The following is a 57105-nucleotide window of genomic DNA, read 5'->3' on the forward strand; positions in this document are numbered from 1 at the left end:
TGGAGCCCGGTCGTGCGTTGTTCGCACCCGGCTCCGAGGCCGTGGTGGGACCCGGCCGTGTGAGGGGAGACGACCATTGAACGGGCAGCCGGTATCGGGGGCATCGGCGCGAGTCGGCCGTGGACGGGGCAGAGGGCTGACGGCGTTCGCGCTGGGGAGCCTGCTGCTGTTCGTGACGGCGTGCGGCGGGGGCGGCGACTCCGCCGCGGGCGGTGAGGGCAAGGGCGGCGAGAAGGGCGGCAAGGTCGAGAACGCCGCCTCGCAGGCCGTCGTGACGATCGCGCCCAAGGACGGTGCGAAGTCGGTCGCGACGAGCGGCGCGCTCAAGATAGGCGCGAGCAAGGGCAAGTTGACGACCGTCACCGTCGAGGACAGCAAGGGCAACGCGGTCGACGGCAAGATCGCCGCCGACGGCACGGCCTGGGAGCCGTCCCGGCACCTGGCCGGTGCCACCAAGTACACGGTCCACGCGATAGCCAAGGACTCCGAGGGCCGGGTGTCGGCGAAGGACACCACCTTCACCACCCTCGTACCGAAGAACACCTTCATCGGCCACTACACGCCCGAGGACGGCTCGACGGTCGGTGTCGGCATGCCGGTCTCGCTCAACTTCACCCGGGGGATCACCGATCCCGAGGCCGTGGAGAAGGCCATCAAGGTGACCGCCGAGCCGTCGGTCCCCGTCGAGCCCCACTGGTTCGGCAACGACCGGCTCGACTTCCGCCCCGAGAAGTACTGGGCCGCGGGCACGAAGGTGACCGTGGAGCTGAACCTCGACGGTGTCGAGGGACGGCCCGGGGTGTACGGCGAGCAGTCCAAGACCGTCAAGTTCACCATCGGCCGCTCCATGGTCTCCACGGTCGACGCCAAGGCCAAGACGATGAAGGTCGTCAAGGACGGCAGGGAGATCAAGAAGATCAACATCACGGCCGGCGCACCGTCGACCACGACGTACAACGGCCAGATGGTCATCAGCGAGAAGCACAAGGTGACGCGGATGAACGGCGCCACCGTGGGCTTCGGCGGTGAGTACGACATCAAGGACGTACCGCACGCGATGCGGCTGTCCACGTCGGGCACCTTCATCCACGGCAACTACTGGGCGTCCGCCGGGACGTTCGGCTCCGCCAACGTCAGCCACGGGTGCGTCGGACTGCGCGACGTCCGGGGCGGCTACGACAAGAACATGCCGTCCGCGTGGTTCTACGACCGGTCGATCATCGGCGACGTGGTGATCGTGAAGAACTCCAACGACAAGAACATCGCCCCGGACAACGGCCTCAACGGCTGGAACATGTCCTGGGCCGAGTGGACGAAGTAGCTCACCGGGAGACTTGAGGGCCCGGCGTACCCCGACCGACGGGGTACGCCGGGCCCTTCCGCGCGCCACGCCCTAATCTGCCTCCTATGTCATCTGCGAACGCGTCACCATCGTCATCCCCGTCATCGTCGTCGTCGTCCGGGGCGTCCTCGTCGTCCTCGTCGTCCGCGGCGTCCGTGCGTCTTGAGGTCGCCGACGGCGTCGGCACCATCCGGCTCGACCGTCCGCCCATGAACGCGCTGAACATCGCGATCCAGGACCGGCTGCGCGAACTCGCCGCCGAGGCCGGCCGCCGCGACGACGTCCGGGCCGTGATCCTCTACGGCGGCGAGAAGGTGTTCGCCGCCGGCGCGGACATCAAGGAGATGCGCGACATGGACCACGCGGCGATGGTCGTACGCTCCCGGGAACTCCAGGAGTCGTTCACCGCCGTGGCGCGCATCCCCAAGCCCGTCGTCGCCGCCGTCACCGGCTACGCGCTGGGCGGGGGCTGCGAGTTGGCGCTCTGCGCCGACTTCCGGATCGCCGCCGACGACGCGAAACTCGGCCAGCCCGAGATCCTGCTCGGGCTGATCCCGGGCGCGGGCGGCACCCAGCGGCTCGCCCGTCTGATCGGCCCCTCCAAGGCCAAGGACCTCATCTTCACCGGCCGTCAGGTGAAGGCGCCCGAGGCGCTCGCGCTGGGGCTCGTCGACCGTGTCGTACCGGCGGCCGAGGTCTACGAGCAGGCGCACGCCTGGGCCACGCGGCTCGCCCAGGGGCCCGCCCTCGCGCTGCGGGCGGCCAAGGAGACCGTGGACGCGGGGCTGGAGACGGATCTGGAGACGGGACTCGCGCTCGAACGCACCTGGTTCGCGGGCCTGTTCGCCACCGAGGACCGCGAGCGCGGCATGCGCAGCTTCGTGGAGGAGGGGCCGGGCAAGGCCAAGTTCCGCTGAACGCGCCCCGGTTGGACAGCGGACGCGCGTGCGTCAACCTCGTGCCCGGCTCAGCTCCGCCTTAAAGGAGCCTTAAGGCGGAGCTGTCGATCACGTCCGGTGATCACCCGTGCGTGACGTGTTATCGCAGATCAGAGTGGGTAAGGGAGGCGGCTCCCTGCCAGGGGCATATGCCGAACCCGCCTACCGGGGTGGACCGTTCGGGGGTGCGGATTCCCCCGGAACGCCCCCGAGAGCCCGCCTGGGCAGCCATGATGGACACATGGCGGGCCTTGAGGGTGTCGAACAACCGCGGCACGGCGGCGACGCGACCGTTACGCGACTGACTCCGGCCGTCGAGGACGAACAGGCGCGCGGAGTGCTCGAACTGTTCGGCAATCCGACGGAGGGGGAGGTCCGGCTGGCCTCCCGCCCCGAGTCCGCCCTCGCGGCGCGCAGACTCACCCACATCGTCGTACTGCGCCAGTGGGCACTGCCCCCGCAGATGGCCGAGCACGCGGTGCTGCTCGTCTCCGAACTCGTCGGCAACGCCGTACGGCACACCGGCGCGCGGGTCTTCGGACTGCGGATGCTGCGCCGCCGGGGCTGGATCCGCATCGAGGTCAGGGACCCCTCGCGCGGCCTGCCGTGTCTGCTGCCGGTGCGCGAGATGGACACCAGCGGGCGGGGGCTGTTCCTGGTGGACAAGCTCTCGGACCGGTGGGGCGTGGATCTGCTGCCGCGCGGCAAGACCACCTGGTTCGAGATGCGGGTCTCCGACCGCCATCCCTGATCCGGCCGCTGTCCCTGAGTCCGGCGCCGTACCCGATCCCACCGCGGCCCATGAACCGGCCCGGAGGCTCGGACCATCGGCGGGCTGCCGCCGAGACGGTTCAGGTGTGCCGATAATCTGACTCCTGTCAGTAGGGCACAAGAAGGGGTGGAAACAGTGGCGGACAACGAAGAGGCGCGCAAGGCGTTCGACCGTTTCGACGCGGACAGCGACGGGCTGATCACGGCGTCGGAGTACAAGAGCGCGATGGCGCAGCTCGGCGACTTCCATGTCACGGAGACCGTGGCCCAGGCCGTGATCAACGCCCACGACTCCAACAACGACGGCCTCCTCACCTTCGAGGAATTCCTGGCCTCCCGCGCCAAGGGCTAGGCCATAGTCAGATCGGAGCCGGGCGAGGCGGCGGCCCCGTCGCGCGCGGGCGCGCGCGAGGCGGGCGCCAGGGGCGTGGTCGTCGGCGTCGGTGGCGCGGTGCTGGCGCTGCTCGTCGTGCTGTACGGCGCGGGCCTCGCCTCGCGCGGCACCGGCGAGCTGCGCATCCCCGCCGCCGGCACCACCTCCCTGCTGCGCGCCGTGGTCTTCACCGCGCTCGCGCTGCACCTCGGTGAACTGGCCGGTGCCGCCCTCGCCCGCACCGGCCCGCTGCCCCGCTCCCTCGCGCTGCCCGCCGCGCTCGCCGGGGCCGCCGCGTCCGCCGGGCAGATCGTGGTCCTCGCGGTCGTCAGCGACCTCGACATCCCGGCGACGTACGGCACCCGCGAGGGCGGCCTGCTGCTCGTCATGGCCAACGGCTTCCTGCTCGCCGCCGGCTGCGCCGGTGCCGGCCGCCCGCGCTGGGCGCTCGTCCCGCTGGCCGGGGTGATCCTCGCGGAGGCGCTGCGCGCGCACCCGGAGCCGTACACACCGGAATGGGGCACCGCCCTCACGGTCGTCCATCTGACCGCCGCCTCGCTGTGGGCCGGCGGCCTCTGCCATGTCCTGCGCACCATGTGGCTGCGGCGCGGCGCCCCGGCGGACGCCCGTGCCGTACTGACCCGCTACGCGCGCGGCGCCGTCTGGCTGCTGGTCGTGCTCGCCGCCACCGGCACCCTGTCCACGCTGCGCCGGCTGCCCGCCGATGTCATCCTGACGTCGGCGTACGGCCGGGTGCTGATCGCCAAGCTGGTACTCGTCGCGGCGGCGACCGCACTCGCCCTGGCGGCGCGCCGCCGCCTTCTCCACAGCCGTGACGCGCGCCTGGCCGCCCGGGTCGAACTGGCCGTGCTGGCAGCCGTGGTGCTGATCTCCGCCGTGCTCACGGTGGTCCCCGACCCGCACTGGCTCAGCACCCGCTGACGAGCGGCGGAGACGGGGGCACGGGTTCCCAGCGGCTTTCGGGGTACACGGCTGGTCGGCTCCGATTCGCGCGCTTGTCCACAGGCGCGCGTTCGCACATCCTGCCGCACCGGACAAGGAGCGTGCCGACCGCCACCTCGGTGCGGCATTCTCTGTTGAAGGACAGACAGGCAGACAGACTTGTACGGCAAGCGGTAACGGCGAGGGATCCGGAACGTGACAGCGGACAACATGAACATGCTGGCCTTTGTTCGGGCACGCCTGGACGAGGAGGAGCAGGTCGCGCGGGCGGCCGGCGGCGAGCGCTGGCGGTGCCCGCCCGAGGCGCCCGGCGAGGTCCACGACCGCTCCGGCGGGATCTCGTTCAGCGTGCGGACGCAGGGCTACGACAGCCACATCGCCCTCCAGGACCCGGCCCGCACACTGCGCCGTATCGAGACGAGCAGAGTGCTCCTGGGCGAGTACGCGGAGGTCGCGCACCTGGACGTCGACCGGCCGCAGCACGACTTCCCCTCCGGCCGGGCCGTGGGGCTGGGCTTCGTCGTCCGGCAGATGGCGGCCGAGTACGCCGGGCACCCGGACTACCAGGCGAAGTGGCTGCCGCGCTTCTCGCAGTAGCCGGCGGGCCCCGGGCCGGCTGCCCGTTCGGGCTCCACGGGCGGCATCCACGGTGCGGAACGGGCAGGTCACTGCCCGTGTCCGAGAAGTGACCGCTCTATATGCCGATCGGATATACGATCACTCAACCATGTCTGGCACGGGGGTAATTGACGGGTCGTCATCCGCATGCCCACCCGTGAACCATCAGCCACGAACCACCGCGGAGACTCACCGCCGGACATCGACCTCAGCCAACTCGAAGGTTTCCCATGGTCCGATCCCCCACCGCCCCCGCAGTCCCGCCGCAGGCCCGCGGGGCGCGGCTCCTGTGGCCGGTCGCCCAACTGCTGGCCCTTCTCGCCTTCGCCGCGGGCGTGGTGCCTCTGGCCGATGTGCACATCGGAGTGGCGGCGGCGTACGGCGCGGTCGCGCTGCTGGTCCTCGCGGCCATGGAATCCCTGCGCAGAGCGCACCGTGACGCCGTGGCGGACGCGGCCGGGAGACGGGCCGAGACCGAGCGGGCACGGGCCGAGACCGAGCGGGTACGGGCGGAGTCGGGCAGCCGCGAGGCGCACTGGCACAGCTTCGTACGCGATCGCGACGAACTGGTGTGCTCGGAGATCGAGTTCATCGTCCAGAAGCGACTGCCCGCGGCGCTCTCCCGTACCGAGGTCCCGCAACCGCTGCAGAGCGCCGACGAGTTGGGCGCGGGCGTCGGCGAGTGGCTCGACCGGCTGCTGACCGCCGTCACCGAAGCCGCCGAGGACCGTGAGGAGTCGCAGCGGCTCTCGCTCGTCGAACTGGCCAGCCGCGTACAGACCTCCGCGCACCGGATCCAGGCGACCGTGACCGGTCTGGCCGACCGCTACCCGGGCGACCCGGATCTGCTGGAGAGCACCATGCTGGTGGACCACGCGGCCACCCAGCAGGCGCGGCACGCGCAGAGCCTCAAGGTGCTGTGCGGCGAGTGGCCCGGCCAGCAGTGGCAGCGACCGCTCGCGCTGGTGGACGTCGTGCGCGCCGCGTCGGGGCGCATCGTCGCCTTCAAGCGCGTCGAGGTCAGCGGCGACCCCGACGTGGGCGTCACCCCGTCCGTCGTGGAACCGCTGATCCATCTCATGGCCGAACTCCTCGCCAACGCGACGGAGTACTCGCCGCCGAAGACGGGCGTGCCCGTGACGGTGCGTACGGTGCAGCGCGGCGCGGTCATCGAGGTGGACGACGGCGGCCTCGGCCTGGACGAGTACCGGCTCACCGGGGCGCGCGAGATCGTCTCGGGCCGCAGGCTCCTCGGTGTCGGCGACGTGGGCGAGATTCCGCAGACCGGCCTCGCGGTCGTGGGCCGCTTCGCCGAACGGCACGGTTTCCAGGTCGACCTCGGGCCCTCGCCGTACGGCGGTGTCCGTGCCGTGGTCCTGGTGCCGGCCGACGTACTTCAGACACTGTCGCCCGCCGGTACGCCCGCGGGGCGGGTGCTGCCGGCGACGCAGCCGGTCCCGGAGGTCCCGGCGCCCGCGCCCGCGCCGTCGCGGGAGAAGACGCGCGAGACGACACCGGAAGCGGCGCGGGAGCCGGGCGGGGAGCCGGGCCAGGGGACGGCGCGGGGAACGGATCAGGGAACGGCTCAGGAGCCGGACCGCGGGACGCACCAGGACGCGGCGTCCGGCGAGGCGCAGACCGCCCCCGAGGCCGCCGTCGCGCCCTCCGTACCCGCCCCGGCCCCCACCGCCCCGCCGCGCACCGGCCGCCGGCTCCCGCAGCGCCGCTCGCGTCGCGGCGAGTACGAGCCGGGTGCCGAGGCGGTGGACCCGGCCCCCACCGCCGTCACCCCGCCCGGCTCACCGGAAGAGGCCGGCGACTGGATGGAGCAGTTCTTCGAGGGTGGCCGTACCCTGCCGCCCTTCGGCGACGGGGGCCCGCCCGGCCCGTCTTCCGCCGCCAACCCCCACCCCACAGAAGGACAGACCTGAGCATGAGTTATGTGGAGAACCCGGAGCAGCGCAGCTGGATGATCGCCGAGGTCGCCGTCGTCCCAGGTGTCGAACGGGTGATCGTCTTCAGTGCCGACGGACTTCTGCTGGCCAGTTCGGAAGGGATGGACCGGGACTCCGCCGAGCGCCTGTCGGCCAGTTGCTCGGGTCTTCAGTCCCTCGGCCGCAGTCTGGGGCGGGAGTTCGGCCAGGACGGCGGGGTCGTCCACCAGCAGATGGTGGAGTTCAACGGTGGTTTCCTCTTCATGCGCAGCGCCAACGGAGCCCATCTCGCCGTCGTGACGGGCCCCGTGGTCGACCCGAAGCTCGTCGCCCGGCAGATGCAGGCGCAGGTGATCAAGATCGGTGCGGGGAACCTCAGCAGTCCGCCGCGGCAGGACTCCGTATGACCGGTCCGGGAGAGGAGTACGACGAATTCGCCTACGCCGGCGCGCTCCGTCCGTACGTGATCACCAGAGGGCGCTCCCGGCCGTCCCGCAACACCATCAGCATCGAGACCCTCCTCGTGGTGAACAGCCCGCCACGCGCCCTGCCGGTCTCGGCGACCAGGGAAGAACGCGCCCTGGTGCGGATGTGCGAGCGGCTGCTGTCCGTCGTGGAGGCCGCCGCCCATCTCGAACTGCCGGTCAGCCTGGTGAAGGTGCTGGCGTCCGATCTCGTCGACAGCGGCCATCTCTCCGCCCGTTCGGGTGTCCCCAGGGCCGCCCTGCCCGACCCGCAACTCCTCCAGGAGGTACTGGATGGTCTCCGTCGGCTCCGCTGACCGCTACTTGCCCGACACGGTCCAGCAGGCCGTCAAGATTCTCGTCGTGGGCGCGTTCGGCGTCGGCAAGACCACGCTGGTCGGCTCGGTCAGCGAGATCGAACCGCTGCGCACCGAGGAGGTCATGACACAGGCGAGTGTCGGCGTGGACGTCCTGGCCGGGATGAGTACGAAGACCACGACCACCGTCGCCATGGACTTCGGCCGCATCACCCTCAACTCCCGCCTCGTGATGTACCTGTTCGGGACACCGGGACAGCGCCGCTTCTGGGATCTGTGGGAGGGACTGGCCGAGGGCGCGCTGGGCGTCCTCGTCATCGTGGACACCCGAAGACTGGAGGACAGCTTCGACGTCCTCGAACAACTGGAGCTGCGCGGGCTGCCGTTCGCGGTCGCCGTGAACCACTTCCCCGACAGCGAGCGGTACGGCGAGGACGAACTGCGCGGCGCGCTCGACCTGTTGCCCCAGACGCCGGTGATGATGTGCGACGCGCGCGACCATGCCTCGTCCGTCGACGCCCTGATCAGCCTCGTCGAGTACGTGTCGGCGAGCACGGCACGTACCCCGGAGACCACTTCATGAGTTCCGCCCCGCCGCCCCCCTCCGCCTCCGCGTCACCCGACGCGTCCGCGTTACCGTCCGACCCCGAGCCCGGCCCCGGCCCCGACCCCGCGCCCGCGTCCGCGCCCCCACCGGGGTGCCCGGCGCACCAGGCCCACGGCGGAGGCGGCACGGGGCTGCTCCCGCTGTCCGCCGCCGTCGGCGCGCCCGATCCCCGCGCCGTCTACCGCCGACTCCGCGCGGAGTGGGGCAACGTGGCCAAGGTCGAACTCGAACCGGGCGTCCCCGCCTGGCTCGTGATGGGCTACCGCGAGCTGCTGACCATCACCCGGCAGGAGCAGATCTACTCCCGCGACGGCCGCAAGTGGCGCCATATGTACGACGGCGTCGTCGCCCCCGACTCCGGTCTGCTGCCGATGATGGGCTGGCGCGCCAGTGTCATCGGCTCCGACGGCCCCGAGCACCGGCGGCTGCGCAAGCCGCTCGACGACGGCATCGCCAAGATCGACCAGCGCAAGGTGCGCCGCCATGTCGAGCAGATCTGCACCGACCTGATCGCGGAGTTCTCCGAGCGCGGCAGCGCGGACCTGGTGAACGAGTACGCCACCATCGTGCCGATGCTCTCCCTCGCCTCGCTCTTCGGTCTGGACGCCATCGAGGGGCGGGAGCTGCTGGACGCGCTCATCGCCCTGTTCGGCAGCGCCGACGACTCGCAGGCGGGCAACCGGCACTTCGAACAGATCCTGCTCGACACGGTGCGCGAGCGGCAGCGCAACCCGACCGACGACATGACGACGGTCTTCATCAACCACCCGAACCTCCTCAACGAGGCCGAGCGTCTTCAGTCGATCGTCGTGATGATCTCCGCCGGCAACGAGACCGTGACCGCGTGGATCGCGCACACGCTGCGACTGATGCTCACGGACCCCCGGTTCGCGGCCCGGCTGCACGGCGGCCGGCTCGGTGTCGACGACGCGCTCGACCAGGCGCTGTGGCGCGACCCGCCGATGAACAACATGCCGGCCCGGTACGCCCTGCACGACACCGAGTTGGGCGGCCGGTTCATCCAGCGCGGCGACTGCCTCATCCTCGGGCACGCCGCCGCCAACGACGACCCGGCGATCCGCGCGGACGAGGGCGACGAGGAACCGGGCAACCGCGCCCATCTCGCCTTCTCGGCCGGACCGCACGTCTGCCCGGCGCAGGTACCGGCGCGGCTCATCACCCGTACCGCCGTACACACCGCGCTGAACCTGCTGCCGGACATGAAGCTCGCCGTCCCCGCCGAGGAGGTGACCTGGCGCCCCTCACCCTGGACGCGGATCCCGGTCGCCCTCCCGGCGCAGTTCTCGGCGGCGCGGATCGTGGTCCGTACCGGCCGGGGAAGTTCCGCCCACACCAGCCCGAGTTCTGGAGACGCGACATGACCCTGCGAGCGGCAGCCTCCTTTGAGGCCGGGATACCGGTCGTCACCCTCGACCCGCACGGCAGCGACCATCACGGCGAAGCGGCCCGGCTGCGCGAGCTGGGTCCGGTGGTCCGTATCGAACTGCCCGGAGACGTCATGGCGTGGTCCGTGACCGACCACGCCCTGCTGGCCGACATGATCGCCGACCCGCGCTTCAGCAAGGACTGGCGCAACTGGAACGCCGTCAAACGCGGTGAGATATCCGACGGCTGGCCGCTCGTCGGCATGGTGAAGGTCACCAACATGGTGACGGCGGACGGCCAGGAACACCGCAGGCTGCGGAAGTTGGTCACCGAGACCTTCACACCCCGCCGGGTGCAGGAGCTGCGCCCCCGTATCGAACGGATCGTCACCGAGCTGCTTGACGCGCTGCCTTCGCACGCGGACGCGGACGGCAGCGTCGATCTCCGCCGCCACTTCGCCCACCCGGTGCCGATGCGGGTGATCTGCGAACTGTTCGGCGTCCCCGAGCACGAGCGGCCCCGGCTCAAGGAGTTGATGGACAACATCTTCCGCTCCGACCTGGGACCCGAGGAGGTGATGGCCAGTCAGATCGAGCAGTACCAGCTGCTCGCCCGGGTGGTCGACAACTGCCGTCAGCACCCCGGCGACGACCTGACGAGCGCGCTCGTCGCCGCCCGTGAGGCGGACCCCGACTCGCTGAGCGAGGAGGAGCTGGTCGGCACGCTCCTGCTGATGCTCGCCGCCGGGCAGGAGACCACGCTCGGCCTGATCACGAACGCCGTACGCGCTCTGCTCACCCACCCCGACCAGCGCGCCGTCGCCGAACAGGGCGACGAGACGGTCTGGGCGAACGTCGTCGAGGAGACGCTGCGCTGGGACGCGCCGATCGGCAACTTCCCCTTCCGGTATCCCCTGGAGGACGTCGAGATCGCGGGCGTACGCATCCCCAAGGGCGAGGCGATCATGGCCCCGTACAGCGCCGTCGGCCGCGACAAGGCCCAACACGGCGACGCGGCCGACGAGTTCGACATCACCAGGGAGCAGCGCAAGCACCTGGCCTTCAGCCACGGCCCGCACTTCTGCCTCGGCGCCCCGCTGGCCAGGCTGGAGGCGGCGCTGGCCATACCGGCGGTGTTCGCGAGGTATCCGGAGCTGACCCTGGCCGTCGATCCGGCCGAACTGATCCCGGTGCCCTCGCTGTTCTCCAACAGCTCCGCCACGCTTCCGGTCCGTCTCGAAGCCTGACGGTGCCATGCTCGTCGCATGACGTGGACAGAGTCCGGGCCGGGTCCGAAGCGGGCAACCGCCCCTGACGCGGAGCGACTTCGCGACGATCTCGATCGACTGGGCATCGCCGCGCCGGTACCGAGGCGGATACATGTCGCCCTACGCACCCGACAGCGGTACCGGCGCGCCGCCCGGCGGTGGCGGGCCGCGTTCGTCCTCACGGCCCTGCTGCTGGTCGGCCCGGTGCTGTCGGGCTGGGGCGACATCCTGACCGGCCTGGTCGGGGCCGAGAGGCCGGGCCCCGTCGTCGCCGCGATCGGCTCGTGGGCGGACGTCCTGCCGTACGGGCTGGCCACACCGATGGTGATCGTCCTCGCCGTCCTCGCGTCGGCCACCGTGATCGCCCTGCTGTTCGGCACCGTCGTCGCCTTCCCGCTGCTGGTCGTGCCGCTGCTCGGCCTGCCCTGGGCCGGCGGCGGCCCGGCGGTGGTCGTACGCCGATTCGCGCCCGTGTACGTGCTGGTGCGCGCCGTACGGGCGTGCGCCACCGCGTACGGGGCCGGCGGACAGCGGCATGTCACGGAGCGTGCGCGCGTCGGGGTCCACCTCCGCGAAGTGACGAAAGCCCTCCAGAACGCGCACGCGACACGCGGCACCATCCCGTGGCGCTCGCGCCGCCGCCGCGACCTGAAGCGCCACGCCGGCCAGGTCGTCGCCGTACTGCGGGAGGCCGAGGCACGCCTCGACAGCGAACCGCACGCGGCCCTGACCGATCTCGCGCAACTGCTGCTGAAGATCGCCGACCGGTACGCGGAAGGCCGCGTCGGCGCCCTCCTGGACCCGGACCGGCTCGACGGTGTGACGCCGGTGCGCGACCGGGAAGTGGTCCGGCTGATCACGGCGACGGTGCTGACGGCGCTCGGCGTCGTCGCCATCACCTTCCTCCAACTGCCGCCCATGGGGGAGCCGTTCGCGCTCGGCGCGGCGGGAATCGGTGTCCTGGCGCTGGTCTACGGCAGAGGCACCCGGCCCGCGCTCGACATCGCGGACGCGATCCGGCTCAAGGCGGCGAGGCCCCGGCCGGGCAGCCGCTGACGCCGGATTCAGCCCGGGGCGGAACGGGTAGGCCCGCCCCCGCCGCCGGGGCAGGAGTGGGAGCGAACGAGACGGACCCCACCCCCAGCCCGACGTGAAGAGGCGGCCCCATGGCGACGGCGGCGTACGACGAGATCGCGGACTGGTACGAGCACGAATTCCTCGGCGCGACCGACACCGGGCACGCGGACCCGCTCGGTCTCGGCGACCTGATCACCGAACTGCTCGGCGAGGGCACCGGCACCTGTCTGGAGATCGGCTGCGGCACCGGCGTCCACGCGACCCGCGTCCGGGCACTCGGCCGGACCCCCGTCGGCGTGGACCTCTCCGCCGGAATGCTGCGCCACGCGCGTGGCCGGCTGCCGGTGGCGCGGGCCGACGCCGAACGGCTGCCGTTCCGCGACGGATCGGTCCCCGCCGTCCTCACGGTGATGGCGCACACCGACATGCCCGGCTACCCGGCGGTGCTCCGCGAGGTGGCCCGGGTGCTGAGCCCCGGCGGGGTGTACGTACACATCGGCGTCCACCCCTGCTTCTGCGGAGGCTTCGCCGACCGCGGCGACCCGGACATGGTCGTTGTCCGGCCCGGCTATCTCGACGGTCACTGGACGACGGACTCCTGGACGGACCAGGGCCTGCGCGACAAGGTCGGCGCGACGCACCGGCCGCTGCCCGAACTGCTCAACGCGTTCCTGGACGCCGGCCTGACACCGGAACGCTTCGCCGAGTCCGGCTCGCCGACGCCGCTGGTGCTGGCGACGAGGGCCCGGGCCCGCCGTCCGGACCGGGCCGGCGAAAGGCAGTAATAAGGATCATCGTGCGTACGAGGTCGACCTGAGCGCCGGCGTGCCCCACGAACGTGTGAAACAGCCTCAGATGCCGCCCTCTGTGTCGGTCGGCGCAACCGGCATGGAATACATTGCGGGCGTAATCATCTTTGTTTGTCTGGGTTTGCCCTGCCGGCATATGCGAGTTCGCGTCGGTGGTCGGTGACTGAACTGGAGTTGGTGTGGCAGCACAGCCCGGATTTGAGGTCGACGCCCCCCACGAGAGTGACGACGACTCGTACCAGAACGAGCTGCCGGTACGGCGCAAGCAGCCCGGCAATGTCGTCATCAAGTGGCTGACCACCACCGACCACAAGACGATCGGCACGCTCTACCTCATCACGTCGTTCGCGTTCTTCGTGCTCGGCGGAGTGATGGCGCTGGTGATGCGCGCCGAGCTGGCCCGTCCCGGCACGCAGATCGTCTCGCACGAACAGTTCAATCAGGCGTTCACGATGCACGGCACGATCATGCTGCTGATGTTCGCGACGCCGCTGTTCGCCGGATTCACCAACTGGATCATGCCGCTCCAGATCGGCGCGCCCGATGTGGCGTTCCCGCGGCTGAACATGTTCGCGTACTGGCTCTATCTGTTCGGCTCGATCATCGCGGTGTCCAGCTTCATCACTCCGCAGGGTGCGGCGGACTTCGGCTGGACCGCCTATTCGCCGCTGACCGACCCGGTCCGTTCACCGGTCCTCGGCGCCGACCTGTGGATCATGGGCCTGGCGTTCTCCGGCTTCGGGACCATTTTGGGTTCGGTCAACTTCATCACCACCATCGTCTGTATGCGCGCGCCCGGCATGACGATGTTCCGGATGCCGATCTTCTGCTGGAACGTGCTGCTGACCGCTGTGCTGGTCCTGCTCGCCTTCCCCGTCCTGGCCGGTGCGTTGCTCGCGCTGGAGGCCGACCGGAAATTCGGCGCGCACATCTTCGACGCCGCCAACGGCGGGGCGTTGCTGTGGCAGCACCTGTTCTGGTTCTTCGGGCATCCGGAGGTGTACATCATCGCCCTGCCGTTCTTCGGCATCGTCACCGAGATCTTCCCGGTGTTCAGCCGTAAACCGGTCTTCGGCTATATCGGCCTGGTCGGCGCGACGATCGCCATCGCCGGTCTCTCGGTGACGGTGTGGGCGCATCACATGTTCGTCACCGGGGCCGTGCTGCTGCCGTTCTTCTCGTTCATGACGTTCCTGATCGCGGTGCCGACCGGAGTGAAGTTCTTCAACTGGATCGGCACGATGTGGAAAGGCTCGCTGTCCTTCGAGACACCGATGCTCTGGTCGATCGGCTTTCTCGTCACATTCCTTTTCGGTGGTCTGACGGGCGTCATTCTCGCGTCACCCCCGATGGACTTCCATGTCTCGGACTCGTACTTCGTCGTCGCGCACTTCCACTACGTCGTCTTCGGCACGGTGGTGTTCGCGATGTTCGCCGGCTTCCATTTCTGGTGGCCGAAGATGACGGGCAAGATGCTCGACGAACGGCTCGGGAAGATCACCTTCTGGACGCTGTTCATCGGTTTCCACGGCACGTTCCTGGTGCAGCACTGGCTGGGCGCGGAAGGAATGCCACGGCGGTACGCGGACTATCTCGCCGCCGACGGATTCACCACGCTGAACACCATCTCCACCATCAGCTCGTTCCTGCTCGGCATGTCGATGCTGCCGTTCTTCTACAACGTCTGGAAGACCGCCAAGTACGGCAAGCAGATCACGGAGGACGACCCGTGGGGCTACGGTCGCTCGCTCGAATGGGCGACCTCCTGCCCGCCGCCCCGGCACAACTTCCTCACGCTGCCCCGTATCCGCTCCGAGTCCCCCGCGTTCGACCTGCACCACCCGGAGGTCATGGCGCTCGACGACGCGCAGAACGAGGGCCGGCGGGACGTCGTGGAGCCCGGGAAGGGCGTCGCCGCTCCGCTGGGGGACGACGAGGGCCGGTCGTGATCCGCAAGCCCTCCCCGTCGTCGGGGGAGGCCTCGGCGGGCATCCAGCAGTTGGAGGGCTATCTGCTGGCCCAGAGCCGGGTGCGGGAAGCCCGTACGCACGCCGTGGTCTTCGCCGACCGCATGCCGTGGCTGACGACCGCTCAGCACGAGGAGGTCGTCAGCCTCTACACCCAGGACCACATCGCCATGTCCCGCCGCGCACTGGAAGCGGTGGTGGCGCGCGCCGCCGAACTGCGGGCGGAGTACACCGCGCGCTACGAGCTGCTGAGGCGGCGCCTGGTGTGCGCGAGCCTCACCGCGCTGGTCGTCGCCGGCGGTGTGGTCCTGTGGCACGTCCCCCGCTGACGGCGACGACGGGGGGCGTGCTCAGTGCAGGGAGTGGACGACGGCGTGGCCCTTGCCGCGGCCGATCATCCACTTGTTGACCGGGGTGGTGATCAGGAACGCGACGGCGAATCCGCCGAGGAGCGCGTACCAGAACAGCCCGTCCGACAGGTGAGCGTCCATCGCTCCCGGGGTGAGCGCGATGATGCCGTTGTCGACGATCTCCATGACGGCGATGGACACGGTGTCGGCGGCGAGCGCGATCTTGACGGCCGACTTCCAGTCGAGACCGGCCCTGCGGACCGCGAACAGCGTGAACGAGTAGCCGAAGACGAACGCCAGGGAGATCGCCAGGACCATGGTCGGCACGTTGCCCCACAGCAGGGCGGTGCCGATGACCATGCCGAGGATCTCGCCGATGGCACACCCGGTCAGGCAGTGCAGCGTCGCCTTGGCCGCCATGCCCCAGGACGCGCCGCCGGTACCGGTGCCGCCGGCGGTGTGTCCCGCGTGTCCCGCGTGGTCGGTGTGTTCGCTGTGATCCATGGGTCTCGCCCCTTTCCTCTTCGACAGAAGGAAGGGTATACCCCCTAGGGGTATATGGAAAGGGGGTGCCGCCCCGCTCCCGGTGCCGGGAACGCCGACATCATCCCGACCGCGCCGGCGGGGCCGGTTCGTCGGAGGCGTGGGCCGTCGTCCCCGCGCTCGCCCCGGGGCCGTACGACTCGTCGGGATGCCCGACCGTGTGCATGGCGAACACACCGAGCGCGAGCACGACGATCAGCAGGAGCCGCCCCACGGCGCCCCCAGCCGTCCGTACCCGCGCGCGTTCATCGCGCCGGGCGCCACGTCACAGTCGTACGCCCCACATGAACGGCATGCCGCTGCGGGCGATCGACTCGTAGCGCACACTGGCCCCCGGCTTGGGGGAGTGGAGTATCTGCCCGTTGCCGGCGTAGAAGCCGACATGGCTCAAGTCCGTGCGCATGATGATGAGATCGCCCGGCCGCAGGTCGCCGAGGGAGTTGATCCGCGTACCGACGTTGGCCTGCTGCTGCGACGTACGGGGTATCGAGACGCCCGCCTGCTGGAAGGCCCACGACGTGAGCCCGGAGCAGTCGAAGGAGTTGGGGCCGGACGCGCCCCAGACGTACGGCATGCCCACCCGGCTCTTGGCCGCGGCCATCGCGGCGGCGCCTCGTGACGAGGCGCTGGTCTCGTTCCCCAGGTCGGCCCGCTCGCTGTTGCGGTCCGCGCGCTCCTCCTCGGCGGCCATCTTCGCCCGCTCCTCGGCCGACAGCGTGTTGAGGAGCCGCTGGGCCTCGGCGAGTTTGCCCTGGATCAGCCGCTTCTTCGCGGCCAGTTCCTCGCGGACCTCCGCCAGGTCCGCGAGCTTGTCGGTGGCCTGGCGGCGCTGCTGGTCCAGGGCGCGCTGCTTGGTCCGCGCCTGCTGCAACAGGCTCACCTGACGGCTGCTCACCCGCTCCAGGTTCGACGCCTTGTCCAGATAGTCGTCCGGTTCGGCGGACAGGAGCAGTTGGAGGGAAGGATCCAGGCCGCCGCCCCGGTACTGCGCGCCGGCCACGGAACCCAGGCTGTTCCGGAGCGAGTTCAGCTCCTCCTGGCCGCGCGCGACAGCGTCCTGAAGATTGTCGGCCTGCTTCCGCAGCGTCTTCTGCTTCTCGTTCGCCCCGTTGTACGTCTCGGTCGCCTGCGTAGCTTGTTCATAGAGCCGGTCGACCTGCGCCCTGACGCCCTTCTTCGTGGGGTCGGGCAGCGGATCGGCCTGGGCCGACTGCGAGGAGATCGCCAGTGCTGCCGCCGTCGCGGCGAACACGGTTGGATACGCACGTTTCGGCTGCTGGGGACGACGGTGGGACGCCACGGGATGAACTCCTTCTGCTTCCTCCGCCCGCCGCCTGGGTTGGGCGGCCGACCGCCGCGAAGGACGAAGCAAGAGCGTAACTGCTAAGCAGATTAGCGACAACGTGGGAGGGTAGGGCGGCATAGGATGGGCCGTCACTGACGACGGAAGGAGCGGGGCGTGCGTCAGCTGGGTGAGCTGGAGGCGGAGATCATGAACCGCCTGTGGTCCTGGGGACGGCCCGCGACCGCGCGCGACGTGCTCACGGACATCAACACACGGCGGCCCGTCGCCTACAGCACCGTCAAGACCGTGGCCGACATCCTGTACCGCAAGGGCATGCTCCGACGTGAGAAGGAGGGGCGGGCCTGGCTGTACGAGCCCACCTGCACGCGGCAGCAGTACACCGCCGCCCTCATGCAGGAGGCCCTCGGCGGCAACCCCGATCCGGCGGGCGCCCTGCTCAGCTTCGTGGAGCGGATCTCACCGGGCGAGGCCGACGCGCTGCGCGAGGCCCTGCGGGTGGCGAAGCGCCGCAGAGGGGCCCCGTGACCAGGGCGGCCGTGCTCGCCGGCTACGCCCTGCTGATGGGCACGCTGGCCCCGTACCTCCTGGCGCGGGCGAGTTGGCTCCACCGCGCCCCGACGGCCGCGATCACCGCCTGGCTCGGGCTGGCCGCGACCTTCCTGGTCTCCGGCGCGCTCGCCGTCTCCCATCTGCTGCTGGCCGAGCCGCATGTGCACGACGGTCTTGTCGGACTGCTCACCGCGTGCGGCCTGATGACCGGCGGACCGGCGCGGGCCGCGGCACCGACGCCCGCCGACCTCGCGGCCGTCCTGCTCCCGGCGGCCCTCGTGCTGCTGCCGGCCCTGGTCCTCGTACGGATCTCGTGGCGCACGCACCGGGCCCGGCGCCGCCAGCGCGACATGCTCGCCCTGGTCGGCAGCCCCGCGCCCGAGTACGGCGCCACGGTCGTGGAGCACGAGGTGCCGGCCGTCTACTGTCTGCCGGGCCGGGCCCCGCGCGTCGTGGTCACCAGTGCCGCGCTGCGGGTCCTGACGGACGAGCAACTGCGCGCCGTACTGGCGCACGAGCGGGCCCATATCGCCGGGCGTCACCACCTCGTACGCGCCGCGGTGGAAGCTTTCGCGCGCGCCCTCCCCGGGCTGCCGCTCGCCCGGCTGGCCCGTGAACAGACCGCGCTGCTGCTGGAGATGGCGGCCGACGACCGGGCCCTGCGCGGCCATCCTCGGGAAGCGCTCGCCGCGGCGATGTACGAGGTCGCGGCCGGCCAGACGCCCCACGCCGCGATGGGGGCGGGCGGCTCCGGTTCCCTCGTCCGGATCCGCCGGGTCCTCGACCCGTACCCGAAGCCCGGCCGCGCGACGGGACTCGCCGTCGTCCTGACCTCGGCCGCCGCGCCCGTACTGCCGCTGCTGATCGCCTGCGGACCGGGCGTCTGAAGGGCCGGCGCCCGGTGGGCACGCGGCGTGGGGCGTCGGCGGACGGCCGCACCCACGGACCTAACACTCGATGATGTTCACCGCGAGCCCGCCCCGCGCCGTCTCCTTGTACTTGACCGACATGTCGGCGCCGGTCTCCTTCATCGTCTTGATGACCTTGTCCAGGGACACCTTGTGGCTGCCGTCGCCGCGCAGCGCCATCTTCGCCGCCGTCACCGCCTTGACCGCCGCCATGCCGTTGCGCTCGATGCACGGGATCTGTACGAGGCCGCCGACCGGGTCGCAGGTCAGGCCGAGGTTGTGCTCCATGCCGATCTCGGCGGCGTTCTCGACCTGTTCGGGGCTGCCGCCCAGGACCTCCGCGAGGGCGCCCGCCGCCATCGAGCAGGCCGAGCCGACCTCGCCCTGGCAGCCGACCTCGGCGCCCGAGATCGACGCGTTCTCCTTGAAGAGCATGCCGATCGCGCCGGCGGCGAGCAGGAAGCGGACGACGTCGTCGTCCTTCTCGGCGGCCGTGTGACCGGCCGCGGCGAAGTTCAGGTAGTAGTGCAGAACGGCCGGGATGATGCCCGCCGCGCCGTTGGTGGGGGCGGTGACGACACGGCCGCCCGCCGCGTTCTCCTCGTTGACCGCCATCGCGTAGAGGGTGATCCACTCCATCGCGTGTGCCGCCGGGTCGCCCTCGGCGCGCAGCTGCCGGGCCGAGTTCGCCGCGCGGCGGCGGACCTTGAGGCCGCCGGGCAGATGCCCCTCGCGCGTCATACCGCGTGACACGCACGCCCGCATGGCGTCCCAGATCTCCAGCAGACCGTCGCGGATCTCGGTCTCCGTACGCCACGCCTTCTCGTTCTCCAGCATCAGCGCGGAGATGGAGAGGCCGGTCTCGCGGGCCAGCCGGAGCAGTTCGTCACCACTGCGGAAACGGTACGTCAGCACCGTGTCGTCCAGCTTGATGCGGTCCTCGCCCACGGCGTCCTCGTCCACGACGAAGCCGCCGCCGACCGAGTAGTACGTCTTCTCAAGGAGGGTGCCGCCGTCGGAGTCGTACGCCGAGACCGTCATGCCGTTCGCGTGGTACGGCAGCGCCTTGCGCCGGTGCAGGACCAGGTCCGCGTCGAAGTCGAAGTCGATCTCGTGCATCCCGAGGAGGCTGATGCGGCCCTCCGTACGGATGGTGTCCACCCGTGCGTCGGCGGACTCGATGTCGACGGTACGGGGGGACTCGCCCGCCAGGCCCAGCAGGACGGCCTTGGGGGTGCCGTGGCCGTGGCCGGTGGCGCCGAGCGAGCCGAAGAGTTCGGCCCGTACGGAGGCGGTGTGGGCCAGCAGGCCCTCGTTCTTCAGCCGCCGGGCGAAGAGGCCGGCCGCGCGCATGGGGCCGACCGTGTGGGAGCTGGACGGGCCGATGCCGATCGAGAAGAGGTCGAAGACCGAGATGGCCACGGGGGACTCCTTGCTGGTGGTGGTGCCGCGATCGGCAATGTCTGCCCCGAAGGGAGCGTCGTCCGGGGCGTGCGATCGCAAGGCGGCCGGAAGCCCTTGTAGCGGAGCTACCAGGGCTTTGGGCCAACGCGGCGAGCGTGCGTGCTGGGCGGCGCGACGGGGCGAAGCTTGCCGGGAGGGGCACCCGACGCCGTTGTCTGCCGGGGTGGTGCAGAAAGCGCATATACAGGGTGCAACGGTACGGGGCGCCGCGCGCACCGGTCGGGTGCGCGCGGCGCCGCCGCGGGCCGTGGTCGCGGGTGCGACTACAGGCCGGGGTACAGCGGGTGCTTCGTCGCCAGCGCCGTCACGCGCGCCGCCAGGGCGTCGCGGTCGAACTCCGGCTTCAGCGCCGCCGCGATCACGTCCGCGACCTCGGTGAAGTCCTCGGTCGTGAAGCCGCGGGTGGCGAGCGCCGGGGTGCCGATCCGCAGGCCGGAGGTGACCATCGGCGGGCGCGGGTCGTTCGGGACGGCGTTGCGGTTGACCGTGATGCCGATCTCGTGCAGCCGGTCCTCGGCCTGCTGGCCGTCCAGCTCCGAGTTCCGCAGGTCGACCAGGACCAGGTGCACGTCCGTACCGCCGGACAGCACCGAGACGCCGACCTGGGTGACGTCGTCCTGGACCAGGCGCTCGGCGAGGATCCGGGCGCCGTCCAGCGTGAGCTGCTGGCGCTCCTTGAACTCGTCGGTCGCCGCGACCTTGAAGGACACCGCCTTCGCCGCGATGACGTGCTCCAGCGGACCGCCCTGCTGCCCGGGGAAGACCGCCGAGTTGATCTTCTTGGCCAGCTCCTGCGTGGACAGGATCACACCGCCGCGCGGGCCGCCCAGGGTCTTGTGCGTGGTCGTGGTGACGACGTGCGCGTGGGGCACCGGGTTGGGGTGCAGACCCGCGGCGACCAGACCGGCGAAGTGCGCCATGTCGACCATCAGATACGCGTCGACCTCGTCCGCGATCCGCCGGAACGCGGCGAAGTCGAGCTGGCGCGGGTACGCGGACCAGCCGGCCACGATCAGCTTCGGGCGGGACTCCTTGGCCAGGCGCTCGACCTCGGCCATGTCGACCTGACCGGTCTCCTGGTCGACGTGGTAGGCGACCACGTTGTAGAGCTTGCCGGAGAAGTTGATCTTCATGCCGTGGGTCAGATGACCGCCGTGGGCCAGATTCAGACCCATGATCGTGTCGCCCGGCTTCAGCAGCGCGAACATCGCAGCGGCGTTCGCCTGCGCGCCGGAGTGCGGCTGCACGTTCGCGTGCTCGGCGCCGAAGAGCGCCTTCACCCGGTCGATCGCGATGTTCTCGATGACGTCGACGTGCTCACAGCCGCCGTAGTAGCGGCGGCCCGGGTAGCCCTCGGCGTACTTGTTGGTCAGGACGGAGCCCTGCGCCTCCATCACGGCGACCGGGGCGAAGTTCTCCGACGCGATCATTTCGAGCGTCGACTGCTGGCGGTGGAGCTCGGCGTCGACGGCGGCGGCGACGTCGGGGTCGAGCTCGTGGAGGGAGGAGTTGAGGAGCGACTTCGAAGACATCACAGTCCCTGGGGTCTCAGTTGCCGGAGAATTCGGTGTACTCGTCGGCGGAGAGCAGGTCCTTCGGCTCCTCCGCGACGCGCACCTTGAACAGCCAGCCGCCCTCGAAGGGTGCGGAGTTCACCAGCGAGGGGTCGTCCACGACGTCCTGATTCGCCTCGGTGACCTCACCCGTCACGGGGGAGTACAGGTCGCTGACCGACTTGGTCGACTCCAGCTCGCCGCAGGTCTCACCCGCGGTCACCGTGTCACCGACCGCGGGGAGCTGGGCGTACACGACGTCGCCGAGGGCGTTCGCCGCGTACTCCGTGATGCCGACCGTCGACACGCCGTCATCGGCGCTCGACAGCCACTCGTGCTCCTTGCTGTAGCGCAGCTGCTGGGGGTTGCTCATGTCGTGAATTCTCCTGTACGCGGGGGAGTGGTGAGGAACATGTGTCTTGCGGAGTGAGACGCGGGGCGCGGTACGCCCCGGCCGGCGGGAGCTACTTCCGGCGCTTGTAGAAGGGCAGCGCGACGACCTCGTACGGCTCGATCGAGCCCCGGATGTCGACCCCGACGCCCGCCGTGCCCGGCGCCGTGTGCGACGCGTCCACGTAGGCCATGGCGATCGGCCGGCCCAGTGTCGGCGACGGGGCGCCCGAGGTGACCTGGCCCACCACCGCGCCGTCCGCCACCACCGGGTATCCGGCGCGCGGCACCCGGCGGCCCTCGGCGACGAGCCCGACCAGCCTGCGCGGCGGCGCGGTCTCCGCCCGCTCGGCGGCGGCCTCCAGCGCCGTACGGCCCACGAAGTAGCCCTCCTTCTCGAACTTGACGACCCGGCCCAGGCCCGCGTCGAAGGGCGTGAGTCCGGTGGTCAGCTCCTGCCCGTACAGCGGCATCCCCGCCTCCATACGGAGGGTGTCGCGGCACGACAGCCCGGCGGGTACGAGCCCGGCGGACGCGCCGGCGGCCATCAGTGCCTGCCAGAGCCCTTCCGCGTGCCGGGGCTCCACGAACAGCTCGAAGCCGTCCTCACCCGTGTAGCCGGTACGGGCGATCAGGGCCGGCACCCCGGCGACGGTGCCGGGGAGCCCGGCGTAGTACTTGAGCCCGGCCAGATCGGCGTCGGTCAGCCCGGCGAGGATGCCGGGCGACTTCGGGCCCTGGACGGCGAGCAGCGCGTACGCGTCGCGGTCGTCGCGCACCTCGACGTCGAAGTCCGCGGCGCGGCCGGTCAGCTCGTCGAGCACCACCTGCGCGTTGGAGGCGTTCGCGACGACCATGAACTCGGGGTCGCCGTGCGTGTCGAGCCGGTAAACGATCAGGTCGTCCAGGATCCCGCCGTCCTCCTGGCAGATCATGGTGTAGCGGGCGCGGCCCACGGCGAGGGTGCCGATGTTGCCGACCAGCGCGTAGTCCAGCGCCTCGGCCGCCTGTGTGCCGGTGACGGTGATCTCGCCCATGTGGGAGAGGTCGAAGAGCCCGGCGTTCGTCCGGACGGCGAGGTGCTCCTCACGCTCGCTGGCGTAGCGCAGCGGCATGTCCCAGCCGGCGAAGTCGGTCATCGTGGCGCCCAGCGAGCGGTGCACGGCGTCGAGCGCGGTGAGGCGCGGCGCGTCGGGACCGGCCGCTTCGGGGGCGGGGGTGTGAGACGTATTGCTCATAGGTGTGGCTCCCAGGGCATGACAGAGAGGACGATCCTCCCCATCTGTCATCGGAACCTGAGAGGTTCATCACGACGTGTACGTACACGTACGCATACGGAGGTCGTGACTTGCACCTTGGGTGGAAGCGCCTGACGGCGATTCGCTTTTCAGATCTGCCTCGTCCGCGCGGTACTGGGCCTGAGAGATTCAAGGGAGGGACTTGCTCCTTCGGCGCCCGGCACCAACGGTGACCGGGACTCTCCCGCGCGGATTCGAACGGCCGTTATGGAGTTGGCGCGCACATCATCGCACGCGTCGGCCTCGGCCGACAGGGCGGTGATCAGCAAAAGGCTTGGTGCCGTATTACCAGTTCTTTACACTTGGTGGGCAAGGGTCATCGGCCACGGCGATGGACCCGACAGGGGGAGAGCGATGACGTTGCAGCGGTCCCGTGCAGGAGCGTACGCGACGACCGAGGGGGTGCCCGCCCAGCCGGCAGCGGTCCCCCGCAAGGCCCTGGCGGCGGTCCGGCCGGTCGTGCGCGACCTGCGGGAACGGGGGCCGCGGGGCCCCCGGCGCCTGGCGTTCGGCGACGGCGACGTGGTCGTGGTCTCGGGTCTGCCGGGCAGCGGGAAGTCCACGCTGATCGGCCGGGCGGCGCGCGGACGGGGCGTCGACTCGCAGGACACCCGCGACCGCTGGGCGCGCAGACTGCCCACCCGGTTGCCGTACGCCGTCTACCGCCCTCTGGTACGTCTCGCGCACTACGCGGGGCTACGGCGGGCGCTGCGCTCCGGCGAGAGCGTCGTCGTGCACGACTGCGGCACGCAGGCGTGGGTCCGCCGCTGGCTGGCGCGCGAGGCCCGTCGCCGGGGCGGACGGCTCCATCTGATCCTGCTCGACGTGACCCCGAAGACGGCCCGCGCCGGCCAGCGCGAACGGGGCCGCGGGGTGTCCGGCTACGCCTTCGCCCGCCACCGCCGCGCGGTCTCCCGCCTCGTCGCGTCGGCGGAATCCGGCCACCTGCCGCCGGGCTGCTCGTCGGCGGTCCTCCTGGACCGCGACGCGGCGGGGGCGCTGGAGCGCATCGACTTCCCGGCGTCCTGAGCGCCACGCCCCACGCTCACGCGGGCGCACCCCACCGGGTGCCGGCGGCGGCCCGGGAGCCGGGCCGGGCCCGCGCGCGACCGGTCGCCGCGGCAGTGCTTTCCGGGCGTTAGGGTTTCCGCGGCGGGCAGTGGCGAGAAGCGGGAGAGCGCAGTGAACACAGCATGGCCGGGCAACGAGTTGGAAGAGGTGCTCGCCGCCTCGCTCGGCAACGACGCCGCGGGTGGACGGCTCGTCGAGGTGCTCGGACGCAGCCAGCTCTGGATACCGCTGCCCAACGGCGGCGGGCCCGACAGCCCCGGTCTCGATCTGCCCACCATGGAGATCGACGGCGTGCCGTACGTCCCCGTCTTCAGCTCCGAGCAGCAGTACCTCCAGTGCGTGGGGGCGCACATGGCCTTCACCGTCGCCCCGGCCCGTGAGTTCGCCCGCGGCCTGCCCCCGCGGCTCGGCATCGCCGTGAACCCCGGCGGTACGGTCGGCGCCCCGCTGCCGCCGCCCGCCGTCGCGGAGCTGTGCCGGGTCGGCCGTACGCCGCTGGACGGCCCCGCGAGCGGCGGACGGGTGCGGCTCTTCGAGCCGGACTGGCAGGAGGACCCCGTCGACTTCCTGACCGCCGCCGCCGAGGAGTTCGAGGCGTCCGGCGTCATCCTCTCCGCCCGCCGCGGCCTCGCCAGCATCGAGGGCGAGCCCCCGGTGCTCTTCGTCGGCGTGCAGCTCTCCTCCTGGGAGGCCGCCGAACGCAACGCGCCCATGGACGCGCTCGGCCGGGCGCTCGGCCGCGTACACGTCGGCTGGCCGGTCAATCTCGTCCTGCTCGACGCCACCCAGGACCCGGTCGGCACCTGGATGCTGGAGCGGGTGCGGCCCTTCTACCAGCGCGTCGCCGCCCCGCCCGGGTAACACGCCGTCGCGACCGGCCCCGGAACCGGCCATGACCCGCCGGTCTAAGCTGGTTTGATGGCCTGGCCGGCTCGGGCCCGAAGCGGGGGAGGCCGGTCCAAACAGTGGATCGACGAGGGGCGGGACCAAGAGTGAGCGCGTCAGGCACCGCGGCGACGGGGCAGGTCGAGCACATGCTGCGCCAGGTGACGCCAGGACGCTACGACGCCTACGAGGCGCTGCTCCAGGCACTCGCCGACGGCTCCGCCGGCCAGGTGTGGATGCTGCTCTGGCACGGCCGCGCGGGCTCGCCCGACGCCCAGTACGGGAACATGGAGGTCGACGGTCTCGGCTACGCGCCGTGCGTCACCTCCGCCCAGGAGCTGTCCGTCAGTGGCTGGAACCGCGCGCACGAGGTCGTCACCGGCCGCGACATCGCCCGCGCCCTCTATCCCGAACGCTGGGGGATCTGGCTCAACCCGCACGCGCCCGGCGGCGGCGTCGGCATCCCGTGGCTCGATCTGCGCCGCATCGCCACCGGTCTCGACCGGATGCCGGCCGGCCCGCTGCGGCTGTCCGAACCGGCCGTGGAGATCCCGCAGTTCTACGCGCTGCTCACCCAGAACGCCCATCGCACCCCCGCCGTACGGTCGTTGCGCCGCGCGTGGGTCCATCCGGCCCTGGGCGCACCGTATTTGACGATCGGTCTGGATCTGTACGACACCAGCCCGGCCTCCGTCGACGCCGTGCGCGCCATGATGCAGCAGTCCATCGGCGCGGTCCCCGAGGGGCTGCCGGTCTCCACCGTGGCGATGTCCGACGAGTACGACCCGGTCACGATGTGGCTACGGGCCAACTCCCGGCCGTTCTACGACCGGGAGGCCCACGGCGCGCCCCCGGCCGCGCCCGGTTACGGCTACCCGCCCGCCGCTCCGCGCGCGTACTGACCCACCCGGCGGCGTACCGACCGGTACTGACCAGTACAGTCAGCCGCGCCGTACATCCTCCGGACGGCGCGAGCCGTATCGAAACGTGGCGAAAACGGCCCGCCGTTCCGCTCAGGCGATCACAACGTCCGGATAACGGTAGCTGTCTGACTCCATCACGTTTGAGCAAACATTCCCCTTGACCACTGGCGGGTGATCACTACGGCCATGAAGACTCCCGGCAGCGGGGACCGTCGGTCCTCTGTGCGAGCGGCCCAGCATCGCTCCACGGGAAGCCCTCCTTGGGACGCTTCCGCGAGACCAGCACCGATGTGTGCGCCAACTGATGCGAGACAGGCCGTTACAACGGCGGGTACGGGGCCGGCGACCGCCGGCCAGGAGGGGTCGAAGACGTTGTGACCGCACCGATCGAGACCACCAAGTCGGCTGCCGAAGTGCAGCCGGAGGCAGTGCTCACGGGCGCCAAGCAGAGCCAGATCGAGGGTCGTTCGCTCGGCCGAATAGCCTGGACGCGCTTCAAGCGCGACAAGGCCGCAGTGGCGGGCGGCATCGTTGTCATCCTCCTGGTGCTGCTCGCGATACTGGCCAAGCCCATCCAGGCCGTATTCGATCTCGACCCCAACGCGCTGAACCAGGACCTGGTGGACCCGCAGCTCCTCGCCCCCAAGGGCGCCTGGGGCGGCATGAGCTGGGACCACCCGCTCGGTGTGGAGCCCGGCCTCGGCCGTGACCTGCTCGCCCGCATCATCGAGGGCTCCTGGGTCTCGCTCCTCGTCGCCGCCGGAGCGACGCTCCTCTCGGTGGCCATCGGCACCCTCCTCGGCGTCATCGCCGGCTACTACGGAGGCTGGGTCGACGCCGTCGTCAGCCGCCTGATGGACACCTTCCTCGCCTTCCCGCTGCTGCTCTTCGCGATCTCGATCTCCGCCGCCCTCCAGGACGGCGCCTTCGGACTGAGCGGACTGCCCCTGCGGATCGGTGTGCTGATCTTTGTGATCGGCTTCTTCAACTGGCCGTACATGGGCCGGATCGTGCGCGCGCAGACCATGAGCCTGCGCCGTCGTGAGTTCGTCGACGCGTCCCGGAGTCTGGGGGCCCGAGGGCCCTTCATCCTCTTCCGGGAACTGCTGCCGAACCTCGTGGCGCCGATCCTCGTCTACTCGACGCTCCTGATCCCCACCAACATCCTCTTCGAGGCCGGTCTGAGCTTCCTCGGCGTCGGCATCGCCCCGCCGCAGGCCTCGTGGGGCGGCATGCTCACCACCGCGGTGGACCTGTACGAGGTCGATCTGCACTACATGTTCGTGCCCGGCATGGCGATCTTCATCACCGTGCTGGCCTTCAATCTGCTGGGTGACGGGCTGCGCGACGCACTCGACCCCCGCAGCAAATAGCCCCCCGGGCATGACCCAGCACCATCCGTACCACCAGCATCACCCAGCACCATCCACAGCGGCCGACCTTGAGCTCCGTGCCGTATCCATTGATAGAGGGGCTTTCCTCAGGATGAAGACCAAGAAAGCGACAGCTGTCCTGGCGACAGCCATCGTGCTGGCGCTCAGCGCGTCGGCGTGCGGCGGCTCGGACAGCAAGGACAACAACAGCAAGGGCGGCGGCGCCGGTATCGACGCCGGTCTGACCTCGGTCGTCAACAAGTCCGACAAGAAGGGGGGCACCGTCACCTTCGAGCACTCGGACGTGCCGGACTCCCTGGACCCGGGCAACACCTACTACGGCTGGGTGCAGAACTTCTCCCGGCTGTACGGCCGTACGCTCACCAGCTTCAAGCCGGCCGCCGGCAAGGAAGGCCTGGAGGTCGTCCCCGACCTCGCCGAGTCCCTCGGTGAGGCCAGCGCGGACGCCAAGACCTGGACGTACAAGCTGCGCAAGGGCGTCAAGTTCGACGACGGCAGCCCGGTCACGTCCAAGGACGTCAAGTACGCCATCGAGCGCAGCAACTTCGCGCCCGAGGCCCTCTCGCACGGTCCCACCTACTTCAAGGCGTACCTTGAGGGCGGCGACAAGTACAAGGGCCCGTACAAGGACAAGTCCGCCGAGGGTCTGAAGTCCATCGAGACCCCGGACGACCAGACCATCATCTTCAAGCTCAACAAGCCGTTCGCCGACTTCGACTACCTGGCGACCTTCTCGCAGACGGCCCCCGTGCCGCAGGCGAAGGACAAGGGCGCCGAGTACGTCAAGGCGATCTCCTCGTCGGGCCCGTACAAGTTCGAGTCGTACAACGAGGGCCGCAGCGCGACCCTCGTGCGCAACCCGCACTGGGACAAGGCCACCGACCCGATCCGCCCGGCGCTCGCCGACAAGATCACCATCAAGTTCAAGGTCAACCCGACCACGGTCGACCAGCACCTGATGAGCGACAACATCACGGTGGACGCCGCGGGCACCGGTCTCCAGACGAAGACCCAGCCCAAGGTCCTCACCAAGTCGGCCGAGAAGGCGAAGACGGACAACTCGTACGCCGGCGCCACCTCGTACCTCGCGCTGTCGACGAAGGTGAAGCCCTTCGACAACGCCGACTGCCGCAAGGCCGTCCACTACGCGATCGACAAGGCGTCCGTCCAGGCCGCGCTCGGTGGCGACACCAAGGGCGACGTGGCGAGCACGCTGCTCCCGCCGACGGTCAACGGGTACCAGAAGTTCGACCTGTACCAGACCGAGGGCAACAAGGGCGATGTCGCCAAGGCCAAGGCCGCGCTCGCGGACTGCGGTCAGCCGGACGGCTTCAAGACCAACCTGACCGCCCGCTCCGACCGTCCCGACGAGGTGCAGATGGCCACCGCCATCCAGGCCTCGCTCAAGAAGGTCGGCATCGAGGCGGAGATCAAGCAGTACCCGTCGGGCAAGTACTTCGGTAACTTCGCCGGTGTCCCGAGCTACGTGCACGAGCACGACCTCGGCATGATGATGATGGCGTGGGGCGCCGACTGGCCGACCGGCTTCGGCTTCCTCGACCAGATCGTCAACGGTTCCGCCATCAAGCCCTCGGGCGGCAACAACCTGATGGAGCTGGACGACCCGAAGATCAACAAGGCGCTGTCGGACGGTATCGCGCAGACCGACGACGCCGCCCGCACCAAGGCGTGGGGCGAGGTCGACAAGCTCGTCATGGAGAACGCCTCGGCCGTGCCGCTGATCTACCGCAAGAACCTGCTGTACCGCCCGGACTCGGCGACCAACGTCACCGTGACCCAGGCGTACCTCGGTATGTACGACTACCTGCTGATCGGCTCCACCACCTAATCCAGCGGTAGAGCCTTCCCAACCCCCCGAATTGCCTGAAAGGCAGGTGAAGGCTTCGGGTCCGCCGGCCGGGTCACCCCCCGCCGGCGGACCCGGCGCCGATCGGCTGTGACTGCGTACATCATCCGACGCGTGATCGCCGCGGTAATGCTGTTGCTGGTGGTCAGCGCAGTCACCTTCGCGATCTTCTTCCTTGTTCCACGGCTCGGTGGGCAGACGATCGACCAGCTGGCAGTCCAGTACGTCGGTAAGGACGCCAACCCCGACTCGATCGCCGCCGTCAAGGCGAACCTGGGGCTCGACCAGCCCCTCTACACCCAGTACTTCGACTTCATCAAGGGCATCTTCGTCGGCGCCGAGTACAACTTCGGCCCGGACCCGTCCATGTGCAACGCGCCCTGCTTCGGCTACTCCTTCAAGACGCACGTCGAGGTGTGGCCCGAGCTGATGGACCGGGTGCCGATCACGTTCTCCCTGGCCATCGGTGCCGCGGTGATCTGGCTGCTCTCCGGTGTCGCCATCGGTGTCCTCTCGGCGCTCAAGCGCGGCTCGATCTTCGACCGCCTCGCCATGACGCTGGCCCTCGCGGGCGTCTCGCTGCCGATCTTCTTCACCGGCATGCTCGGCCTCGCCCTGTTCACCGTCCAGTGGCCACTGTGGGGCGACGGCGTCAACTACGTGCCGTTCGCCGACAATCCGGCGGACTGGGCGTGGAACCTGATCATCCCCTGGTGCAGTCTCGCCTTCCTCTACTCCGCCCTGTACGCCCGGCTCACCCGGGCCGGCATGCTGGAAGTGATGGGGGAGGACTACATCCGTACGGCGCGGGCCAAGGGCCTGCGGGAGAGCACGGTCGTCGCCAAGCACGGACTGCGCTCCGCGCTGACGCCCATCGTCACGATCTTCGGTATGGACTTCGGTCTGCTGCTCGGCGGCGCCGTCATCACCGAGCAGGTCTTCTCCTTGCAGGGCATGGGCTCGTACGCGATCCAGTCGGTGAAGGACGCCGACCTGCCGATCGTGATGGGCGTGACCCTGTTCGCCGCATTCTTCATCGTCTTCTGCAATCTGCTGGTGGACCTGGTGTACGCCGCCATCGACCCCAGGGTGAGGTACTCGTGAGCGAGGTTTCCAAGGAGCAGTCGGGCGTACGGGTGCCCGCTCCCGCGTCCGCGCCGGGCGAGCCGGTGGTCGCCAAGACCGCCGGGCCCGCCGGGTCCGGCGGCGCGGGGGAGCCCTTCCTCTCCGTACGCGACCTGCGCATCCACTTCCAGACGGACGACGGTCTGGTCAAGTCGGTCGACGGCGTCAGCTTCGACGTCCAGGCCGGCAAGACCCTCGGCATCGTGGGTGAGTCGGGCTCCGGCAAGTCGGTCACCTCGCTCGGCGTGATGGGCCTGCACCGCTCCGCCAACGCCGCGATATCGGGCGAGGTCTGGCTGGACGGCGAGGAACTGGTCGGGGCCGACCCCGACCATGTACGGCGGCTGCGCGGCCGGAAGATGGCCATGATCTTCCAGGACCCGCTCTCCGCGATGCACCCGTACTACCGCATCGGCGCGCAGATCGTGGAGGCGTACCGCGTCCACCACAAGGTCAGCAAGAAGATCGCCCGCGCACGGGCGATCGAGATGCTCGACCGGGTGGGCATCCCCGAGCCGCACAAGCGCGTCGACAGCTACCCGCACGAGTTCTCCGGCGGTATGCGCCAGCGCGCGATGATCGCGATGGCCCTGGTCAACAACCCCGAACTGCTCATCGCGGACGAGCCGACGACCGCCCTGGACGTCACCGTCCAGGCGCAGATCCTCGACCTCATCAGGGATTTGCAGAAGGAGTTCGGCTCCGCCGTCATCATGATCACCCATGACCTCGGGGTCGTCGCCGAGATGGCGGACGATCTGCTGGTCATGTACGGCGGCCGGTGCATCGAGCGCGGACCGGCCGAGAAGGTGTTCTACGAGCCGCAGCACCCCTACACCTGGGGACTGCTGGGCTCGATGCCCCGGATCGACCGTGAGCAGACGGACCGGCTCATCCCCGTCAAGGGCCAGCCGCCGTCCCTCATCAACGTCCCGCAGGGCTGTGCCTTCAACCCGCGCTGCCCGTACGCCGACGTGCCCAAGGACGGCATCACGCGCACGGAGCGCCCCGAGCTGAAGCAGGTCGGCACCGGGCACCACTCCGCCTGTCATATGTCGCAGGAGGAGCGGACCAAGATCTGGACCGAAGAGATTGCGCCGAAGCTGTGAGCGCCGACGCCGTGAGCAACGCAAAGGATGCCGCTGTGGCGGAGACGACGGTAAAAGACACGGCGGGTGAGCCCCTGCTGAGGGTGGAAGGGCTGGTCAAGCACTTCCCCGTCAAGAAGGGGCTGTTGCAGCGCCAGGTCGGCGCCGTGAAGGCCGTCGACGGGCTGTCGTTCGACGTCCACCCCGGCGAGACGCTCGGCATCGTCGGCGAGTCCGGCTGTGGCAAGTCGACCATGGGCCGGCTGATCACACGGCTCGACGAACCGACCGCCGGGAAGATCGAGTTCCAGGGTCACGACATCACGCACATGTCGGCGGGCAAGATCCGTCCGCTCCGCCGTGACGTGCAGATGATCTTCCAGGACCCCTACTCGTCGCTGAACCCGCGCCACACCATCGGCACGATCGTCGGCGCGCCGTTCAAGCTCCAGAACGTGGAGCCCGAGGGCGGGGTGAAGCAGGAGGTCCAGCGCCTGCTGGGCCTGGTGGGACTGAGCCCCGAGCACTACAACCGCTATCCGCACGAGTTCTCCGGCGGCCAGCGCCAGCGCATCGGTATCGCGCGGGCCCTGGCGCTCAGCCCGAAGCTGGTCGTCGCCGACGAGCCGGTCTCGGCGCTGGACGTGTCGATCCAGGCGCAGGTGGTCAACCTGCTGGACGACCTCCAGGACGAGCTGGGCCTCACGTACGTGATCATCGCGCACGACCTCTCGGTCATCCGCCATGTCTCGGACCGGATCGCCGTCATGTACCTGGGCAAGATCGTCGAGCTGTCGGACCGCAAGTCGCTGTACGAGCGGCCGATGCACCCGTACACGAAGGCGCTGCTGTCCGCGGTGCCGGTGCCGGACCCGAGGCGGCGCGGCGTCAAGAGCGAGCGGATCCTGCTCAAGGGCGACGTGCCGTCGCCGATCTCGCCGCCGAGCGGCTGCCGGTTCCACACCCGGTGCTGGAAGGCGACCGAGGTGTGCCGGACGGTGGAGCCGCCGCTGATCCAGCTGGAGCCGGGGCACGAGGCGGCCTGCCACCACCCGGAGAACGCGCCGGACCAGATCCCGGACGACACGACGGTGCTGGCGTCGGCGCGCGAGGCCATCGCGCTGGTGGGTGACGCGGTGGTGGGTGACGCGGTGGCGGCGGACCCGGCCGCGGCGACCGCTGAGACCGCCAAGGCCCCTGAGGCGGCCAAGGCTTCCGAGACCGCCAAGGCCCCTGAGGCGCCGGCGAAGAAGCTCACCAAGGAGTAGCCCGTACGAGGCCCGTACGCGTACCTCACGCACGCCCCCCGCCCGCCTGGTCCCACCATGCGGACGGGGGGCTTTCGCGTCGCGTCCGAGAGGCTTCTGCGTCGTACGGGCGGTTCGCCCCGTTCGCCCCGCCCAACTGCGGCTCTCCTGGCACGACTTGACGGATTACGAGTGCGATGCCCCGGAGTCGGTCCATTTGTCGACTGTCCGGATCTCAGGTCTGCAACTCCGCATTGCGGCCTGTTCATTTGGCACTTTCTTGACTGTAATGTTCGGCCGTCAAGACCGAGCTCTCGACTCGTCGGACCCTGGGGTGGAGCATGCGAATATTCAAGTCCCGAGCCGCTGGAGCGATCGTCACGGCCTTGGCCGTCGCGCTGATCGCCACCGGCTGCTCCAGCGAGCGCGACGAGGAAGGTGACTCGGGCGGCGCGAAGGACACCTTCGTCTTCGGCGGCCCGGGTGACCCCGGTTCGCTGGACCCGGCGCTCGCGAGTGACGGCGAGACCTTCCGCGTCACCCGCCAGGCCTTCGAGGCCCTGCTGAAGCACGAGCCGGGCGGCAGCGAGCTGGCCCCCGCGCTGGCGGAGAAGTGGTCGGGCAACGACGCTGGCACGGTCTGGACGTTCAACCTCCGCAAGGACGTCACCTTCCACGACGGCGAGAAGTTCAACGCCGCCGCCGTGTGCGCCAATTACGACCACTGGTTCAACTGGAAGGGCACGTACCAGTCCAGCGCGGTCTCCTACTACTGGCAGACCGTCATGGGCGGCTTCGCGTCCAACGAGGACCCCGAGACGCCGAAGGCGAACTACAAGTCCTGCACCGCGAAGGACGAAAGCACCGCCGTCATCGAGGTCAACGAGCCCTCCGCGAACCTGCCGGGCGGCTTCTCCCTCCAGGCGCTGGCGATCCACTCGCCGAAGGCCCTGAAGGAGTACGCGAAGCAGGACGCGACCGCCAAGGGCGACGCCATCACGTACCCCAAGTACAGCCAGGTGGCCGGTACGGTCGCGGGCACCGGACCGTACAAGATCAGCGAGTGGAACAAGGGCAACAAGGAAGTCTCGCTGGAGCGTTACGACGACTACTGGGGCACCAAGGCCAAGATCAAGAATCTGGTCTTCCGCACCATCGACACCGAGGACGGCCGTCGCCAGGCCCTCCAGGCCGGTGACATCGACGGCTACGACCTGGTCGCGCCCGCCGATGTGAAGACCCTGGAGAGCGACGGCTTCCAGGTCCCCACGCGTGACGTCTTCAACATCTTCTACGTCGGCATGAGCCAGGAGAAGAACACGGCGCTGAAGAAGCCCGAGGTCCGCCAGGCCATCGCGCACGCCATCGACCGCGAGAACCTGGTCAAGACCCAGCTGCCCGAAGGCGGCGTCGTGGCGACGCAGTTCATGCCCGACACCGTCGCCGGCTACTCGGACGCCGTGAAGACGTACCCCTTCGACACCGCCAAGGCCAAGCAGCTCCTCGGGGACGCCGGCGAGAGCGCGCTGAAGGTCGAGTTCTGCTACCCGACCGAGGTCACCCGCCCGTACATGCCCGCTCCGCAGGACATGTTCGAGCTGATGAAGGCCGACCTGGAGAAGGCCGGGATCACCGTCACGCCCAAGCCCATGAAGTGGGCGCCGGACTACATCGACGCCACCGAGGCCGGCGGCTGCGAACTGCACATGCTGGGCTGGACCGGTGACTTCAACGACGGCTACAACTTCATCGGCACCTGGTTCGCCGAGTACGACAAGCAGTGGGGCTTCAAGGACAAGGGCATCTTCGACGCCATGAAGGCCGCGTCGATCGAGACCGACCCGGCGAAGCGGACCGAGCTGTACAAGACGGCCAACGAGACGATCATGGCGTACCTCCCGGGTGTGCCGATCTCCTCGTCGCCGCCGGCGATCGCCTTCGCCGACGACGTCAACCCGCCGAAGGTCTCCCCGCTGACGCAGGAGAACTTCGCCGAGACGTCCTTCAAGTAACAGGCGACTTCCAGGGTCCGCCCGGCCGGCGGCGTACACACCCCGGCCGGGCGGGCCCCTCCTACGTTCCTACGTACCGAAGAAAGGGGCACGCGGGGTGCTGCGACTCGTCGCACGACGACTGCTACAGCTGATACCCACCCTGCTCGGTCTGTCGGTTCTGCTCTTCCTTTGGCTGAACCGGCTGCCCGGCGGACCCGCGTCGGCGATCCTGGGCGAGCGGGCGACCGAGGCCGAAGTGACCCGTATCAACCGGGCGTTGGGACTCGACGAGCCGGTGTGGGTCCAGTACTGGCGGTTCGTCAAGCGGATCTTCCAACTGGACCTCGGCACCTCCACCCAGACCGGCCAGCCGGTGTGGGAGGAGTTCACCCTGCGCTTCCCGGCGACGGTCGAACTCAGCGTCACCGCCATGGCCATCGCCGTCGTGGTCGGCGTCCCGCTCGGCTACTTCGCCGCCCGGCGCCGCGGCAGCTGGCTCGATGTGACGGCGGTGTCGGGCTCGCTGCTCGGCATCTGCATCCCGGTCTTCTTCCTGGCGCTGCTCCTCAAGGGCCTGTTCGCCGTCAACCTCGGGATCTTCCCCAGCTACGGCCGTCTGTCGACCGGCATCGACGCGACGAAGGTCACCGGATTCGCCGTCCTCGACGGCGTGTTGACCGGGGAGTTCGACGCCTCCTGGGACGCCGTCATGCATCTGGTGCTGCCCGGGATCGCCCTCGCCTCCATCCCGCTGGCCGTCATCGTGCGGATGACCCGGGCCAGCGTGCTCGAAGTGCTGGGCGAGGACTATGTGCGTACGGCGGAGTCCAAGGGTCTGGAGAAGCGCGTCGTACGCGCCCGGCACGTGCTGCGCAACGCGCTGCTGCCGGTCGTCACCGCCGTCGGCCTGCTGACCGGCAGCCTGCTGTCCGGCGCCGTCCTCACCGAGTCGGTCTTCACCTTCGGCGGCATCGGGTCGTTCATCCGTACGTCGATCGACGCCCGCGACTATCCCGTGCTCGTCGGCTTCATCCTCTTCATCGCGCTGGTGTACGTCCTGATCAATCTGCTGGTCGACGTGGCGTACAGCCTCATCGACCCGAGAGTGCGGGTGCACTGACGTGAACGCGACCCCCGACGTCCCCAACGGCCCCAACGCCCCCGACGTCACACCGAAGTTGACGAAGAAGGCCGACAAGATCGACCGGCTCGCCCAGCTCATGGAGCGGACCGAGACCACCTCGGGCGCCGGACTGTGGCGCGAGGCGTTCCGCCGGCTGCGCACCAGCAAGACGGCGATCATCGGCGGCGTCGTCATCGGCCTGTTCGTGCTGATCGCGATCGTCGGCCCGTGGCTCGCCCCGTACAGCCCCACGGCGCAGGACTGGCGCGGCGAGGTCTTCTCCAACCAGGGCCGCTTCGTCGGACCGCGCGCCGAGAACTGGTTCGGGCTCGACCACCTCGGACGCGACGAGTTCTCGCGGATGCTCGTCGGCGCCCGGCAGACCCTGCTCGTCGGTGTCGTGTCGATGCTCATCGGGCTGGTGGCCGGCGCGGTCATCGGCGCCGTGTCGGGCGCGGCGGCGACGCTCGGCGGTGAGCCCGGCCGGCGCCTGGACACCGTGATCATGCGGGTCACCGACATCATGCTGGCGCTGCCCTCGCTGCTGCTGGCCGTGTCCGTCGCCGCGGTGCTCGGCCAGTCGCTGACCACCGTGATGATCGCGGTGGGTGTGGTCCAAGTGCCGGTGTTCGCGCGCCTGTTGCGCGGATCGATGCTCGCGCAGGGCAGCTCGGACTATGTCCTGGCGGCCAAGGCGCTGGGCATCCGCAAACGCCGTATCGTCCTCACCCAGATCATGCCCAACTCACTCAGCCCCGTGATCGTCCAGGCGACGCTCAGTCTCGCCACCGCGATCATCGAGGCCGCCGCCCTGTCCTATCTGGGCCTCGGCAACCCGGACCCGGCGATCCCGGAATGGGGCGTGATGCTGTCGCAGGCACAGCGCTTCTTCGACAACGCGCCGATGATGTCGGTCTATCCGGCGGTCGGGATCATCATCACCGCTCTTGGCTTCACGCTGCTCGGTGAGGCGATGCGGGAAGCCCTCGACCCGAAGCTGCGAGGCTGAACTCCCATGGCGCTACTGTCGGTTGACGCACTGTCGGTCACCTTCGCCGGGCACGGTACGGGGCGGGGCCGGGGGCCGGGTACGGCGCGGGACACGAAGGCCGTCGACGGCGTCTCCTTCGACGTCGCCGAGGGCCAGGTCGTGGGCCTGGTCGGCGAGTCGGGCTGCGGCAAGTCCGTGACCGCGCTCGCGCTGATGGGTCTGCTCCCGCGCAAGGGGGTGAGCGTCGGCGGACGCGCCGAGTTCGACGGCGCGGACCTGCTGTCCCTGGGCGAGAGGAGACTTCGCGACCTGCGCGGCAAGCAGCTCGCGATGATCTTCCAGGACCCGCTCTCCTCCCTCAACCCGGTCGTCCCCATCGGCGTACAGGTCACCGAGATCCTGACCCGCCACCGCGGACTGAAGGGCGACGCGGCCCGCAAGGAGGCCGCGACACTGCTCGACCGCGTCGGGATCCCCGATCCGGACCGGCGGCTGAAGGAGTACCCGCACCAGCTCTCCGGCGGAATGCGCCAGCGCGCGCTCATCGCCATGGCGGTCGCGTGCGCGCCGCGCCTGCTGATCGCGGACGAGCCGACGACGGCCCTCGATGTCACCATCCAGGCCCAGATCCTGGAACTCCTCAAGGAGTTGGTCGACCAGGAGGGCACCGCGCTTCTGATGATCACTCATGACCTCGGTGTCGTCGCTGGCTTGTGCGACCAGGTCAACGTGCTCTACGCGGGGCGGGCGGTGGAGACGGCGGGCCGCCGCGAACTGTTCGCGCACCCCACCCATCCGTACGCGCACGGACTGCTCGGCTCCATCCCGCGCCTCGACGCACCGCGCGGCGAGCCGCTCAGTCCGATCCGCGGATCGATCAACGACAAGATCGCGTGGGCCGACGGCTGCGCGTTCGCGCCCCGGTGCGACTTCTACACGATGGAGTGCCTGACAGGTACGCCGGAACTCACCGAACCGCGCGCGCCCGGCCATCAGGTGCGCTGCGTCAACCCAGTACTGCCGGCGGAGTCTTCCGCCGGAACGGCGGAGGTCTCCTCATGAGTCTGCTCGAACTGGACGGCGTCAAGGTCCACTTCCCCGTCAAGCGGGGCGTCTTCTTCGACCGTACCGTCGGCCATGTCTACGCCGTCGACGGTGTCTCGCTGAAGGTCGAGGCGGGCCAGACGTACGGTCTGGTGGGGGAGTCGGGCTGCGGCAAGACCACCCTGGGCCGGGCCGTCCTGCGCCTCGTCGACATCACCGAGGGCGAGGTCGTCTTCGACGGTACGGATCTGGCGAAGCTGCCCGACGAGGAGATGCGGAAGATCCGGCACCGCCTCCAGATGGTCTTCCAGGACCCGCTGGGCAGCCTCAACCCCCGGCAGAACATCGAGTCGATCCTCTCCGAGGGCATGGCGGCGCACGGCATCGGCGCCGACCAGGAGGAGCGCCGGACACGGATCAAGAAGATCCTCGCGGAGGTCGGACTGCCGGCCAACGCGCTCTCGCGCTATCCGCACGAGTTCTCCGGCGGCCAGCGCCAGCGCATCGGTATCGCGCGGGCACTCGTCCTCGAACCGGACGTGATCATCTGCGACGAACCGGTCTCCGCGCTCGACGTCTCCATCCAGGCGCAGGTGATCAACCTCCTTGAGGAGCTTCAGGAGTCCAAGGGGCTGACCTATCTCGTCATCGCCCACGACCTGGCCGTGGTCCGCCATATCTCGGACGTCATCGGGGTGATGTATCTGGGCTCGCTGGTGGAGGAGGCGTCGAGCGACGCGCTGTACGCCGAGCCGAGGCACCCGTACACGAAGGCGCTGATGTCGGCGGTGCCGGTGCCCGACCCGGACGTCGAGGACCGCCGCGAACGCATCCTGCTGCACGGCGACCTCCCGTCACCGGCGTCACCGCCGACCGGGTGCCGTTTCCATACGCGGTGCCCCTGGAAGCAGGAGACGCGCTGTGCGACGGAGCGGCCGGAGCTGACCGTGGTGGGGGACGGGCACCGGGTGGCGTGCCACTTCGCGGCCGAGATCGAGGCGGGGACGGTGGAACTGACCAGGCCGACGGGGATCGAGGCGGTGACGGAGACGGAGACGGTCTGACCGCCGGGCCGTCGGGCCGCCGGGCGGCCCGCTTGCCCCTTGCCCGCCCCGCTTGCCCGCTTGCCGCTCGCTCGCGTCAGAGGCGGCGCGCGAGGCCGTCGAGCAGCAACTCGACGGTGAAGTCGAAGCGTTCGTGGTCGGTCCCCGCGGTGATGTCGGCGGCGTGGCGCTTGGTCTGCGGGAAGGTGTCGGGCAGGGCGGCGAACCGGCTCAGCAACTCGTCCCGGTCGCCGCCCCACTCGTCGCCGGACCGGCCGCGCAGGGAGACCTCAAGCGTGTACGCGTTGACGTAGAGCGTCAGGGAGTCCACGCCCCAGGCGGCGGTCCGCGGTGCGACACCCCCGGCGAGCAGGATGGCGAGCATCCCCTCGGCGAGACGCAGCGTGTCCTCGTTGGTGGGGGCGGCGGCGAGCGCGGCCCGGGAGATCCCTTGGTAGCGCAGGTACTCGTCGCGCAACTGGGCGCAGACGCCGGCGATCTGCTCCCGCCAGGCCGCGGGGTCCGGTTCGGGCAGGTCGATCTCGGCGCAGAGGCGGCCGATGAGCAACTCGTCCAGGTCGTCCTTGTTGACGACGTGGGCGTACAGGGACGCCGGTCCGGTCTCCAGGGCGGCTGCCACCCGGCGCATGGTCAGGGCCTCGTAGCCCTCGCGCGCCACGATGCCGAGCGCCGCGTCGACGACGGCGTCCACGGTGATCGGCCGCGTCCGACGACCGCGCGCCGGCGGCGTGCCGGCTTCGGGAACGGGCTGATGGTGCCGCGCTGCGCGCCGTTGCTGAGGAGTCGGTGGCATGGTGCGAGCGTATCGGAGGGACGAACCCTGTTCCATGCGAGTCGAACGGCGTCCGCGTGTGGCGAACGTTGTTCTCCGTGAGCTGTACGTGCGTTGTCCGCGCGCTGTCCGTGCCGCCCTCGCGCCGTTGGGCGGGTGACCCGTCCCCGGTCGTCCCCGGCCGCGATCCGCCCGGTAGAACTGTCGGGTGTTCCAGGAACTGTTCAGCCCCTCCGTCCAGCACTCGCTCGACCTCGCCGGCATCTTCGTCTTCGCGATCTCCGGCGCCCTGCTCGCCGTCCGCAAGAACTTCGACGTCTTCGGCATGGCCGTGCTCGCCGAGGTCACCGGGCTGGGCGGTGGGCTGCTGCGGGACCTGATCATCGGAGCCGTACCGCCCGCGGCCTTCACCGACCTCGGCTATTTCACGATGCCGCTGGTGGCGACGGTCCTGGTCTTCTTCCTGCACCCGCATGTCGAGCGGATCCAGGGCGCGGTGAACGTCTTCGACGCGGCGGGGCTCGGGCTCTTCTGTGTGACGGGCACGGTGAAGGCGTACGAGTACGGGCTGGGCCTCACCGCGTCGGCCGCGCTCGGTCTCGCCACGGCGGCGGGCGGGGGTGTCCTGCGCGACGTGCTCGCCAACGAGGTTCCCTCGCTGCTGCGTTGGGACCGCGATCTGTACGCGGTGCCCGCGATCGTCGGTGCGGCGACGGTGGCGGTCTGCATCCGCCTCGACGAGCTGAACGGGCTGACGAGCGGGCTCGCGGCCCTCGCCGCGTTCGTGCTGCGGCTGCTCGCGATGCGCTTCCACTGGCGGGCCCCGCGCGCGTACAACCGGCGGTCGACGGCGGCGGAGGAGCCCGAATCGAACGTCTAAGCTACCGCTCAGTAGTGAACTGTTGTACGATTCCGTTCATGGCACAGGGACCTCCACAGGCGGCGCACACATCCGCCACGGACAGCGAGTTCGACCGCGACACCTCCGTCATCCTCCGTGAACCGGGCGTCTACGACGCCGACCTCTCCGAGGGCTGGGCGATCCTCTCCGCGATCAACGGCGGCTATCTGCTGGCGATCGTGGCCCGCGCCCTGCGGGACGCGCTGCCGCACCCCGATCCGTTCACGGTCACGGCGCACTATCTGACGCCGTCGAAGCCCGGCCCGGCGGTCGTCCGTACGGAGGCGGTACGGACCGGCCGCACGCTCGCCACCGGCCAGGCGTCGCTCTTCCAGTACGAGGCGGACGGCACGGAGGTCGAACGGGTCCGGGTCATCGCCGCGTACGGTGCGCTCGACTCGCTCAGCGACGACGTCCGCACCTCGGTGAAGCCGCCCACCCTGCCGCCGCCCGAACAGTGCGTCGGTACGGAGGACGGGCCGGCCGCCTTCCCGGACGACTCGGGCTTCGCGCGACGCGTGGCGATCAGGCTGGACCCCGCGACCACCGGGTGGGCGGTCGGCGCCCCGTCCGGAAAGGGCGAGGTGCGCGGCTGGTTCTCGCTGGCCGACCATCGCGATCCCGACCCGCTCTCGCTGCTGCTGACGGTGGACGCCTTCCCGCCGACCGCGTTCGACCTCGGTCTGATGGGCTGGACGCCGACGGTCGAACTGACCACCCACATCCGGGCCCGTCCGGCGCCGGGCCCGCTGCGGGTCTTCGTCACCACACGGAATCTGGCGGGCGGCTATCTGGAGGAGGACTCGGAGGTCTGGGACACCGCGGACCGTCTGGTCGCCCAGTCCCGCCAACTGGCCAGAGCACCACGGGCGGGCAGGGCGCCGGAGAGCCGATAGCCGGACGGACGGACGGACAGGCGGCGGGAGCGGGGGCGCGGGAGCGCCGCCCCGGGTCGGGGTCGGCCCCGGACCGGTGCGCGATCCTTGCCATGTGAAGTCCGATCGGCTCCTGTCCATCCTGCTGCTCCTCCAGACGCGGGGGCTCGTCCCCGCGTCCGAGCTGGCCGAGCGGTTCGAGGTGTCCGTACGGACCGTCTACCGCGACGTCGAGGCGCTCTCGGCGGCGGGTGTCCCCGTCTACGCCGAACGCGGCAGACACGGCGGCATCGCGCTGCTGCCCGGCTTCCGTACGGACGTCACCGGTCTGACCGCCGACGAGTCCCGCGCGCTGTTCGTCCTCGCCGCGCGGGGCACGCACTCCGCGCTCGGACTCGACCGGGCACTCGGCTCGGCACTGCGCAAGGTGATGGCCGCGCTGCCGGCGGCGCACCGCCCCGCCGCCGAGCGGACCAGCCGGCGCATCATCGTCGACCCGGAGCGGTGGGCGCGCGCGGGGCGGCCCGCCGTCGACCTGGACGTCCTGAACACGGCGGTCTTCGCCGACCGCCGGCTGCGGCTGGACTACCGGCACAGCGGCACCACGGAAGCGAGGACGTACACGGTCGATCCATACGGTCTCGTCGTCAAGGCCGGCGTCTGGTATCTGGTCGCCGACCATCGCGGTGTCCCCGGTCTCTACCGCGCCGGCCGGGTGCGCGAAGCGACCCTGACCGACGCCCCCGTGCGCCGTCGCGAAGGCGTGGAGCTGGGCGACGTCTGGGAGTTGCTGCGGCGGAGGGTCGAACTTCGCCCGGCCGACATCGAGGTCACCGCCCGCGTCCGCGTCAGCCGGCTCGACATGTTCCTCCGTATCCAGGCGGCCCAACTGACCGACGAGGAGCCGGTCGTGGAGGCGCCGGGGGAGTGGGCCAGGGTGGCTCTCGTCTTCACGGAGCTACGGGCGGTCCGCGCCCTGCTCGCCTTCGGCGAGAACGTGGAGGTGCTGTCGCCGCCCGAGGCACGGGACCTGCTGGCCGGGGCCGCCGCCGCGGTCACGGAGCTGTACGGAGGAAGTCGCCCAGCGCCAGGGTGAGTTCGGCGGGAGCGTCCTCCTGTACGAGGTGACCCGCACCGGGGATCAGGCGCAGCTCGGCACTGGGAACGAGCCCCGCGAGCTGCCGTCCCTTCTCCAGCGGGATCCAGGTGTCCTCCGCACCCCAGCAGATCAGCACCGGCAGGTCCAACTCCCCGTACCGGCCCTCGATCTCGTCGGTGAATCGCTGGTCGTTCTGCGCGATCTGCCGGTAGAAGGCGGGCCGCCCCTCCCGCGTGCACCACGGCTCCACCAGCGCGTCCAGGACGTCCGCGCGCAGCCCCGGGTGGCTGGCCGAGCCCACGTACTCCCGCACGAGCGCGCGGTGCAGTCCGGGCGGCAACTGCTCGAAGACCTCGCCGTGTTCGCCGAGCAGCCGGTACGTCGGCGAGCCCCAGGGCGCCAGCGCCACAGGGTCCACGAGCGCCAGCCGCACGTACCGCGCGCCGTGCAGCAGCGTCGCGCGCAGGGCCACGCATCCCCCGAAGTCGTGCGCCACGACGGCGGGCCGCTCCAGCCCCCAGTGCCGGAGCAAGTCGCCGAAGACCCGCGCTTGCGCGCCCAGCGACACGTCCTGCCCCTGCCGCATCTCCGACGCCCCGAACCCCGGCATGTCCCACACGTACACCCGATGCCGCCGCGCGAGCGCCCGCGCGGGGCCCCGCCACACGTACGACGAGAACGGCGTCCCGTGCAGCAGCACGACGGGCGCCCCGTCGACGGGCCCGACGACACCCCACCGGACCTCACCGGACGAGCTGTTGAACGTGTGGTCCAGAGTCCATCCATCCATGCCCACCAGGCTAGTTCCCGGGTCCGACATTCGCCGGGCGCCGGCCGGACGCGGCGTCCGCCCCGCCCGCTCACAGCCCCCGGGCGCCGTCGATCCGCTCGCGGAGCAGATCGGCGTGGCCGTTGTGCCGGGCGTACTCCTCGACCAGATGGATCAGCACCCAGCGCAGCGACACCGTCCCGCGCCACCCGTCCTCGCCGACGACGTCGAGGCCGGGCGCCGCCGCGACGAACCGGTCGGCGAACGCCACCTCCTCGCGCCACGCCTCCCACGCCGAGGCGACCACGTCCCGGTCCGGGACGGCGCCCTCGAAGTCGCCGTCCGGGCGGGCCGGCGAGGAGAACCGGGGCGGTGCGTCCTGCCCCGCCAGGACGCACCGGAACCAGCGGCGCTCCACGTCGGCCAGATGACGCACCAGACCGAGCAGCGAGAGCGTGGAGGGCCCCACGGCGCGCCGCGACAGCGCCACATGCTCCAACTCCGCGCACTTCAGCACCAGCGTCGCGCGCTGGGCGCCCAGGAAGCCGGCGAGCATCGCGCGCTCGTCGCCGGTGGCGGGGGCGTCGAGCCGGCCGTCGGGCCCGGCGGTGACGAACATCTCTGCTCTTCTGCTGCGACCGCTCACGCCCCCCATCATCCCCGCGCCGGGGCCCGCCCGACCTGCCCCCTCCCCGTTCCGAGCCCCGCCCCGGGGCCGTTCCGAGCCCCGCTCGGGCCCGCCCACGGCCATCCGCACCCACCGCGGCTCGTAGAATCGGGAGCACCATGGCCTATCTCGACCACGCCGCGACCACTCCGATGCTTCCCGAGGCGATCGAGGCGATGACCGCTCGGTTCGCCGATGTCGGCAACGCGTCCTCGCTGCACGCCGCCGGGCGGCGGGCCCGGCGTACCGTCGAGGAGGCCCGCGAAGAGCTGGCCGAGTCCCTCGGCGCCCGGCCCAGCGAGGTCGTCTTCACCTCCGGCGGCACCGAGGCCGACAACCTCGCGGTGAAGGGCCTCTACTGGTCGCGCCGCGACGCCGACCCGGCCAGGACGCGCGTACTCGCCAGCCCCGTCGAGCACCACGCCGTTCTCGACGCCGTCGACTGGCTCGGCGAGCACGAGGGCGCGAACGTCGAGTACCTGCCCGTCGACGGCTACGGCAGGGTCTCGCCGCAGGCGCTGCGCGAGGCCATCGAACGCGACCCGGACGATGTGGCCCTGGCCACCGTCATGTGGGCGAACAACGAGATCGGCACCATCCTCCCCGTACCCGAACTCGCCCAGGTCGCCGCCGAGTTCGGCATTCCGCTGCATTCGGACGCCGTCCAGGCGTTCGGTCAGACCGAGGTCGACTTCGCCGCGTCCTCACTCGCCGCGATGACCGTCACCGGGCACAAGATCGGCGGCCCGTACGGCGTCGGCGCCCTGCTCCTCGGCCGCGAGCACACCCCCGTCCCCGTCCTGCACGGCGGCGGCCAGGAGCGGCATGTGCGCTCGGGCACCCTCGACGTGCCCGCCATCGCCGCGTTCGCCGTCGCGGCGCGGCTCGCCGCCGAACGGCGCGACGAGTTCGCACGCGACATCGGCGCCCTGCGCGACGAGTTGATCGCTTCCGTAAGGAAGGCCGTGCCGGACGCGGTCCTCGGCGGCGACCCCGTCGACCGCCTCCCTGCCAACGCCCACTTCAGCTTCCCCGGCTGCGAGGGCGACTCGCTGCTCCTGCTACTGGACGCGCAGGGGATCGAGTGCTCGACCGGATCGGCCTGTACGGCGGGGGTCGCGCAGCCCAGCCACGTACTGCTGGCCACCGGCACCGACCCCGAACTCGCGCGCGGCACGCTCCGGTTCACCCTGGGCCACACCTCCACAGAGGCCGACGTCAAGGCGCTCGCCTCGGCGATCGCCCCGGCGGTCCGCCGCGCCCGAACGGCCGGCCTGAGCTAGGGCCTGTCCGGAAGTCCCGTCCGGCCCGCGACGCCTGTCCGCCGCTCCGCCCGCAGGGCGGGCGCGGGCCCCGGCCCGCAGGCGCGGACGGCGCTACGTTCCGGAGACGCCTCAGGGCCCGCTCCGGGCCCCCTCAGGCCCCCGTCGTCGGGCCGGGGCTCGGTGAGGCCGTCTCCAGCTTCGCCCGCGCCGCCCGCACCAGCTTCATGTACCGGTCCCAGTCCCAGTTCGGCCCGGGATCCGTGTGGTCGGTCCCCGGCACCTCCACGTGCCCGATGATGTGGGTCCGGTCGACGGGTATCGCGTACCGCTGGCAGATCCCGGCCGTCAGCCGCGCCGACGACTCGTACATCTCGTCCGTGAAGTCCTCCGGCCGGTCCACGAACCCCTCGTGCTCGATGCCGACGCCGCGTTCGTTGTACGAGCGGTTTCCCGCCTGGAACGCCACGTCCAGCTCGCGGATCATCTGCGCGACGTGCCCGTCCTTGCGCACCACGTAGTGCGTGGCCGCCTGGTGCGCCGGGTCCTTGAAGACCTTCAGCGCCGTCCGGTAGCTGCCCTGGACGACATGGATGATCACCCTGTCCACGGCGAAGTCGTCGGGCCGGTCCGCCCGCCGCCAGTTCGCCGACGACGCCGCGACCCACTCGGCGCCCGCGTGATCCAGCTCACCCGGCCTGCGCGGCTTCTCCACCCCCGGTATCCGATACCAGATCCGGGTCGCCTCGTCCTGGCCCGCCAGGACCGCGAGTGTCCCGCCACCCACCACGGCGGCGGCGCCGCCGATCAGAAAGGCGCGCCGTCCGACCGTCGAGCCCTTGCCCGCCGGGGTCCCGCCACCAGCCGCACCGCCTTCGTCCGCACCGCTCGAACCGCCCCTGCCCGGGGTGCCACCGCTCGTGTCGCCACCAGTGTCACCGCTCGCGTCGCCGCCGGCGCCACGGTTCGTGACGTCCAGCCTCCTCTTGCCCATGGACTGTCAACGGATACTCGCGCGACTCTGGTTCCCCGGCACCCTTACGCTTGTGTGGCTATGACTCAGACACCCCAGCGCCCCCTCCGTGTGCTCGCCGCCATGTCCGGCGGTGTGGACTCCGCCGTCGCCGCCGCCCGCGCAGCCGAAGCCGGTCACGACGTCACCGGCGTCCACCTCGCGCTCTCCGCGAACCCGCAGTCGTTCCGTACGGGCGCGCGGGGCTGCTGCACCATCGAGGACTCGCGCGACGCCCGGCGGGCCGCCGACGTCATCGGCATCCCCTTCTACGTATGGGACCTCGCCGAGCGCTTCCGTGAGGACGTCGTCGAGGACTTCATCGCCGAGTACGAGGCAGGACGCACGCCGAACCCGTGCCTGCGCTGCAACGAGAAGATCAAGTTCGCGGCGCTGCTCGACAAGGCGATCGCGCTGGGCTTCGACGCCGTCTGCACCGGCCACTACGCGACGGTCGTCACCGCCCCCGACGGGTCCCGTGAGCTGCACCGCGCCAGTGACATGGCCAAGGACCAGTCGTACGTCCTCGGAGTACTCGACGAGCGCCAGCTCGCGCACGCCATGTTCCCGCTCGGCGACACCCTCACCACGAAGGACGAGATCCGCGCGGAGGCCGAGCGCCGCGGCCTGGCCGTCGCGAAGAAGCCCGACAGCCACGACATCTGCTTCATCGCCGACGGCGACACCCAGGGCTTCCTCGCCGCCCGTCTCGGCAAGGCCGAGGGGGACATCGTGGACGAGTCGGGGGCCAAGGTCGGTACCCACGAGGGCGCGCACGGGTTCACCATCGGCCAGCGCAAGGGCCTGCGGATCGGCCACCCGGCGCCGGACGGCAAGCCGCGCTACGTGCTGGACATCTCGCCCGTCGACAACACCGTCACGGTCGGCCCCGTGGCCGCCCTCGACGTCACCGCCCTGACGGCCATCAGGCCCCGCTGGTGCGGCGGTACCGCCCCCGTCGGCCCCGGCGCCTACACGGCGCAGCTGCGCGCCCACGGCGACGAGACACCGGTCACGGCCGAGCTGATCGACGGCACCCTGCATGTCGGCTTCGCGGAGGCCGTACGGGGCGTGGCGCCGGGCCAGGCGATCGTGCTGTACGACGGCACGCGCGTGGTCGGCTCGGCCACGATCGCGACGACGGTCCGGCGTGCGGGGGCCCTGGCCGGCTGACCGGATTCACCGGCGGCCCCGTTACGCAAGCGTAATCAGGCGCGGTCTTGTGGCCCGTGCAGGGCCTGCCCCAGGGTGCATGTATGCGCATACAGGAAGCGCATACACGCTGTCGGCGACTCTTTTGGGGCCGCCCCTGTTCTGCTCTCCCCCCAGGAGTACGACGCCATGACGCACGCCGCCCCCGCCCCACGCCGCCGCACCGTCCTGGGCGGCGCCGCCCTCGGTACGCTCGCCACCGCCGGTCTGTCCGCGCCGGAAGCCCGAGCCGCCCAGGCCGCCCCGTTCGCCCCGGCCGCGTCGACGGAGCCGGACGCGGCCGGCTCCGTCTCGTACCGGAACAAGCAGATCCACATCGGCGGCAAGCCCGTGCTCGTACTCGCCGGGGAGATCCACTACTTCCGGCTGAAGAAGGCCGACTGGCAGTCCCGGCTCGACAAGGCCAAGGCCGCCGGGCTCAACACCATCGCCTCGTACATCCCCTGGATGTGGCACGAACTGCCCGACGGCACCATCGATGTCACCGGCCGGACCCGCCCCGAGCGCGACCTCGGCGCCTTCATCGACCTCTGCCACCGCAACGGATTCCTCTTCATCGCCCGCCCCGGCCCCTTCACCATGGCCGAGCTGAAGGGCGAGGGCGTCCCCGAGCGAGTGCGTGAGGACCACCCGGAGATCGTCTCCACCGGCTGGCACGACGCTCCGGCCACCACCCCCACCGTCGACTACCTCGCGCCCGCCTTCCTCAAGGAGATGCGCCACTGGTACGCGGCGGTCATGCCGGTCCTCGCCAAGCGGCTGCACGGCAGCGGCGGCCCCGTCGTCGCCGTACAGCTCGACAACGAGATCGGGATGCTGGCCTGGGTCAGCAACTCGCCCGACCTCACCGATCATCTGACGGCCGACTTCGACGGCTGGCTCCGTAAGGAGTACGGGGACGGCCTCGCCGCGCGTTACCCCTTCGCGGACGAGGACCTGGCCGGGCGGCGCGAGGCGATCCGCGCTCCTAAGGACGCGTACGGCGCGGCGCTGATGCACGACCTGGGCCGCTTCATGCGGGGACGCTTCGCGCGGTACGTCGCCGAACTGCGCACGGCCGCCGAGGAGTACGGCGTCACCGGCGTCCCGTTCGTGATCAACATCCACGGCACCTCCGACAGCCGCGCCGAGCCGTTCCCCATCGGCATCAGCCAACTGATGGAGACCTACGGGGGAATCGAGGGGACGATCTCCGGCGCGGACTTCTACCTCGGCGACCTGACCCTGCGCAACGTCACCGACCTGTATCTCGTCAACGCCTTCATGGACGCGGTCAACGACAAGGACCAGCCCGTCACTGCGCTGGAGTTCGACGCCGGACACGCCGACTACGGGCAGAACATGGACAGTCAGACGAGTCCGTCGGGCGTCGATCTCAAGACCCGGCTGTGCGTCGCGCAGGGCGCCAAGATGATCAACTATTACCTGTTCGCGGGCGGGTTCAACCCGAAACTCGACAAGCCGACGGGTGACGGGAACGACCGGATCGGCATCACCGGCGAGCGGCACGGATTCGCCGCACCCGTCGATCCGGAGGGCCGGCCAGGAGTCAGCTACGCGTCGACGCGGCGGACGGTCACCGCGATGGACTCTCTCGCCGATGTACTCGCGCCGATGCGGACGACGTACGACGACGTGGCGCTCGGATTCGTACCCGACCACTATCTGACCGAGTACCACCCGCCGGAGCTGGCATCCGTACAGAGGGTGCTGGACGAAGCGGTGAACACGCGCGGCGCCGGCCCGCGCGGCTCCCTGGCCCGCGCGATGCTGCTCGGCGGCTTCCGCTACCGGGCCGTGAACCTCCAGGCGGGCGACCTGGACACCAAGGCCGTACCGGTACTCGCCCTGGCCACCGGCGAGCACCTGGGCGCCGAGCTACAGCGGCGCCTCGTCCGCTACGTCGAGGCGGGCGGAAAGCTGCTGCTGTCCGGGCGGCTGCCGGTCAAGGACATGGCCGACAAGCCCTGCACCGTGCTCGCGGACGCGCTGGGCCTCAAGGCCGGGAAGACGCTCACCGACGCCAACCGCTTCTGGCTGTCGGTGACCGCCCACGGCTGGGCGGCGCCGCTGCCCGAAGTGCGGCTGTCGCGCACCCAGTTGTGCGAGCCCTCCCGGGGCAGGACGGTCCTGCGCGAGCTGTCCACGGGCAAGGGCTGCGGCTTCGACATCCCGCTCGGACGGGGGCGAGCCGTGGTGATCACCACCGACTACCAGTGCGACCTGACCTTCTGGGGACGTGCCTTCCGCGCCCTGGACGCCGCCCCCGCGATCCGGCACAGCGCCACCGACCCGGGAGTCTTCCTGCTGACGACGGCGGACGGCGAGCGCGGACGGCTGCTGCACGCGTTCAACGTGTCATCGGGTTACGACCAGGACTTCACGGTCACGGAGAACGGCAAGCCCCTCTTCGGCGGCGAGAAGCTGCGCCTGCCCGGCCGTACGGCGGCGATCCTGCCGCTCGGGCTGGACGTCGGCGGCCTGCGCGTCGCGTACGCCACGGCGGAACTCACCGGCGGCGCCGACGGCCGCGCGACGTTCCGCGCGCTCGGCGGGGGCGGCGGCTCCGACGGGTCGGCCGGGGAGTCGGTGGTCGCGGTGGACGGCGCGGCGCGCTGCGACGGTGCCCGTGTGTCGACCGAGGGCGGCCGGACCGTCCTGCGCGTACGCCGGGCCGAGTTCACCGTACGGCGCGCCTGACGTACCACGCGGCGTACGGGAGGCGCCCCGGCCGCCGACGCTGCGGACCGGGCTGTCGCCTGTCGTGGGAGGCTGTGACGGGCCCGCCCGCAGGCGGCGGCCCGTCCGAATGCCCCGCCCCGACTCGCCCGACCCGCCCCGACCGAAGGAAGCCGACGTGGCCGAGCACTTCCTGGACTCCGTGCCCGGCACGGTCAGCAACGTCTTCTCGCGCGAACTGCCCCCGGTGCTGACCGTCGACCCCGGGGACACGCTCACCGTCCACACGCTCGACTGCTCGGGCCACCTGGAGCGGCGCCGTACGGCGGACGAGGACGTGCCCCGCATGTTCGGCGAGCGGGGCGGCCACCGTCTGGTCGGGCCCATCGCCGTACGCGGCGCCGAGCCGGGCATGACGCTCTCCGTGACGCTGGAGTCCCTGCGCCCCGACGACTGGGGCTTCACGGCGGCGGCGACGTCCGACACCCCGCTCACCCGCCGGCTCGGCATGAGCGGCGAGGAGTCCGAGTGGCTGACGTGGGACCTCGACGCGGACCAGGGCACCGGGACCGACCAGTACGGCCACACGGTCTCGCTCGCGCCCTTCCTCGGCGTCATCGGCACACCCCCCGTCGAACCGGGCGAGCACTCCACGACGCCGCCCCGCGCCCTCGGCGGCGGCAACATCGACTGCCGCGAACTGGTCGCCGGATCCACCCTGTTCCTGCCCGTCACCGTCCCGGACGCGCTGCTGAGCGTCGGCGACGGTCACGCCGCGCAAGGCGACGGCGAGGTCTCCGGGACCGCGATCGAGTGCGGCATGACGACGCGCCTCACCGTCGGCCTCCAGCCGTCCCCGCCGCTCCCGACGCCGCACGCGGTGACCCCCGCCGGCCGGATCACCTTCGGCTTCGACGCGGACCTCAACGAGGCGTCGGCGCAGGCTCTCGACGCGATGCTGACATGGCTGATGTCGCTGCACGGAGTGAAGCGGGCGACGGCGCTGGCTCTGGCCAGTACGACGGTCGATCTACGGGTGACCCAGGTGGCGAACCAGGCGTGGGGCGTCCACGCGGTGCTGCCGCACGACGCGATCCGCTGAATCCCACGCGCCCGTGTCTGCACCGGGCGTGGCCGACGAGCGTGCCGCCGGCCGCTTCCGTCGCCACGAGCCCCGACTCCGGACGTACCGGCACCGGATCCACCGCCACCGCGTCCACCGTCACCGGATCCACCCCCTCACGCCGCCGCGGCGAAATACTCTTCGAGGACCGGCGCCAGCACATGCGGCGCCACCTCGTGCACCTGCCCCGTCAGGGTGCGGTGCCGCCCGCGCGGCAGCGCCTCGGCGACCGCACGGGCCGCCCCCCGCACCGGCGGCGGACTCGCGCCCCCGTCCACGACCATGACCCGCGCCGTGATCCGCGCGAGCCGCTCCGTGGGCACCGGTCCGGGACCCATCACGGCGTTGTCGTACGCGAGGGTGTGCGCCAGCGCCGTCATGCCCTGCCACATCGCCGACCGGCGCATCCCCGTCACCACGTCGAGCGGCACCCCGACCATCGACAGGAACAGCTCCACGGCCTCCTCCCGCTGCCCGTGCGCCAGCAGCTCCTCCAGCCGCGCCGTGTAGGCGGAGTTGTCCGTGATCTCCGCCGGACCGGCGTCGTAAGGAGGTTCGTACACGGCGAGTTGGGTGATCGGCAGCCCCGTGGCAGCCGCCTCCAGCGCCAGGGCGGCGCCCGAGGACATGCCGTAGAGGGAGGCGCTGCCGCCCGCCTCCGTAAGGAGGGCGGCGATGTCCTCCACCTCTCGTTCCACCGCGTACGGCGCCGTGTCGCCGCTGCCGCCGCGCCCGCGCCGGTCGTAGGTGATCACGCTGAAGCGCGGTGCGAGGAGCGCCGCCAGCGGCGCTTCGGCCGCCGCCGTGCTGAACGCCCCTCCCACCATGATCACCGGAGGCCCGTCGCCACCCGTCCGCCGGTACGCGATGAGGGTGCCGTCACCCGACTTCGCCTTGCCCACTTGGTCCATACGCGTATGGACCGGCGCGCTCACCGGAACTCATCGGCGCCGGGCGGAATTTGACGAAGATTCTTTTCCGGACCGGCCGCGGGCTCTCCGTCACGTGCTCCGGTGACGGAGCCGCTCAGCCCGCGACGACCTCGGTCTCGTAGAAGCAGAAGTGGTTCTTGATCTCGGCCACTTCGTCCTTCGGCTCGGGATAGGCCCAGACCAGGTCGGGTGCGTCGGGCAGCGACCAGTAGGAGGCGTCGCCCTTGAACGGGCAGTGGGTCGTGGTGTCCGACGGGGTCAGCAGCTCCGTACGTACGTCCTCCGGCGGCAGGTAGTAACGGACGGGCAGTCCGGTCTCGTGCAGCAGCAACGGCCGGCGGCTGTCCGCGACGACCTGTCCGTCACGGACGACCCGTACATGCGTGTCGCCCCGCTCGACGGTGATGGTGTGCCCCTTGGCCATGACGATCCGCTCCTTCGGTGAACTCGGTCACGCTCTCCTACCGTCAGCAACGGCGGGCCACGCCCTCTTCCCCAAGAGGTCACCCGGATACCGTGGAACCATGAATATCTGTGTCTTCCTCTCCGCCGCCGAGCTGGACGAGCGCTACACCCGCCCCGCCCGCGAGTTCGCCGAACTCCTCGGCAAGGCGGGCCACACGCTCGTCTGGGGCGGTTCGGACGTCGGGCTGATGAAGGTCGTGGCCGACGGAGTGGAGGAGGCGGGCGGGCGCCTCGTGGGGGTCTCCGTGGGCTTCCTGGGCGCGTCGATGCGGGCACGGGCCGACGAGATGGTCATCGCCAAGGACCTCGCCGAGCGCAAGGCGCTGCTCCTCGCCAAGTCCGAGGCCGTCGTGATCATGGTCGGTGGTACGGGCACGCTGGACGAGGCGACCGAGATCCTCGAACTGAAGAAGCACGGCATGCACGACAAGCCCGTGGTGCTGCTCAACACCGCGGGCTTCTACGACGGTCTCAAGGAGCAGTTCAGCCGTATGGACAGGGAGGGCTTCCTCCCGCTGCCCCTGACGGACCTGGTCTTCTTCGCGGAGGAGCCGGTGGGCGCCCTCGCCTATCTGGAGGAGTCCGCCGGGGTGCGCTGACCTCGCGTCCGCCCACCGCCGCACCCGGCGCCGCCGTGGCGCCGGGACCGTACAGCCGTGCCATGGGGTGATGCGAACATGACCTCATGGCTACCCATCTGATCACCGGCGCGGGCTCCGGCATCGGCGCCGCTGTCGCGCGCCGGCTGCACGCGCGCGGCGACGACCTGCTGCTCTTCGCCCGCGACGCCGGCCGCGGCAAGGAACTCGCCGAGACCTACCCCGGCGCCCGTGCGCTCGTCGGCGACCTCGCGACCCCCGACCGGCTCTCCTGGGCGCTGTCCCACCAGACGCTCCCGGAGCGGCTGGACTCGCTCCTGCACATCGCGGGCATCGTCGACCTCGGCCCCGTCGGCGAGCTGACCCCCAAGGCGTGGACCGGCCAGCTGAACGTGAATCTTGTCGCTCCCGCCGAGCTGACCCGTCTCTTCCTGCCCCAACTGCGCGCCTCGCAGGGCCAGGTGATCTTCGTCAACTCCGGAGCCGGACTGACCGCCAACGCCGAGTGGGGCGCGTACGCCGCGTCCAAGCACGGCCTGAAGGCACTCGCCGACGCCCTCCGTCAGGAGGAGCGGCCGAACGGCCTGCGCGTCGCCTCCGTCTATCCGGGCCGTACGGCCACCCCCATGCAGATCAAGGTGCACGGTCAGGAGGGCAAGGAGTACGACCCCTCGCGCTGGATGGACCCGGAGTCGGTCGCCACGACGATCCTCACCGCCCTGGACCTGCCGCGCGACGCGGAGATCAACGACCTGACGGTGCGGCCGGGACGATGACCGAGACCACCAGCGGCGCGGCCGTGCCCCTGTGGGGGTCCGCCACCGGCGTCGGGTCCATGCCGGGCGACGACGCGCGCGAGACGGCCAAGGGCGTCACCGGCACCTTCGAGGACTTCCCGCACCTGCCCGAACTGCCCGCGCGCGGCCCCGGCGCCGACATGATCGGGCGCACCGCCGGGATGCTCGTCGAGGTCTTCGCCCGCGTGGAGCCCAGCGGTTGGCGGATCGGCGACCGCCCCGGCCGGGACACCCGCCGGGCCCGGTCCTGGCTGGGCGAGGACCTGGACGCGCTCGAAGAGTTCACCCAGGGGTACGAGGGTCCTCTCAAGATCCAGGTCACCGGCCCGTGGACGCTCGCCGCGTCCCTGGAGCTGCGCAACGGCGAATCGGCCCTCAGCGACCCCGGAGCCTGCCGCGACCTGGCCGGATCCCTGGTCGAGGGGCTGACGGCGCACCTGGCGGACGTACGGCGCAGGGTGCCCGGCGCCACGCCGGTGCTCCAGCTCGACGAGCCGTCGCTCACCGCCGTCCTGCGCGGGCAGATCAGGACGGCCAGCGGCTACCGCACCCACCGGGCGGTCGACCGGCAGGTCGTCGAGGACGCGCTGCGCCAGGTGATGCGGGCCAACGACGGACCCGCCGTGGTCCACTCCTGCGCCCCGGACGTGCCGTTCGCGCTGCTGCGCCGCGCGGAGGCGGCAGCCGTGTCGTTCGACTTCTCCCTGCTCACTGAGCGTGACGACGACGTGATCGGCGAGGCGGTGGAGGGCGGCGTGAAACTCTTCGCCGGAGTCGTGCCGGGCACGGACGCCCCGTTGTCGGACCCGGGGGGTAGCGTCATGGGTATCAGAACGCTGTGGCGCAGGCTGGGGCTGGATCCGGGGACTCTCGCGGAGTCCGTGGTGATCACTCCGGCATGCGGGCTGGCGGGTGCCTCACCCGCGTACGCCCGTGCCGCGACGGCGCACTGTGTCAGGGCGGCGCGATCCCTCGCGGACAACCCTGAGTGACATCGGCGAGACATGGGTAGCGCCGATCGCGGTGCTCGCGGAGACGCGGTGGGACGGGAGGACGAAACGGTGACTGGCGAACAGCGGACGGCAGTGCCCGCGGAGGCTCGGGAGCGGCACGCGCACCTCGCCGAGCAGGTCGAGGAGCACCGGTTCCGGTATTACGTGAAGGACCAGCCGGTCGTCAGCGACGGCGAGTTCGACAAACTGCTGCGCGCCCTGGAGGCGCTGGAGGAACAGTACGGGGAGCTGCGTACGCCCGACTCGCCGACCCAGAAGGTCGCCGGGGCGTACGAGACGGAGTTCACCGCGGTCGAGCACCGCGAGCGCATGCTCTCGCTGGACAACGCGTTCGACGACGAGGAGCTGGCCGCCTGGGCGGAGCGCGTCGCCAGGGACGTGGGCGCCCCGGGCTTCCACTTCCTGTGCGAGCTGAAGGTGGACGGGCTCGCCGTCAATCTCACCTACGAGCAGGGCAGGCTGACCCGCGCCGCGACCCGCGGGGACGGCCGCACGGGCGAGGACATCACGCCCAACGTCCGTACGATCGCGGAGATCCCGCACCGGCTGAAGGGCGACCGGGTCCCGGAGCTGGTCGAGATCCGCGGCGAGGTCTTCTTTCCCATGGAGGGCTTCCAGGAGCTCAACGCGCGGCTGGTCGAGGCCGGTGACAAACCGTTCGCCAACCCGCGCAACGCGGCGGCGGGTTCGCTGCGCCAGAAGGACCCCAAGATCACGGCGTCGCGCCCGCTGCACATGGTGGTGCACGGCATCGGCGCGCGGTCGGGCTTCGACATCGACCGCCTGTCGCACGCGTACGAACTGCTGGAGGAGTGGGGCCTGCCGACCGCCCAGCACAACAAGGTCGTCGAAGACCTCGCGGGCGTACGGGAGTTCATCACCTACTTCGGTGAGAACAGACACTCGGTCCAGCACGAGATCGACGGCGTCGTGGTGAAGCTGGACGAGATCGCCCTCCAGGGAAGACTCGGCTCGACCTCCCGCGCCCCGCGCTGGGCGATCGCCTGGAAGTACGCGCCGGAGGAGGTCAACACCAAACTGGTCGACATCCGCGTCGGCGTCGGACGCACCGGCCGCGTCACCCCGTACGCGGTGGTCGAGCCGGTCCTCGTCGCCGGCTCCGAGGTCGAGTTCGCCACCCTCCACAACCAGGAAGTGGTCAAGGCCAAGGGCGTCCTCATCGGTGACACCGTCGTGCTGCGCAAGGCGGGCGACGTCATCCCGGAGATCCTCGGCCCGGTCGCCGACCTGCGCGACGGCAGCGAGCGCGAGTTCGAGATGCCGGCCGTCTGCCCCGAGTGCGGCACCGGGCTACGGGCCATGAAGGAGGGCGACATCGACCTCCGCTGCCCGAACGGCCGTTCCTGCCCGGCCCAGTTGCGCGAGCGGCTGTTCTATCTCGGTGGCCGCAAGTGCCTGGACATCGAGAACTTCGGCTATGTGGCCGCCGCCGCGCTGACGAAGCCGCTGGAGCCCCCGACGCCCCCGCTGCTCGACGAGGGCGACCTCTTCGGTCTCACCGTGGAGCAACTGCTCCCGATCAAGGCGTATGTCCTCGACATGAACACCGGCCTGCCCAAGCGGGACCCGGAGACCGGCGAGGAGAAGATCGTCACCGTCTTCGCCAACCAGGAGGGCGAGCCGAAGAAGAACGCGCTGGCGATGCTGGAGCACATCGCCGCCGCCAAGGAGCGCCCGCTCGCCCGCGTCATCGCCGGGCTCTCCATCCGGCACGTGGGCCCGGTCGCCTCGGTCGCGCTGGCCCGCGAGTTCCGGTCCATCGACCGTATCGAGCAGGCCACGCAGGAGGAGTTGGCGGCCGTCGAGGGAGTCGGCCCCATCATCGCCGATTCGCTCAAGCAGTGGTTCGAGGTGGACTGGCATCGCGAGATCCTCCGCAAGTGGCGGGATGCCGGGG

54 protein-coding genes, 1 pseudogene and 1 riboswitch (1 of these 56 cut by a window edge) are annotated in these 57105 nt (G+C 70.6%); of the genes and pseudogenes, 42 read left to right on the forward strand and 13 right to left on the reverse strand.

Going from position 1 to position 57105, the window contains the following annotated elements; translation table 11 throughout:
* Window positions 1-76: 76 nt before the first annotated feature.
* From ACFYNU_RS05970 to ACFYNU_RS06045, 16 genes are all read left to right on the forward strand, one after another.
* Entirely contained in the window at window positions 77-1321 is a 1245-nt protein-coding gene (locus ACFYNU_RS05970) for an Ig-like domain-containing protein (RefSeq protein ID WP_356588067.1), read from the forward strand.
* Between the two features lie 176 nt (window positions 1322-1497).
* Window positions 1498-2259 carry an enoyl-CoA hydratase-related protein gene (locus ACFYNU_RS05975; protein ID WP_356588065.1) on the forward strand — a complete coding sequence of 254 codons (762 nt, stop codon included), beginning with the start codon at window positions 1498-1500 and terminating at the stop codon, window positions 2257-2259.
* A 262-nt stretch (window positions 2260-2521) separates the two neighbouring features.
* The gene (locus ACFYNU_RS05980) at window positions 2522-3031 is read left to right on the forward strand and encodes an ATP-binding protein (protein WP_356588063.1); all 510 of its coding nucleotides are present in this window, start codon (window positions 2522-2524) and stop codon (window positions 3029-3031) included.
* A gap of 156 nt (window positions 3032-3187) precedes the next feature.
* A complete protein-coding gene (locus ACFYNU_RS05985) occupies window positions 3188-3403 on the forward strand; it encodes an EF-hand domain-containing protein (RefSeq protein WP_356588061.1) in 216 nt (71 codons plus the stop codon).
* A 3-nt stretch (window positions 3404-3406) separates the two neighbouring features.
* Window positions 3407-4366, forward strand: a complete 960-nt coding sequence (locus ACFYNU_RS05990) for a CopD family protein (RefSeq protein WP_388765347.1) — start codon at window positions 3407-3409, stop codon at window positions 4364-4366.
* Window positions 4367-4597: 231 nt separating this feature from the next.
* Window positions 4598-4984 carry a DUF6221 family protein gene (locus ACFYNU_RS05995; RefSeq protein WP_356588252.1) on the forward strand — a complete coding sequence of 129 codons (387 nt, stop codon included), beginning with the start codon at window positions 4598-4600 and terminating at the stop codon, window positions 4982-4984.
* A 251-nt stretch (window positions 4985-5235) separates the two neighbouring features.
* Window positions 5236-6936, forward strand: a complete 1701-nt coding sequence (locus ACFYNU_RS06000; protein ID WP_356588057.1) for an ATP-binding protein — start codon at window positions 5236-5238, stop codon at window positions 6934-6936.
* A gap of 2 nt (window positions 6937-6938) precedes the next feature.
* Window positions 6939-7346: a roadblock/LC7 domain-containing protein gene (locus ACFYNU_RS06005; protein WP_031229434.1), complete on the forward strand. Its 408-nt coding sequence runs from the start codon at window positions 6939-6941 to the stop codon at window positions 7344-7346.
* The gene (locus ACFYNU_RS06010; protein WP_356588055.1) at window positions 7343-7720 is read left to right on the forward strand and encodes a DUF742 domain-containing protein; all 378 of its coding nucleotides are present in this window, start codon (window positions 7343-7345) and stop codon (window positions 7718-7720) included. Before ACFYNU_RS06005 ends, ACFYNU_RS06010 begins: the two co-directional genes overlap by 4 nt.
* Window positions 7698-8303: an ATP/GTP-binding protein gene (locus ACFYNU_RS06015; protein ID WP_356588053.1), complete on the forward strand. Its 606-nt coding sequence runs from the start codon at window positions 7698-7700 to the stop codon at window positions 8301-8303. The genes ACFYNU_RS06010 and ACFYNU_RS06015 overlap by 23 nt, the downstream gene beginning before the upstream one ends.
* Entirely contained in the window at window positions 8300-9709 is a 1410-nt protein-coding gene (locus ACFYNU_RS06020) for a cytochrome P450 (protein ID WP_356588051.1), read from the forward strand. The genes ACFYNU_RS06015 and ACFYNU_RS06020 overlap by 4 nt, the downstream gene beginning before the upstream one ends.
* The gene (locus ACFYNU_RS06025; RefSeq protein WP_356588049.1) at window positions 9706-10959 is read left to right on the forward strand and encodes a cytochrome P450; all 1254 of its coding nucleotides are present in this window, start codon (window positions 9706-9708) and stop codon (window positions 10957-10959) included. The genes ACFYNU_RS06020 and ACFYNU_RS06025 overlap by 4 nt, the downstream gene beginning before the upstream one ends.
* Before the next feature lie 18 nt (window positions 10960-10977).
* Complete coding sequence (locus tag ACFYNU_RS06030; protein ID WP_356588048.1) at window positions 10978-12036, forward strand: hypothetical protein; 1059 nt, start codon at window positions 10978-10980, stop codon at window positions 12034-12036.
* Window positions 12037-12146: 110 nt separating this feature from the next.
* Window positions 12147-12842 carry a class I SAM-dependent methyltransferase gene (locus ACFYNU_RS06035; RefSeq protein ID WP_356588047.1) on the forward strand — a complete coding sequence of 232 codons (696 nt, stop codon included), beginning with the start codon at window positions 12147-12149 and terminating at the stop codon, window positions 12840-12842.
* A gap of 203 nt (window positions 12843-13045) precedes the next feature.
* Window positions 13046-14815 carry a cytochrome c oxidase subunit I gene (ctaD, locus tag ACFYNU_RS06040; protein ID WP_356588046.1) on the forward strand — a complete coding sequence of 590 codons (1770 nt, stop codon included), beginning with the start codon at window positions 13046-13048 and terminating at the stop codon, window positions 14813-14815.
* Window positions 14812-15162 (forward strand): hypothetical protein, encoded by a 351-nt coding sequence (locus tag ACFYNU_RS06045; protein WP_356588044.1) that lies wholly within the window; start codon window positions 14812-14814, stop codon window positions 15160-15162. The genes ctaD and ACFYNU_RS06045 overlap by 4 nt, the downstream gene beginning before the upstream one ends.
* A gap of 21 nt (window positions 15163-15183) precedes the next feature.
* Here the strand turns inward: ACFYNU_RS06045 and ACFYNU_RS06050 are convergent, their stop codons facing one another.
* From ACFYNU_RS06050 to ACFYNU_RS06060, 3 genes are all read right to left on the reverse strand, one after another.
* The gene (locus ACFYNU_RS06050; protein ID WP_356588043.1) at window positions 15184-15687 is read right to left on the reverse strand and encodes a DUF4396 domain-containing protein; all 504 of its coding nucleotides are present in this window, start codon (window positions 15685-15687) and stop codon (window positions 15184-15186) included.
* 100 nt (window positions 15688-15787) lie between these two features.
* Entirely contained in the window at window positions 15788-15940 is a 153-nt protein-coding gene (locus tag ACFYNU_RS06055; RefSeq protein WP_356588041.1) for a hypothetical protein, read from the reverse strand.
* 51 nt (window positions 15941-15991) lie between these two features.
* Window positions 15992-17026, reverse strand: a complete 1035-nt coding sequence (locus ACFYNU_RS06060) for an NlpC/P60 family protein (RefSeq protein WP_356588039.1) — start codon at window positions 17024-17026, stop codon at window positions 15992-15994.
* A 159-nt stretch (window positions 17027-17185) separates the two neighbouring features.
* Between ACFYNU_RS06060 and ACFYNU_RS06065 the strand changes: the two genes are divergently transcribed.
* Together ACFYNU_RS06065 and ACFYNU_RS06070 are read left to right on the forward strand one after the other, a co-directional pair.
* Entirely contained in the window at window positions 17186-17557 is a 372-nt protein-coding gene (locus ACFYNU_RS06065; RefSeq protein ID WP_356588037.1) for a BlaI/MecI/CopY family transcriptional regulator, read from the forward strand.
* A complete protein-coding gene (locus ACFYNU_RS06070; RefSeq protein ID WP_388765262.1) occupies window positions 17554-18468 on the forward strand; it encodes a M56 family metallopeptidase in 915 nt (304 codons plus the stop codon). The genes ACFYNU_RS06065 and ACFYNU_RS06070 overlap by 4 nt, the downstream gene beginning before the upstream one ends.
* Before the next feature lie 60 nt (window positions 18469-18528).
* Here the strand turns inward: ACFYNU_RS06070 and ACFYNU_RS06075 are convergent, their stop codons facing one another.
* The 4 genes from ACFYNU_RS06075 to gcvT all read right to left on the reverse strand — a co-directional run bounded on the left by ACFYNU_RS06075 (window position 18529) and on the right by gcvT (window position 23134).
* Window positions 18529-19911: an L-serine ammonia-lyase gene (locus tag ACFYNU_RS06075; protein WP_356588035.1), complete on the reverse strand. Its 1383-nt coding sequence runs from the start codon at window positions 19909-19911 to the stop codon at window positions 18529-18531.
* Between the two features lie 305 nt (window positions 19912-20216).
* Complete coding sequence (gene glyA, locus ACFYNU_RS06080; RefSeq protein ID WP_356588034.1) at window positions 20217-21485, reverse strand: serine hydroxymethyltransferase; 1269 nt, start codon at window positions 21483-21485, stop codon at window positions 20217-20219.
* Between the two features lie 16 nt (window positions 21486-21501).
* The gene (gene gcvH / locus ACFYNU_RS06085; RefSeq protein ID WP_356588032.1) at window positions 21502-21879 is read right to left on the reverse strand and encodes a glycine cleavage system protein GcvH; all 378 of its coding nucleotides are present in this window, start codon (window positions 21877-21879) and stop codon (window positions 21502-21504) included.
* Between the two features lie 91 nt (window positions 21880-21970).
* Entirely contained in the window at window positions 21971-23134 is a 1164-nt protein-coding gene (gene gcvT / locus ACFYNU_RS06090; protein WP_356588030.1) for a glycine cleavage system aminomethyltransferase GcvT, read from the reverse strand.
* Between the two features lie 159 nt (window positions 23135-23293).
* Window positions 23294-23391: riboswitch (glycine riboswitch) on the reverse strand.
* Window positions 23392-23548: 157 nt separating this feature from the next.
* Here gcvT and ACFYNU_RS06095 point away from each other — a divergent pair.
* From ACFYNU_RS06095 to ACFYNU_RS06155, 13 genes and pseudogenes are all read left to right on the forward strand, one after another.
* The gene (locus ACFYNU_RS06095; protein ID WP_356588028.1) at window positions 23549-24223 is read left to right on the forward strand and encodes an AAA family ATPase; all 675 of its coding nucleotides are present in this window, start codon (window positions 23549-23551) and stop codon (window positions 24221-24223) included.
* Window positions 24224-24376: 153 nt separating this feature from the next.
* Window positions 24377-25126 carry an enhanced serine sensitivity protein SseB gene (locus ACFYNU_RS06100; RefSeq protein WP_356588026.1) on the forward strand — a complete coding sequence of 250 codons (750 nt, stop codon included), beginning with the start codon at window positions 24377-24379 and terminating at the stop codon, window positions 25124-25126.
* 131 nt (window positions 25127-25257) lie between these two features.
* A complete protein-coding gene (locus tag ACFYNU_RS06105) occupies window positions 25258-26052 on the forward strand; it encodes an enhanced serine sensitivity protein SseB C-terminal domain-containing protein (protein WP_356588024.1) in 795 nt (264 codons plus the stop codon).
* A gap of 395 nt (window positions 26053-26447) precedes the next feature.
* Complete coding sequence (locus ACFYNU_RS06110; RefSeq protein ID WP_356588022.1) at window positions 26448-27446, forward strand: ABC transporter permease; 999 nt, start codon at window positions 26448-26450, stop codon at window positions 27444-27446.
* A 112-nt stretch (window positions 27447-27558) separates the two neighbouring features.
* Window positions 27559-29316 (forward strand): ABC transporter substrate-binding protein, encoded by a 1758-nt coding sequence (locus ACFYNU_RS06115; protein WP_356588020.1) that lies wholly within the window; start codon window positions 27559-27561, stop codon window positions 29314-29316.
* A gap of 108 nt (window positions 29317-29424) precedes the next feature.
* On the forward strand, window positions 29425-30438 hold the full coding sequence (locus ACFYNU_RS06120) for an ABC transporter permease (RefSeq protein WP_069627698.1): 1014 nt from the start codon (window positions 29425-29427) through the stop codon (window positions 30436-30438).
* Window positions 30435-31568: an ABC transporter ATP-binding protein gene (locus ACFYNU_RS06125; RefSeq protein ID WP_356588018.1), complete on the forward strand. Its 1134-nt coding sequence runs from the start codon at window positions 30435-30437 to the stop codon at window positions 31566-31568. Before ACFYNU_RS06120 ends, ACFYNU_RS06125 begins: the two co-directional genes overlap by 4 nt.
* A 35-nt stretch (window positions 31569-31603) precedes the next feature.
* The gene (locus tag ACFYNU_RS06130) at window positions 31604-32815 is read left to right on the forward strand and encodes a dipeptide ABC transporter ATP-binding protein (protein WP_356588016.1); all 1212 of its coding nucleotides are present in this window, start codon (window positions 31604-31606) and stop codon (window positions 32813-32815) included.
* 320 nt (window positions 32816-33135) lie between these two features.
* Window positions 33136-34806, forward strand: a complete 1671-nt coding sequence (locus ACFYNU_RS06135) for an ABC transporter substrate-binding protein (protein ID WP_356588014.1) — start codon at window positions 33136-33138, stop codon at window positions 34804-34806.
* Between the two features lie 97 nt (window positions 34807-34903).
* Window positions 34904-35908, forward strand: a complete 1005-nt coding sequence (locus ACFYNU_RS06140) for an ABC transporter permease (RefSeq protein WP_356588012.1) — start codon at window positions 34904-34906, stop codon at window positions 35906-35908.
* 100 nt (window positions 35909-36008) lie between these two features.
* The gene (locus tag ACFYNU_RS06145) at window positions 36009-36920 is read left to right on the forward strand and encodes an ABC transporter permease (protein ID WP_356588248.1); all 912 of its coding nucleotides are present in this window, start codon (window positions 36009-36011) and stop codon (window positions 36918-36920) included.
* A gap of 6 nt (window positions 36921-36926) precedes the next feature.
* Window positions 36927-37964: an ABC transporter ATP-binding protein gene (locus tag ACFYNU_RS06150; protein WP_356588010.1), complete on the forward strand. Its 1038-nt coding sequence runs from the start codon at window positions 36927-36929 to the stop codon at window positions 37962-37964.
* A pseudogene (locus ACFYNU_RS06155) lies at window positions 37961-39007 on the forward strand (ABC transporter ATP-binding protein); the annotation flags it as partial. The gene ACFYNU_RS06150 and the pseudogene ACFYNU_RS06155, both read left to right, overlap by 4 nt.
* A 79-nt stretch (window positions 39008-39086) precedes the next feature.
* On the opposite strand, the gene ACFYNU_RS06160 reads toward ACFYNU_RS06155, so the two are convergent.
* Window positions 39087-39803, reverse strand: a complete 717-nt coding sequence (locus ACFYNU_RS06160; RefSeq protein ID WP_356588008.1) for a TetR/AcrR family transcriptional regulator — start codon at window positions 39801-39803, stop codon at window positions 39087-39089.
* Between the two features lie 187 nt (window positions 39804-39990).
* On the opposite strand from ACFYNU_RS06160, the gene ACFYNU_RS06165 reads away from it, so the two are divergent.
* The 3 genes from ACFYNU_RS06165 to ACFYNU_RS06175 all read left to right on the forward strand — a co-directional run bounded on the left by ACFYNU_RS06165 (window position 39991) and on the right by ACFYNU_RS06175 (window position 42654).
* Complete coding sequence (locus ACFYNU_RS06165; RefSeq protein WP_356588006.1) at window positions 39991-40662, forward strand: trimeric intracellular cation channel family protein; 672 nt, start codon at window positions 39991-39993, stop codon at window positions 40660-40662.
* Between the two features lie 38 nt (window positions 40663-40700).
* Window positions 40701-41579, forward strand: a complete 879-nt coding sequence (locus ACFYNU_RS06170; protein ID WP_356588004.1) for a thioesterase family protein — start codon at window positions 40701-40703, stop codon at window positions 41577-41579.
* Window positions 41580-41673: 94 nt separating this feature from the next.
* Window positions 41674-42654 carry a WYL domain-containing protein gene (locus ACFYNU_RS06175; protein ID WP_356588002.1) on the forward strand — a complete coding sequence of 327 codons (981 nt, stop codon included), beginning with the start codon at window positions 41674-41676 and terminating at the stop codon, window positions 42652-42654.
* Here the strand turns inward: ACFYNU_RS06175 and ACFYNU_RS06180 are convergent.
* Window positions 42614-43447 carry an alpha/beta hydrolase gene (locus tag ACFYNU_RS06180; protein WP_356588000.1) on the reverse strand — a complete coding sequence of 278 codons (834 nt, stop codon included), beginning with the start codon at window positions 43445-43447 and terminating at the stop codon, window positions 42614-42616. The genes ACFYNU_RS06175 and ACFYNU_RS06180 overlap by 41 nt on opposite strands.
* A gap of 70 nt (window positions 43448-43517) precedes the next feature.
* Window positions 43518-44081, reverse strand: coding sequence for a DinB family protein (locus ACFYNU_RS06185; protein WP_388765351.1), 564 nt, complete (start codon window positions 44079-44081; stop codon window positions 43518-43520).
* A gap of 131 nt (window positions 44082-44212) precedes the next feature.
* On the opposite strand from ACFYNU_RS06185, the gene ACFYNU_RS06190 reads away from it, so the two are divergent.
* Window positions 44213-45376 carry a cysteine desulfurase family protein gene (locus ACFYNU_RS06190; protein ID WP_356587996.1) on the forward strand — a complete coding sequence of 388 codons (1164 nt, stop codon included), beginning with the start codon at window positions 44213-44215 and terminating at the stop codon, window positions 45374-45376.
* Between the two features lie 133 nt (window positions 45377-45509).
* Here the strand turns inward: ACFYNU_RS06190 and ACFYNU_RS06195 are convergent, their stop codons facing one another.
* On the reverse strand, window positions 45510-46349 hold the full coding sequence (locus ACFYNU_RS06195; RefSeq protein ID WP_356587994.1) for an N-acetylmuramoyl-L-alanine amidase: 840 nt from the start codon (window positions 46347-46349) through the stop codon (window positions 45510-45512).
* A gap of 60 nt (window positions 46350-46409) precedes the next feature.
* Between ACFYNU_RS06195 and mnmA the strand changes: the two genes are divergently transcribed.
* From mnmA to ACFYNU_RS06210, 3 genes are all read left to right on the forward strand, one after another.
* Window positions 46410-47540 carry a tRNA 2-thiouridine(34) synthase MnmA gene (mnmA, locus tag ACFYNU_RS06200; RefSeq protein ID WP_356587992.1) on the forward strand — a complete coding sequence of 377 codons (1131 nt, stop codon included), beginning with the start codon at window positions 46410-46412 and terminating at the stop codon, window positions 47538-47540.
* 168 nt (window positions 47541-47708) lie between these two features.
* Entirely contained in the window at window positions 47709-50279 is a 2571-nt protein-coding gene (locus tag ACFYNU_RS06205; RefSeq protein WP_356587990.1) for a beta-galactosidase, read from the forward strand.
* A gap of 157 nt (window positions 50280-50436) precedes the next feature.
* Complete coding sequence (locus tag ACFYNU_RS06210; RefSeq protein ID WP_356587988.1) at window positions 50437-51360, forward strand: acetamidase/formamidase family protein; 924 nt, start codon at window positions 50437-50439, stop codon at window positions 51358-51360.
* A gap of 137 nt (window positions 51361-51497) precedes the next feature.
* On the opposite strand, the gene ACFYNU_RS06215 is transcribed toward ACFYNU_RS06210, so the two are convergent.
* Both ACFYNU_RS06215 and ACFYNU_RS06220 read right to left on the reverse strand, forming a co-directional pair.
* Complete coding sequence (locus tag ACFYNU_RS06215) at window positions 51498-52283, reverse strand: alpha/beta fold hydrolase (RefSeq protein ID WP_388765354.1); 786 nt, start codon at window positions 52281-52283, stop codon at window positions 51498-51500.
* Window positions 52284-52407: 124 nt separating this feature from the next.
* On the reverse strand, window positions 52408-52737 hold the full coding sequence (locus tag ACFYNU_RS06220; RefSeq protein WP_356587984.1) for a DUF427 domain-containing protein: 330 nt from the start codon (window positions 52735-52737) through the stop codon (window positions 52408-52410).
* Window positions 52738-52837: 100 nt separating this feature from the next.
* On the opposite strand from ACFYNU_RS06220, the gene ACFYNU_RS06225 reads away from it, so the two are divergent.
* From ACFYNU_RS06225 to ligA, 4 genes are all read left to right on the forward strand, one after another.
* A complete protein-coding gene (locus ACFYNU_RS06225; protein ID WP_356587982.1) occupies window positions 52838-53377 on the forward strand; it encodes a TIGR00730 family Rossman fold protein in 540 nt (179 codons plus the stop codon).
* Between the two features lie 86 nt (window positions 53378-53463).
* Window positions 53464-54153: an SDR family oxidoreductase gene (locus ACFYNU_RS06230; protein ID WP_356587980.1), complete on the forward strand. Its 690-nt coding sequence runs from the start codon at window positions 53464-53466 to the stop codon at window positions 54151-54153.
* Window positions 54150-55166, forward strand: coding sequence for a methionine synthase (locus tag ACFYNU_RS06235; protein WP_356587978.1), 1017 nt, complete (start codon window positions 54150-54152; stop codon window positions 55164-55166). Before ACFYNU_RS06230 ends, ACFYNU_RS06235 begins: the two co-directional genes overlap by 4 nt.
* A gap of 69 nt (window positions 55167-55235) precedes the next feature.
* Window positions 55236-57105, forward strand: the 5' portion of a protein-coding gene (gene ligA / locus ACFYNU_RS06240; RefSeq protein WP_356587976.1) for an NAD-dependent DNA ligase LigA. 407 nt of this gene lie beyond the right edge of the window; 1870 of the gene's 2277 nt are visible here — the first part of the coding sequence; the start codon lies at window positions 55236-55238; its stop codon lies off the right edge, out of view.

The sequence above is a fragment of the Streptomyces sp. NPDC006643 genome (genome assembly GCF_042870175.1).
Taxonomy (GTDB): domain Bacteria; phylum Actinomycetota; class Actinomycetes; order Streptomycetales; family Streptomycetaceae; genus Streptomyces.

What these genes read in the sequence shown, in the direction of transcription:
- ACFYNU_RS06220 (WP_356587984.1), bottom strand. Translation starts at nt 52,737, where the DNA reads ATGGCCAAGGGGCACACCATCACCGTCGAGCGGGGCGACACGCATGTA.
- ACFYNU_RS06150 (WP_356588010.1), top strand. Translation starts at nt 36,927, where the DNA reads ATGGCGCTACTGTCGGTTGACGCACTGTCGGTCACCTTCGCCGGGCAC.
- ACFYNU_RS06115 (WP_356588020.1), top strand. Translation starts at nt 27,559, where the DNA reads ATGAAGACCAAGAAAGCGACAGCTGTCCTGGCGACAGCCATCGTGCTG.
- ACFYNU_RS05980 (WP_356588063.1), top strand. Translation starts at nt 2,522, where the DNA reads ATGGCGGGCCTTGAGGGTGTCGAACAACCGCGGCACGGCGGCGACGCG.
- ACFYNU_RS06000 (WP_356588057.1), top strand. Translation starts at nt 5,236, where the DNA reads ATGGTCCGATCCCCCACCGCCCCCGCAGTCCCGCCGCAGGCCCGCGGG.
- ACFYNU_RS05995 (WP_356588252.1), top strand. Translation starts at nt 4,598, where the DNA reads ATGAACATGCTGGCCTTTGTTCGGGCACGCCTGGACGAGGAGGAGCAG.
- ACFYNU_RS06020 (WP_356588051.1), top strand. Translation starts at nt 8,300, where the DNA reads ATGAGTTCCGCCCCGCCGCCCCCCTCCGCCTCCGCGTCACCCGACGCG.
- glyA (WP_356588034.1), bottom strand. Translation starts at nt 21,485, where the DNA reads ATGTCTTCGAAGTCGCTCCTCAACTCCTCCCTCCACGAGCTCGACCCC.
- ACFYNU_RS06005 (WP_031229434.1), top strand. Translation starts at nt 6,939, where the DNA reads ATGAGTTATGTGGAGAACCCGGAGCAGCGCAGCTGGATGATCGCCGAG.
- ACFYNU_RS06205 (WP_356587990.1), top strand. Translation starts at nt 47,709, where the DNA reads ATGACGCACGCCGCCCCCGCCCCACGCCGCCGCACCGTCCTGGGCGGC.
- gcvT (WP_356588030.1), bottom strand. Translation starts at nt 23,134, where the DNA reads ATGAGCAATACGTCTCACACCCCCGCCCCCGAAGCGGCCGGTCCCGAC.
- ACFYNU_RS06170 (WP_356588004.1), top strand. Translation starts at nt 40,701, where the DNA reads ATGGCACAGGGACCTCCACAGGCGGCGCACACATCCGCCACGGACAGC.
- ACFYNU_RS06030 (WP_356588048.1), top strand. Translation starts at nt 10,978, where the DNA reads ATGACGTGGACAGAGTCCGGGCCGGGTCCGAAGCGGGCAACCGCCCCT.
- ACFYNU_RS06015 (WP_356588053.1), top strand. Translation starts at nt 7,698, where the DNA reads ATGGTCTCCGTCGGCTCCGCTGACCGCTACTTGCCCGACACGGTCCAG.
- ACFYNU_RS06025 (WP_356588049.1), top strand. Translation starts at nt 9,706, where the DNA reads ATGACCCTGCGAGCGGCAGCCTCCTTTGAGGCCGGGATACCGGTCGTC.
- ACFYNU_RS06190 (WP_356587996.1), top strand. Translation starts at nt 44,213, where the DNA reads ATGGCCTATCTCGACCACGCCGCGACCACTCCGATGCTTCCCGAGGCG.
- ACFYNU_RS06195 (WP_356587994.1), bottom strand. Translation starts at nt 46,349, where the DNA reads ATGGGCAAGAGGAGGCTGGACGTCACGAACCGTGGCGCCGGCGGCGAC.
- ACFYNU_RS06180 (WP_356588000.1), bottom strand. Translation starts at nt 43,447, where the DNA reads ATGGATGGATGGACTCTGGACCACACGTTCAACAGCTCGTCCGGTGAG.
- ACFYNU_RS06230 (WP_356587980.1), top strand. Translation starts at nt 53,464, where the DNA reads ATGGCTACCCATCTGATCACCGGCGCGGGCTCCGGCATCGGCGCCGCT.
- gcvH (WP_356588032.1), bottom strand. Translation starts at nt 21,879, where the DNA reads ATGAGCAACCCCCAGCAGCTGCGCTACAGCAAGGAGCACGAGTGGCTG.
- ACFYNU_RS06095 (WP_356588028.1), top strand. Translation starts at nt 23,549, where the DNA reads ATGACGTTGCAGCGGTCCCGTGCAGGAGCGTACGCGACGACCGAGGGG.
- ACFYNU_RS06235 (WP_356587978.1), top strand. Translation starts at nt 54,150, where the DNA reads ATGACCGAGACCACCAGCGGCGCGGCCGTGCCCCTGTGGGGGTCCGCC.
- ACFYNU_RS06035 (WP_356588047.1), top strand. Translation starts at nt 12,147, where the DNA reads ATGGCGACGGCGGCGTACGACGAGATCGCGGACTGGTACGAGCACGAA.
- ACFYNU_RS06050 (WP_356588043.1), bottom strand. Translation starts at nt 15,687, where the DNA reads ATGGATCACAGCGAACACACCGACCACGCGGGACACGCGGGACACACC.
- ACFYNU_RS06010 (WP_356588055.1), top strand. Translation starts at nt 7,343, where the DNA reads ATGACCGGTCCGGGAGAGGAGTACGACGAATTCGCCTACGCCGGCGCG.
- ACFYNU_RS06160 (WP_356588008.1), bottom strand. Translation starts at nt 39,803, where the DNA reads ATGCCACCGACTCCTCAGCAACGGCGCGCAGCGCGGCACCATCAGCCC.
- ACFYNU_RS06145 (WP_356588248.1), top strand. Translation starts at nt 36,009, where the DNA reads ATGGAGCGGACCGAGACCACCTCGGGCGCCGGACTGTGGCGCGAGGCG.
- ACFYNU_RS06135 (WP_356588014.1), top strand. Translation starts at nt 33,136, where the DNA reads ATGCGAATATTCAAGTCCCGAGCCGCTGGAGCGATCGTCACGGCCTTG.
- mnmA (WP_356587992.1), top strand. Translation starts at nt 46,410, where the DNA reads ATGACTCAGACACCCCAGCGCCCCCTCCGTGTGCTCGCCGCCATGTCC.
- ACFYNU_RS06225 (WP_356587982.1), top strand. Translation starts at nt 52,838, where the DNA reads ATGAATATCTGTGTCTTCCTCTCCGCCGCCGAGCTGGACGAGCGCTAC.
- ACFYNU_RS06185 (WP_388765351.1), bottom strand. Translation starts at nt 44,081, where the DNA reads ATGGGGGGCGTGAGCGGTCGCAGCAGAAGAGCAGAGATGTTCGTCACC.